This is a genomic window from Acholeplasma sp. ORD1043, from assembly GCF_057808485.1.
In genome coordinates this window covers 1-57,671 of sequence record NZ_JAQLOJ010000003.1, presented here as the reverse complement: position 1 = coordinate 57,671, position 57,671 = coordinate 1, and the positions used below count along the sequence as shown (strand labels likewise).

Sequence of the window (57,671 nt, the reverse complement as noted above, 5' to 3'; positions counted from 1 at the left end):
AGAATCTTTATCTGGTGTTACTTATAACACTTTATGGATACCATTAATTAATCTTAACGGTATTACCAATATCAAAGTTATTAAATCTGAAAGTATTCAAGAGAAGGATTCAATCTACTTAAATAACCAAACATCCGTCTTTAAGACTAAAAATGTTGGTGGATTAAGTTTAAAGACATTATCAAGAAGATACGATATTGAACTTAGAAAACAACACTTCTATTATGAAGAAGCTGATGAAATTAAATCCGTAATGCTTGAAACTCCAATGTTCTTTGTTCAAGAGGAAGTTTATACATCCCTCGTACAAGACGTTAAAGGTGAAAATGCGTATCTAACATCCTTTGGTATTAAAGTTGCAGCAAACTCAAATACAGTCTTTAGTGCATATGATAATCATCTACCAGGATATATTACAAATCTTCCATCTTATACACCACAAATTATTACTGATTATCTTGCAGTATAAATCATACAAATTAAAAAGGCATTCAATCGAATGCCTTTTTTCTTTTATGTTTATTTCGATTTAAACATAGCTGCTAATGCTGAATATGAAACAAGTGGTCTCACATCGTAAAGTTTCTTTAAGGACTCTGGGAAGTCTGCAACAATACCTTGTTGTAAGAGTAAGACTCTAAACCCTCTTTCTTTAGCCCCAAAGTAAGTTGCAGTCACACAATGTTCAAGTGCATTACCTGCTATAACAACCGTATCAATATTTTTCTCTTTTAAGATCTTTTCAAGATTAGTTTTCCAAAAAGAATTATTAAATACTTTAGTCACATGAATATCTGAATCTTCTACGTCAAGTGCCTCTATATAACCATATTCCGGTCCATTTCCATCTTCGATATCACGAATCATAATAACCGGTTTATCATTTGTTCTAAATAATTTAGTTGTATGATTTATAACCCATAAAGCTGTTTCATAATTTATTTCGTTTTGTTTGTCTTCAACAAATGCTTTTTGCATGTCAATGACAAGTAGTGCTATCCCCATTTTATCAACTCATCTTTCTACTTTGTAGTTACAATTATATACCTAAGTTTAATTAAAATATATGGTTGATGCCATAAGATGCAAAAAATAAAAAATAGGTTGCAAACTATTTATAAGTTGCAACCCTAAACTTCTCAATATTAAGTTGAATTCTTTCAAGTCTTTTTTTATCGACTTCTAATTTTTTAGAGATTTCTTTATACTTATCTGTATTTGTTCCATCATAGACAAAGTCTACATAGGCTTGATGTGCCCAATAATTTCTTATCCCCGTAATCTCGTGTAAGAGTTTATAATCTTCTTTTTCTAACCAATGGTGTCCTTCGCTGTAATCTAGGTTTTTAAGTTCCTTTACAACTTCACCTAAGGTATTTCTTGAGACCACATGAAAGTTTTCCACATAGTCTCCTTTTAACATCTTGGCATAGATCCATTTAATATCATGTTCGATACATTGACAGTACATCATAAGTTTTCCAACATAAACGTGGAATAATTGTAGTTCCATAAGTTAGTCCTTTAATATTGCTTATATTCTTTCTACATTATAGCATTTCAAAACAAATACATAAAATAAAAAAAGTGGCTAACTTGTATGAGTCACTTTTAATCCATCATACTATTTCCCCTTTGACTTAGTATGAACTGGATTCTTCTGATTTGCTCTGTTATCAGCTACCGCTTTAGATGCTGAACTTGTTGGATTTGTTTGGTTTGAATGAATGTTCGCTGAACTCTTAAAACTTGTGTTGTTTGGGTTCATTGAATTAGAGCGTTGATCTTTAGAATTTTGAGTGTCTTTTGACATATAAATGCCTCCTTTCTTCCTGAGATTGAATACCCAGATAGAAAACTGACACTTCAATTATAGTCCTTTATTTTGATGTAATGTTGGTTTTTCACTCAACAAAATACGCGTTAATTTATAGAATAATTTTTATATGATTTTAGTTACTTTTTCAACTGCATTTTTAATGATTTCTGCGTCTTTGCTTGAAATCTCATCAGGTATATATTTAACATTTAAAACAGATTTGTTTGTTATTGTTTTATAGTGTACTAACGCAGATAAATAAGCACCATAAATGGATGGGTGATTGATATCTAGATAAAGATTGATTTCCGGATTATTCATAATAATTTCTAAGAAGACATCCCCAACTAATGATATTAAAGAATCTATCTCTAAAGCCATTTCCTTATAGCCATTAGAAATAATGTTGTGCATCTTTATAACTTCTTCAAAATCAGGTATATCATATGCCCAGGTTTGATAAAGAATCGTTTTAGCATTGATTCCAATTATCAATTCATTATATGTTCTTACAATGTTTTGGAATCTTTCCATATCTGTAATTAAACCAGAGCTTTGTTCCTGCAAAATAACATGGGTATAAAGATTTTTATTTAATTCTCTTGTTACAGTGAAAACTTGATCATCAAGAAATTGATACCCTGTAATAATTTTTACATGTGCAATATTACCATCTAGTTCAATCATTTTTTGAACCATCTCTGGAATATTATATGTATGTTTGGTTAGACTATTGCCGATAAACAATAAATCATATATATTTGAATCAGTTTGATAAATGACGTCAACTTTTAGCCTTGAATCTATTCTCCAATTATCCTTTAAATAAACATAAAGATTTCCTTCTCCAGCTTTCATAAATGTAACTGTTTGATTGATATCATCAATGATTGTGTTATAGTCACTTGTAGAAACGACGTAAGCTTTATTCACTGCATCAACTGGTTTATATAAAACTTCATATTTGTAGGCTACACCAGCATAGTAAGTATCTTTTGATTCAATTTTAATTTCAATTGATTCTACATAACTGGGTACATAGACGATAACCTCTTTAGTTGCTTTCTTTCCAGATGATGATGTGACTGTAATTAATGCAGTACCTCCTGCAATTGCAGTAACTTTTCCATCACTATCTACTACTAAGATTTTTTCATCACTTGATGTATATTGAAAAACATCATTATGCACACTACTAGTTACAGTTAAATACTCACTCTCAAAGATTGTTAGTGTATCTACAAAATCAATTGTAAAAGCACCCTCTTCTTCAATTGCTTCATCAAGTGTTTCTGTACATCCAACTAAAATACATGATAAAAGAAAGATTAGTATCATAAACCCTTTTTTGCTTTTCATGAAATATCCTCTTTTCTATTAATAAATAAACAAGTCAATGATAAAATCTTGGGTATTATTGTCGATAGTATGCCCATAAATCATATTAAAATCAAAATCAAATTGACATTTAATTTGACTTAAAATTTCTTCAACTTCAGACAAACTAATTTCTTCATTAGTAGTTAGATTAACAATCATTTTTTCAATCTTATGAATACCACTAAAATCTAGTGAAGGATGAATTGATAAATCAATTCTGTTCACCTTAAAGCGATTATAGTATTGTACAGCTTCTGCATTACCAAAATGTTCTTGATCTAAACCAATCTTTGATTGTGAACCAGTGATTCTTGCCATGATATGCTTGATTATATCTAAATTAAAAGGTGACATAATAGATACCTCCTGCAGTTTTTTTGATTGAATTGTTTCGTTTGTATATATTAATTATACCACTTAAATAAATAATAATCCGCGTCTTCAAGGCGCGGTTTTTCTCACACTCCTACAAGGCTTTATTTCTGGCGACCCCCATTTGAGGGTCTTTCTATTTGCCCAATTGCCTTTGACACTCTTACTTACCCGTAAACGGGTCTTTATACTCCTTGATGCTCTTCTTATCTGCTAGTTGATCATCTAATTCTTGGTTTCTGATGTAGTTTGCTGCTGTTTGCTTGTTTAGACCTACGGTCGAAACGTAGTATCCTTCTGACCAGAAGTGTCGAGATCCATAGTTGTACTTCAAATTTGCATAGATTGCTTTTCGTCGATACTTCGGTGTGAAAACTATGTGGTATTGGCAGTTCCACCTTGTATGTGATAAACTACTTGTATCATCGTTCTTCATTGTTCTGATGATAGAATCCTCCTTGGTTTAATTTGGTGTAAGGCAATTGGTCATTACCATTATACCAACCAAGAGGATTCTTTTTATTTATCGCTACTGCTTCTTTGATTCCACCCGCATAGCAGGTGGTTTTATGTTAGTCTGCGACCAGCATAATAAAAAAGCCTACCTACAGTAACTAAAGGGTTGCTGTAAGTAGGCTTTAAAGAGAGAGTTATTTTATTCGTATGTTCTGATTAAGCATTCTTTTGCAAAATCAACAGTTTTTTCATCAGCTTCTAAAATACACATAATGTATTCTAATGTCTTTGCTTCTTTAGCAAATTCATCCTGCTTGTAGACTTCTTTTAATCTACCTAATACTGTCTCCCTGATTGCTAATAATTTATCTTTTGTTCCCATGATATGTTCTCCTTCTATTTAATTTTTTCTGTATCGTTCTTTACACCTATAGTTTAACGAAGAATAAATATTTTTGCAAAGAAAGTTATAACAGAAATGTAACTTTGTGAAAATTTTACATTTTCTTACATTATTTACATTTTCACTTGAAATTTATTAAAGTATGAAATCGTTACACTATTCATGAAGAACACATTTAGATTCTAAACTTATCGAGTTTTAAAAGGTATAATGAAACTAGGAGGTAACATTCGATGGCTGACAATAAATTCAAATTAAGAGAACAGGATTGGCGTAATGGTGCACTTGTTTATCAAGTGTTAGTTGACCGCTTCGCGCGATCAAAAAACTTAAGTAATAAATTAGATTTATATAAATATCCAAGAACTCTACAAGATTGGGATACCTTACCTAAAGGTGGTACTTTTGTAGAAGATGTACATTATTGGTCACATGAGCTAGACTTCTGGGGTGGGGATTTGGCTGGATTATTAGAAAAATTAGATTATATTAAATCTTTGGGTGTTGACGTTCTATATTTAAATCCTATTTGTGAGTCTTTATCTAACCACAAATACGATGCTACAAACTATTTAGAAATATCTAAAGAGTTTGGTACTAAAGAAGACTTAGATAAGTTAATCAATGATTTACATGCTAATGGTATGAAAATCATGCTAGATGGTGTTTTTAATCACGTTGGGGTAAATAATCCAATGTTCCAAAAAGCTGTTAAAAACGAAGGATACAGACACTTCTTTGATTTTAATGATAAATATCCAAGAGGCGTTAGACTTTGGGCTGATGCACCAAGTCTTCCTGAACTTATCTTAGAAAACGATGAAGTTAAAGACTATATCTACAGAAAACCAGATTCAGTCATTCGTTCTTATATTAGACGAGGTGTTGATGGATGGCGATTAGATGTCGCATTTGATATTGGTTTTGATATCTTAAAAGACTTAAGAGATCATGCAGGACTTGATAAAGAAGATGTTATGGTAGTTGGAGAAATCTGGAATTATCCAGAGCGTTGGTTAAAATCAATTGATGGTGTAATGAATTTCACCTTTAGAGAAATTACATTACGTCTACTTCGTGGACAAATTACTGCCAAAAAAGCACTTCAAATGATCAATGATTCAATTAATGATGCCGGAATTGAACCAATCCTAAAATCATGGAATTTACTAGATAACCATGATGTACCAAGACTTGGTCATTTATTAAATACGCCTAAACTTCAAAAATTAGCTCAAGTGCTACAATTTACATTACCTGGTTCTCCTAACCTTTATTATGGTACTGAACTTGGTATGGATGGTGCAAACGATCCTGAAAACAGAGCACCAATGCGTTGGGATTTAGTAAATGATAAAAATGAGAATTTAATTTGGACCAAATCATTAATTAAGTTACATAAAGAAAACAGGGCTTTAAGAGTTGGTGATTTTATTTCAATTGATTCAGATCATTTATTCTCATTCATGAGAGTCACTGATGATGTTAAAGATACTTGTATCATATTTATAAATCCAACGGATAAAGAAGTCAGCGAAACTGTTTTACTAAGAGATTCAAGATTAATGAACTACAGTGGTTTTGATGTGGTATTCGGTGAAGAAACTAAAGCATCACTTCTTGCTGGTTTAATGGATATCAAACTTAAACCTTTTGGGTTTGTAGTACTTAAACCTAAGACAACCGTAGAAAAGAGTTATACACCATATAAGAGAGTTTAAATATAAGATAAAAAGAAAAGATGCGATTTACTCGCATCTTTTTTCATTCTAACTTATTTTTAATTCGTTAAAGATCTTCTCAGGAACTCTTTCGTTCTATCTTCTTTTGGTTTGTTAAAAATAATATCTGGGTGATTATCTTCAACAATAAACCCTTGATCCATAAAAATCACTCGATTAGATACTTCTTTAGCAAATTGCATTTCATGTGTAACAACAACCATTGTCATACCTTCTTTTGCTAAATACTTCATGACATTTAATACTTCTCCAACCATTTCAGGATCTAGGGCTGATGTTGGTTCATCAAATAACATGATTTCAGGACTCATACAAAGCGCTCTAGCTATAGCTACTCTTTGTTTTTGACCACCCGATAAAGTTGAGACTTTAGCATCCTTGAAACTTTCTAGACCAACTTTTCTAAGATAATTAATCGCTAGTAATTCAGCTTCATGCTTTTTCATTTTTAAGAGTTTAATTGGACCAATTGTGCAATTTTCTAAAATGGATTTATTATTGAATAAATTGAACGATTGGAATACCATCCCAATTTTCATTCTCAATTCATTAATATTTACTTTAGGATTCATAAGGTCATTGCTGTGGAAAATAATTGATCCACTATCTGGTTCATTTAAGAGGTTTAAGCATCTAAGTAGTGTTGTTTTACCACTACCTGATGAGCCTATGATTGTAACTACTTCTCCTGATTTAATTTCTAAATTAATATCTTTTAAGATCGTTTGATTGCCGAAACTTTTCTTTAGATTTGTAATTTTTAGAACACTAGGCATTTTTTAATCCTCCTTTACTTCTTCCTTTTTCAAGTTTATCAACAACTACGGATGTAACACCTGTTAAGATTAAGTAAATGATACCTGCTACCATAAATGAATTGATATAGTCATAAGTTGTTCCGGCAATTTGTCTTGTTGTATAAAAAATATCTGCAACACCAATAACACTTAAAACTGCTGTGTCTTTTAGGTTAACAATAAACTCATTTCCAATAGATGGTAAGGCATTTTTAATTGCTTGAGGATATATAAACTTCATTAAAGCTTGTCTTCTTGAAAATCCTAATGATCTTGCTGCTTCCATTTGACCAATGTCAATACTATTGACATTACCTCTTAAAATCTCAGCAATATAAGCAGCTGTATTTAAGATGACAATAACAAGTCCTGCAAAAAGTGGTGACCAAAAATCTAGGGTATGCATTAATGGATTTAAACCATAATAGAAAACCATCGCTTGTATGATCATCGGTGTTCCTCTAAAAAGTGTAATGTATACGGTTGCAATTACCTTTAAACTATATTTATAAACTTGAACAAACACATTATCTCTTTTTTTATCAATTACTTGAGTTTTAGCATCAACAAGTAATAAAGAAACTAGCGAACCACCTAAAGTACCAACAACTGCAAGTAGCAGTGTAATACCTACACTATATAATATGATTTGACCATACTCTTGAACAATTTCTATCATTATTAAACCTCTATTTATTATTCACTTAATGTGATTGCTTCTAACATCCACGCTTGTCTTTGTTCTTCACTAATACTTTCTAAAACAGTATTAATAGCATCAACTAATTCTGTATCAATTAATCTTGCACCAATTGATACAACAATATCTGCTTCTTCAGTTTCAAAACCACCATCCACTAATTCAATAATTTTTAATGATGGATTTGTTGAAATGACAGATAATGCTACTGGCAATTCAGCGACAAATGCATCTGCTACTTTATTTTTGACAGCAAGCGTAAGTTCGCCATAACTTCCTAAGGCTTGATTTTTAATAACCCCTGGAATTTGGTTAATTAAATCTTCATAAATTGTATTTAATTGTGCAACAACTTTAGCTCCAGAAAAATCAGAAATGCTTGTTGCATTTTTATAATTTCCTTCTGCATCAACTACCATGACAACTTCTGATTTGTAATAAGCATTTGTAAATGCGATTTGTTCTTTTCTGGTTTCAGTTGGACTCATACCAGCAATAATTAAATCTATTTCGCCAGTTTTTAATGCTGTAATTAATCCATCCCATTCAATTGCTTTAATAACCAATGTTTTATTGAGTTGTTTAGCAATTTCCTTAGCTACTTGAACATCATAACCAGCTACAAATCTGCTGTCTCCATAAATTGGATAGTTGTACTCACTTGCGGTAGTTTCCATCCAATTAAATGGTGCATAGGCCGCTTCTAAACCAACTACAATTTCATTTTCTGTTTCTAGGTCATAAGCAGTTTGTGATGTACACGCTACTAGAAATAAAAATGCTGTGATGGTGAATAATGATAATATTTTCTTCATTTCTCTCTCCTTATAATATATATATCATTAACAAAAAAAGGCACCTAGGGCACCTTTAAATAATTTAAATTTAAAATAAATTTATATTATCTAGCGCCTCTACATATTTTTTTATGTAGGAGTGTTATTAGTATTTCTAATAACCCCATAGTAAATTAATGTCTTAATCACTATTCGGCACAATAACCTTTCCAATACTTCATAGCCTACCGGCTCCATATTTTACTCATTTAATGTGCAACCTCTAAATATCTTTAATTGTTTCTTTAATTATACATATATGAAAAGATAAATCAAGTAATATTGTTTTTTACGATATTTTGCGTGAATCCATATGAACGTTAATACTAATAAGAAAATACTAAACGACATGCTTTCATCGAATTTAAATTGATTCAATTATAGGTGTTTTTATTTCTAATAGAATTAGTTGTAATAGAGATGTTATCTTGTTACAATAAAGTTATCAACTTATATCGGGGGATATACAAATGAAATTAAATAAATTAGCAGAAAAATTTGATGTTAAGCCATCTAGTGATGGTTCATTTCGTTTTGAACGAGGTGGCTTTAACTTTCAATTGATAGAAGGTGCACAAGACTTTATCAGATATAACTATCTTGTAGTTGTCTTTCAAAATGAAATATCAAAAGATATATATAAATCTATTCAAAAAGAAAATAGGTTAAAATTAAGGCCAGCATTATTTAATGCCTTTAACAGCAACAATGGATTAGCTTATTTTGCTCCATTTAAAAATAAAGATGAATTACATGAATTTATAGATAAACAAATAGAACTCTATAAGCAATTCAATCTAGAACCTATCGTTAATGATGTTATGGGGAAAGATATTGCTGATGGATATCGACCATTTGATTTAACATTAAGAAATCTTATAACACTTCGAGGTGTTTCTCTTCCTGTTAATCTTTCTAGTTTTAAAGAAATGATTGCTAAAGAAGAGGAAGAAATTAAACAAGAATTATCTAATGTTAAATATTACCCAAAGGCACTTTTAATGGCAATTGTTGGAGCACTGCTTGGTTCATTACCTGCAGTTATACTATATTCAGTTGGATATATGGTAGTTGCAGTTTATGCACTAATTCCGTTTGCAGCCTTCTACTTTTATAAAAAAGCAACTGCACCAACCAATACTTTTACAATCATATATATTGGCATAATTGGATTGATCTTCGCTGTTCTAACAAGTTTATTTGGTATGTTCACAATTGCAAGTTATTATGAAATTCCTTTTGAAATGTTATTTACTGACCCTGAAATTTCAAAAGATCTGATGACTGATATTATATTAACTATACTCTTCTATGGAATAGGCTTTGTGTTCACAGCTATTTATATTTACCGTCAAACATCTACTAAGAGATTAAAGGATATTAAAAGAATAAATAACTAAAAAAATAAAAATCCGCGTCTTCAAGGCGCGGTTTTTCTCACACGCCTACAGTTTCACCAATTTTATGCATATCTTTTGTCCAGTCAACAAAATTATCATTAGTATTACTGATATCACAGCCTGATAAAAATGTTACCCCTATTAAAACCAAAACAAAAAAACTCAATCTTTTAACCATGCTTATCCTCCCCTAATGGATTTATGGTAATGCTATTTATGTCTTTAGATTAATTGTATCACTTTTTAGAGAGTAATATTTCATATCTTCTAAGTTGCCTTTTATTCACAAAAACTTGTTATATACATCAACAAAAGAAGTTCAAGTCTAAATCAACTGTTATTTTTGCGCAAAACGACATCATAATCTAGTGTTAAATTTGAATCTTTTCTATACCAAAGCTTAATTATTTAATATCAATATAGTATTAAAAATCCTACGATACTTATTAATCATGTTATTGCGATAATTATTACAAATAGATATTCATATAGCTGAATTTTAAAAAATGGTCATTCCGTTCAGGAACAACCATTTTTTAAAGATTCAAACTTATTTTTATAAGTATTTCTAAACTTAACTTTAATAAATATTAATTACTATTTCTTATCGAAATAGGCTTTTTCTAAAATTTCTTTCATATCTTCAACTAACGGTAATCTTGGATTAGCAGTAGAACATTGATCTTCATATGCTGCATATGCAAGTTTTGTTGTATTCGCTAAAAACTCTTCTTCGTTTGCCCCTTGTTCTTTAAAACTCATTTTAATGTTTAATGATTTAGCAAGATCATAACATGCATCTGCAAACATTAAAACACCTTCTTCTATTGTCTTAGGTTTTAGCCCAATTGCTATTGCTAATTCATAATACTTTTTGTCAGCTATATAAAATTTATATTTTGGCCAAGTTGAAAGTTTATGTGGTTTTGTTCCATTATATCGAATCACATGTGGTAAAAGAATCGCATTGATTTTTCCATGTGGAATATGAAACATTCCCCCAACTTTATGTGCCATAGAATGGGATATACCTAAGAAGGCATTACCAAACGCCATACCAGCCATGGTTGAAGCATTATGCATTTTTTCTCTTGCTTCAAAATCATGACCATTTTCATATGCACGGTGTAAATACTTAAATACCATTTTAACAGATTGAATAGCTAAAGCATCAGTATAATCATTGGATAAAACAGATACGAAAGATTCAACGGCATGTGTTAAGACATCCATACCGGTATCAGCTGTTACAGTCTTTGGCTGAGTAAGTGTTAATGCTGGGTCCACAATAGCAACTGTTGGTGTTAGTGAATAATCAGCTAGTGGATACTTTTTAGCTTCTTTATTATCGGTAATTACTGCAAATGGTGTAACTTCACTACCTGTACCTGATGTTGTTGGAATACAAACAAGTTTTGATTTTTTACCAAGCTCTGGGTATCTAAATGCACGTTTTCTGATGTCCATGAATTTTTGTTTTAAGTCATTAAAATCTACATCGGGATTTTCATAGAATAACCACATAGCCTTAGCAGCATCCATTGGAGAACCGCCTCCGATAGCAATTATTGTATCTGGGTTAAATGACTTCATTAATTCATAACCTTTATAAACTGTATCAATTGAAGGATCTGGTTCAACATCACAGAATAGTTGAATATCAACATGATTACGTCTTAGGTTTAATTGATCAGTTACTTTCTTAACATAGCCCAAATCAACCATAACTCTATCCGTAATAATGATTGCTCTTGATACATCATGCATTTGTCTTAAATACTCAATAGAGTCTTTTTCAAAATATATTTTTGATGGAACTTTAAACCATTGCATATTATTTTTACGTTCCCCAATTCGTTTAATATTTAATAAGTGAATCGCTGATACGTTGTCACTAACTGAGTTTTTACCGTATGAACCGCATCCAAGTGTTAATGATGGTATGAATCTGTTGTAGACGTTACCAATACCACCGAATGTTGCTGGTGAATTTTGGATAATTCTAACTGCCTTAAGTTTTTTACCAAATGCTTTAACAACGTCTTCATTGTTAGAATGAATACATGCTGAATGTCCTAATCCATTTAACTCTACCATTTGTTCTGCAAGCATGATACCTTGTTCAGTTGTATCAGCTTTTAAAACAGCTAAAACAGGTGATAGTTTTTCATGTGTTAGTGGTTCTTTTAGACCAACTTCTTTACAACTAACTGCCAATATATTTGTCATTAGAGGTACTTCAAAACCTGCTTCTTTGGCGATAGATATTGCACTATTTCCAACAATTTTACCGTTTAGTTTTTCTCCATCAGGGAATAAAAGTTTTTCTAACTTCTTCTTTTCTTCTTGATTACAAAAGTAAACATGTAGATTTTTAAATTCTTCAACAACTTCCTTATAAATTTCATGATCTATAATGACTGCTTGTTCAGAGGCACAAACCATTCCATTATCAAATGCTTTAGACATTACGATATCATTAACTGCTTGTTTAATATTGGCAGTTTTTTCAATATAGGCTGGAACATTTCCAGCACCAACGCCAAGTGCAGGTTTACCACAAGAGTAAGCAGCTTTAACCATAGCATTACCACCTGTTGCTAGAATCGTTGATACATCCTTATGATGCATTAAAGCATTTGTATTATCTAAACTTGGATTTTCAATCCATCCAATACAATGTTCAGGTGCGCCTGCTTTAATTGCTGCTTCTTTAATGATTTTAGCTGCCTCTTTCGAACATTTTTGAGCAGAAGGATGAAACGCAAAAATAATTGGATTTCTAGTTTTTAATGCAATTAAAGATTTAAAAATCACAGTTGATGTAGGATTTGTAACAGGTGTAATTGCACATACAACACCAACTGGGTCTGCAATTTCAGTAATACCAGTAACTTTATCTTCACTAATAATCCCTACTGTTTTTAAATGTCTCATGTGGTTGATGACATATTCGACAGAAAATAAATTCTTAGTTGCTTTATCTTCAAAGACACCTCTTTTAGTTTCTTCTATTGCCATTTTTGCAAGCATTCCATGTGCATCAATTGCTGCTACAGATACTTTAGCAACAATTCTATCGATTTGAGCTTGGTCATACTTTTCATATTCTATGAGTGCTTGTTTTCCAAGCGTGACTAAAAGATCTACCTCATTAGAAGTAAGTATAAGTTTTTCCATAATATTCTCCTTATTTAATTTATGTATCGTTCTTATACCTTCATCATACTAAATATAATTTGAGAGTTCAAACGATTCTATAATGAACACGTTTTCATGAAATATAAATACTTTCAGTAGTGATTTTGAAATCTGTAACTCTTGTTTAATCCTCGACAATCTTGAATGTATTTATTGTCGTGTTATTTAATGGATTTTAGAATATAGGAGATACCTCCCTATCTGCATAAAAAAAGGTCCGATACAAATTTGTATCAAACCTATGCAATTCAATATGTGTTGGTTGACCTATTTTGGACGAATTTATCATTGCCCTTTGATTTCCGTTTTCATGGTTTTATACCTCCTATATCTAAGTCCGCAGAAAACGAGTAAAAGTTCGGGTTTACACTTAAGATTATTCTACTCACTAGTTAAATGACGAGGTATCACCTATTTTGATAGTATTTAGGCAAATCAAAAAATGCTCTTTATTAGTTTAACCTTATTCTATGAAACCTTCATAGTATCAGTACATAACCCGTGGCACAAACTAAATTTAAAATATTTTTAACATTTTTTGTAATTTATATTTACATTTTCTGTAAATCGTGATATCTTGTAATTGGGAGGTATAATAATGAGAACGAAACTCAAATCACTTGAAATTCGATTAACAGAGTTATCTACATATTTAGGTTTCTCAAGACCAACTCTATATAAATTTTTAGATGATTATGAAAAAAAGGATTTCAAGAATATAGATTTTAAAGTTAAGGTCATATTCGACTTTATAATGCAAAAATCAACTTCTAGTAAAATTGAAGTGATTAATAAGATCATTGAGTTAAACAGACAAAATGAAAGTCATGGTTCTGTAGATGATTTCATTGAAAAACTGAGATCCGACTCAGATACTCTTCAATTAATAAATACCGCTGTAGAACAAAATGGAGTTGATTCAATAGTAAGTGTTATTCAAAAAACATTAAAAAAATTAATAAAGGAGAAAACCAACAATGATTGAACGTTTTATTGACATTACTAATTTTAGAAGTATAGGTATTAATGAAACCACAAAACTAGAGCTGAATTATGTTAAGTCACCATCTGATAAAATGGGTGGTTTGATAACGTTGATCGGTGAAAATAATTCTGGAAAAAGCAACTTTTTAGAAGCAATACGTGCCTTTGGAGATAAGAAATTTAATCCTAATGATGCCCCTTATCATGTTTTTGATGTTGGTAGAGTCCCATCTATTTCTTTGGTTCTTAAAGACACTGATAGAAAGCTGGATTACAAAGTCAAAATAAAGGAAAATCGAACCTTTTACGACAAATATGAATCAAACAATGAAGTCCCTTATAAAAAACAAATAACATATACGAAGGAGCTTCAAGAGTTTATCGAATACTTTTTATCAGTTGAGATACAAAATCATGTTTCCACTAACTCAAGGGTACAGAGATATTTCCAAATTTTGAATCCTTTTATAACAAAATTATCAGCAAAGGAACCAATTGACAGAAATGATATAGGTCAAATGTTTGATCTTTTGAGAAATGGCTACGTTCAGCCAATATTGAATCAGAAATATTCAGCATCACAAATCGAAGTTTTCATAAATGAAATTAACAACACTGCATCTTCAAATGTGTATGAAGAAAAAGCAAAAGAACTTGAAACTGAGGTTCTCAATGCTTATGGTTTTAAACTTTTCCCAAGAATAATTAACTATATCTCAACACAAAACATAAAAACTGATCAGACTATATCTACAGTTAGTGGAGGTAAACTAGCTAATCCATTATTTTTTAATAAACTTTTTGATATACTTCTAGATGATAAAGTTGAAGCCTTAGAATCTGCTTATCAAAAATTCCACGAAAGTGGAAAGAAGAGAAAAGATATTCTAACTAATTATGAAAGGAAGATCAACGAAAGTCTTCAAAACTTAACTAACCAATTCAATCAGGTATATTCTTTCACAGATAAAAAGAAATACTCATTCCGAATGTCTCTTGAGAGTGATACAGTTTACTTTTTAATAAGTGAAAACGGATTTGATATACCTCTAGATAGTCAATCTGCAGGATTTAAGTGGTTCTTTGATTTTTTCTTTAATGTTTTTGCTGATAGTAAAATCGGAAATGGTGATATCGTAATACTTGATGAACCTGCAACCAATCTACATCCAGCTGGTCAAGTTGAACTACGAAAACAAATACAAGGTTTTGGTCATAAAAATGGCATTTTATTTATCATGAGCACACATTCCCCATTTATGATTGATCAAGATTACCTTGATGAGCTCAGATTGGTTAAGAAAAATAACCAGGATTCAACTCTAGTAAACAAATTCACCGTGAACGAAGATAGTTCATTTGATGTGTTATTGCCGATAAAAACCGCTCTAACTGTTAATCGTCACATTTTAATAAATCCTGATGATGTGCTAATTTTTGTGGAAGGTATTACTGATTATAATTATCTCGTTGCATTTAAAAACCTACTTAAGATTGACAGATTAACCTTCATTCCTATTCAAGGGATAAGAAGATTGAATCTTGACAAAGATTTATTGAAGATTACAAAAAAACCAATTCTTCTTGTCGATTCAGATAGTGATGGAAAGTATGTTGTCGAAAAATACCGTGAGAACAAGAATATTGAAATACATCAACTAGCAAATGTGGATTCAAAATTCACAGTGATAGAAAGCTTATTCAGTGAAGCTGATAGAAAACTATATTGCTATCGAGATGATGATAAAAAAGACTATAAACTATCTTCCTATTTTAAACACAACATTGATGATTTGAAGAAAAAGCTATCTAAGGAAACCAAGGATAACTTTGAAAAATTGCTTAATCACATTAATATTTAAATGGAATGGCCATATCTCAAGTTCAAAGAGATATGGCTTTTTTTGTGATAGTGTTCACTCAGATATAGATATACGATATTTTTAATAATGATAATCTCAAATCTTTCTCCTTCAATGGTTAATGGCAAGAATCTAATAAATTGCCGGAAAATCATCAACGATTTGTTAAGAACATTGAATCAAGTGCAAGTTCATAACCAATATAAAAAGCCTACATATTAATTCGTTGTAGGCTTAAAAATAAAAAACACCCTTATTCATCAAGATTGAATAGGTGTGTCATTATATTGGATTGAGTTAGATTATTGATATTAACCAATGCGTATTATAGGCTCAACGATTGGTTTTTATGTTTAGTTCAAGTTTATTATGCAAACTAGCAGATAAAAGCCGTTAGGTCAAATCGTTGAGGTTTTATAAGACAAATTATCTGGTATTCATCAAAACTCATAAGTAATTCTTGGATTTTCAGAAAATTGCCTTGCGTAAATGAAATGCCCTCCCGACGGTACCCTAGCAAGGCTAAGTGTGCATGACCGGGGGGGTTACTCCTCTAATAATAAATCCAAATATTCTCTAAACTTTTCTTCTGGATAATAACAGACTTTATAATTATCTTCACAAACGAATAACTCATTACAAAACAAACTTGCATGTCTTTGTTCAATGGAGTCCGCGTGATATCCATCAGTGCCTAATATATGATCTGCCATTTCGACTGCTTTATTTAATCTAGCGACCAATGTTCTATTCTTAGTTTTGTTAAATGATAGTGATTCAGGTCGTCTATCAACATAGGCTCCTATTGCATCTAATGGTATACCAGCATCCATCATAGCGTTCATTACAGCAACACTGATCATGGGATAGAGTTCTTTAATGTGACTTTTCTTTACCCCATAGAAGACAACTGTGAATCTTGATAGGTCATGCATCAGGACGAGTAGATTCTTCCCACTTCTTTTTAAAAAGTGCGCATGCCAAGCATACATGTCATTATCGGTGTTTGTTTCAGTTAGTTCTGGTTTGATGTAATCTAGCATTGCCTTCGTACATTGTATGTGCATAATTTGACACCTCACTTCAATTTAGTATACCAAAATAGACTAATCTATACATGAGGTATTGAAAATTCGAAACTAACAAAAATAACTGTAATTGCTAACCGGTTTTTACTTTTTTTGTTTTTTCTTTGGAAGAAAGGTGAGTGCTAACGATAATGCATTGTTTGGGATAGGGCAGGCTTTCAAGCCCTATCCTACAAACATGCGTTAGCGTGTTGGTTACATCCAACTATATAAAGCCTATCCGCCAGTTTTTTGGTAGTAGGAATATAGGAGTTTTTTCCCTTTCTGCCAAAATCAGGAAATTGTGACGGAAATTGCATTTTTCCCTATTTTCCAACTTCACTTTTTACGTGATATGATACCTTTTTTGGTGACGTATTCATCACTGAATTCTATGACACGATCTCTAACCGTTCTTTCAGCAATCCCTAAATATTCTGCAAGTACAAAGGCAAAACAGGTTCCATCTTTCCTCATATTGGTATCAAATGCTTTATCAAATTCTTCTTTACGTGAATCAGTCGTCTGATTTCGCTTATAACTTCTTGATAGGTTAGCTCTAGGATCGCCATCAGCATAATTCTTCTTTAGTTTTCCTGCTTCATCCACTCTATGTATTGGATACTCAAACCATATGTTGACAGGGTTGAAGCTTCGAAATTCTCTTAGATTACTTTCTAGTCGCCAAGCTGTAGCAGATGATTCATCCGGATTATGACGTGATGGGACTTCGACGAGATTGAGTTGAATCATATCCACTTGTGCATCTGCACCTCTAGCAAAAACACCAGATCCTGATGCACGATCCATAGACTTTTTGAACCCTTGAGCTCCTTTGGAATGATGATGACTATAGACAAATGTACATCCAGTCTCATAACAAATCTTGTCAAAGAGATTGGCTAAGTTGGCCATATCGGTTGCATTGTTCTCATCACCCATCATCACTTTGTAGATAGGATCTAAAATAACCACATCAGCACCTTGAAGAGTTGCTTTTTGGATAAGTTCTGGTATTAATTCATCGAGTGGTTTGGAGGATCACCTTAAGTTCCAAACGGAAATACTATGTGCGTTCTTTGGTATAATCCCTAACGCTTCATAGATGTCCATAAACCGATGAATAAGACTATTGCGATCGATCTCCAAGTTAATGTACATTACCTTTGATTTTCTGCATTGAAACCCAAGCCACTTCGTTCCTTCTGCTAATGCAATAGCCAATTCAATCAATAAAAACCTTTTACCAGACTTTGAAGCACCAGAGATCATCATTTTGTGTCCTTGACGCACAACGCTTTCAATGACTTCTTCAGGTAGTTTAGATGGATTATCCAAAAATTCTGAAACCGAAATTATTCTAGGTAATCCATCGTCTTCATCATCCCATACATCACTGTTCTTATTGTTTTCTTTCATTTTGAACACCTCTTTCATTTTTTGAGAGAATTATCTCTTCAATGGTTAATGGCAAGGTATGATGCATTTTGCCGGTAACTTATGAAAATATTTCTCACCATCTATATCTTAGTCCGCAGAAAATGGAGAAAAGTTTGGGTTTTCAATAAAAATATACAAAAAAACGACTTAACTCAATTAAGAGTTAGGTCGTCTGACTAATCAAATCTGTTGTATTGCTTCTTGTTCCAATTTACAATTATTCGTTATCATATATTTTACTAATTGAGCAAATCGTCCGTCTATCATTTTTTCTAATCTTTTTTTATCATTTTGGGTAAGATTCATCCAATAGTCCCTGTGATTCTCTAATGTTGTAATATCCATCATATATGGGTTAAAATGGATACCTGTCTTTGTAACCAAATCCTCAAATATTAGAAATCCACCAGCGTCGATATCACCAAAATGATAGAATTCTATTTCAGTGTTATATACGAATATCTTGCTTAATAGTTTTCGCTTAACGCTATTATGAAATCCTCCTAGATAGACTGTAACGTATTCAGGATTGTTAAACGATACGAAGGTTGTAAGATTTTCGATAGTAATAACTTTATTGGTAGAAACATCCATTACGTCAAAATCCAATAGAGCACTCGAACTTAGTGCAATTTCATGGCCATAATTAGATAAATCGATGACTTGGTCTTTAACTTTTATCGTTAGTCTACCTTTTATGTATGCAAACGTTGGCGTCTTAACCAAATGATAAATTGATAGCAATTCATCATTATCATCTATATCATCGTCAGCGAATTCACGAATAATCTTAAGTACTTTATTTTCTATTTTTTCAAACAATTTAGAGTCATTAAATATTTTCTTACTGAAATTGCGCTTTAATGTATCTTCTTCTAGAGACGACATCGCTTCAATAGCTTTAATGTAAAGCTTTAGGTCCTTCAAATTATCAAAATAGGTTTGAACACTTTGAAACTTTGATAGACGATCTGTTACGAAGATGACGAATTCTTGAATTATTTGATTGCTACTTACATATGATGTCAAGTATTCTAGCACTTCAGTACGGTCAACTTCTGGATTTACTCTCTTTATAAACTTATAAATATCAGAAACAGACTCAACACGAAGATCAATAAAATCTAGTTCCTTATTCTTACTTAAACGGATTGATATAAAGTTTTTTCTGACAAGTTCGTCAAGCATCATGTTTATTTGATCTTTATAAAGATAGGAGTCCTCTGACCAATAGTCTCTTAAGATTGAATGATTTGCCTTTAAGGTTATGTGGATATTTCGATTTGATCCTTCTTTAGATAGCTTACTTTGCTCGTACTTATCCAAGAGTACATTAAGAATCAAGATATCATACTTCTTCATTCTTGACCTCCTGATGATGTTCTTTCCAGCTATGAACAACAACTGTATGGTTGGATTTAATCAATCCAAGCGTTGTCTCTACATATGGCACAATATTGACGAGCCTTTGAGGTGGCACAGCAATCAGTAGTTGCATATTTAGTTCATTGTAGTATTCCATCATTGCTTCTATGCGTGATTCGTCCATGTTATTAAATGCTTCATCAAACATTACCACACAAGCAGAAGATCTGTTTTTTCTTGATGAATCAAGTAATTGCTGAAAAGATGATGCAATAATGACATAAAAAGGAGTCTGTGTCTCGCCACCACTTTTCTCTTTGTTGACTTTAGAAAAATAATAGGTCTCATCTTTTCTATTCGTAATTTTGATATCGTAATCCATATACTTGCGATAGTCTGTAAACTCTGCAATTCTTCTAACTTGTGCTTCAGATTTGTCCTCTGAAGTCAAAGTTTCAAATAAAGTTTTTAGCAAAATAAGGTTTTTCTCGCTCAACGATTCAACAAGTAGTGATTTTGATACGTAATCTTCTGAACTCTGCAAGATCGTGTAATAATCTCTAAAATTAGGGTTATTACTGCCTGAATAAGTAAAAGTATATACTTCCTTATCGGAACCGAAAGGTTTGGTTTTAAGTGCTTTGTTAAGGTGATAGAATCCCTCTTGCGCTGTTTGTATTTTTTCTCTAAGTTTGGATAGAAAATCTTCCTTAAATGATTTTTCACATGCATTTAAAGCAATTGCTGCTCTGTCCTCAAACTCAATGATGTTTCGTCCCTTAATTCGATAATAGACATCCATGTAGTCATTAAGGTTATGAATATCTGGAATAAGTTGTCCATTATCATATTTTTGAGTATATTCTTTCATCAAATCTAGGATTTTTGTTTCTTGACTATAAAAGGTTCTTGATAATGAACTATTCTCGTTTTGAATACTCTGTATCATCTTGTCATAATTTTCTTTGTTTGTTAGTTTTAAAATTTTCTTTTTTTCTTGAATTTGTTGAAGATATTTGTTCATATCGGGTAAGGCATCATAGTCACTAGAAATGTCTGATAAACTTTCACTAATCATTGTAATTTTAGTTTTAATGTTTTTAATATTGTCTTCCAAAATACCAATTTTTTTGACTAATAGATCTTTTTCAGTTGCTAAACCATATTTTTCTTTTTTCTTTTGCTCTATACGTTCAGCAATCTCTAGCCAAGCATTATCTTTTTTCAGTAAGGTCAATTCTTCAAGTGAGCTTTTCATTTTTAATTCGAGATCATCTTTGTCTTTAAAAATATTAGGCATGTTTAAAAGCTCTCTAATACGAGATTGTTTCATTTGATAGATATTATTACTTAAATCATTTATTTTTTTAGTAAGAGAATTGATAACTTGGTCAAGTTCATTTTCTTTAGCCCGTGCATTCTCAAGTTGCTTTTCTATTGCCTTTTGACCTATAAAGGGTCTTTCCCATATGGCTTGATTAATCTGTCTAGCAGTATTATTTCTATATGTCATACCAGAAGCCGTAATGGACTGTGAATATGACTTAAGTTCTTGAATATCGTCGACACAAATGACTTTACCCATAATCATATTTACTGCTTGTCTGGCAAATTCGTTAAGCCCATTAACCTTGGAAGCCAAAGAATTTTGCTCCAAAACATATCCATTCAGCTTGTTTGTATTAATTAGCCCAATCCCATGAATCTTTTTCTTGAATTTATGTTTCTCATAAATTTCTAATGCTTTATTAAAGTATTGAGGTTCAACGATTATATCAAAACGTTGAGTGTTTAGATAGCCCTCAATTGCGTTTCTCCACTCATCGTTTTCCTTTTCAATGTCTAATAGTTCGCATAATGGTTTTACATCAATATAATCTTTATTGAACTCTATAGCGAGCTCTTCTTTCAATATAGCAAGTAAGGATTCAACATGGAAATCATACGTAAATCGATTAGACTCTAGTTTCTTGATCTGACTTGTAAGCACAGTCTTTTCATCATTCACTTTATCTAATTCTTTTTTACGTTCTGAAACCACAACAGTTAATTCGCTCTTTTTTTCATCCATCAAATGATCATATTCCTTGATCTCACTCACTAATTGCTGATGACCACTCGAATTTAATAGGTCGTTAATTTTAAAATCCAGTTCAATTCGTTTCGCTAACTGTGCTTCAAATTTGATTATATCCAATACATTCTTCAACTTATGTTCAACTAATGTGAGTTTTTGTCTCTCATCTTGTAATTGTTTCTCAAGTGAATCTATGCGTAAAGTCATATCATTCTTCTGAAGCTCATTTAAACTCGTTTCAACTGCTAATAGTTTTGTCTCAATTTCAGATTGATCAATTAAAGCTTGATCGTAGTTTAGGTTCTTCTCTCTTAAGTTTTGATTTTCATTATCAATTGATTTCTGGATTGCTTCATATTTTAGGTCTACTTTTAAATATTCTAGAATGTTTATATTCGATTGTGTCTCTTTGTATTGGGTTACTAAATTTTCTAAAGGTTTGAGAAATTCAAGTTTTTCCTTCTCTATTTTGAGTAATTTACTGACTTCACGGTAACTATGAATATTCGTTTGTAGTGATTCAATGTCTACTCTATCTTCAGGAAGTAAAAAGTCATATACAAATTGATTAACTTCATTGATCGGATGAAAAGCTAGAGCTTTAGGCAAAAGTTCAAAGTACTTGTCACTTGATAAACCAAGTGTACTCTTGATCATCGTTTTAATATCACGCTTAGTTTCAAAGGTATATACTGTCTTATCTTTAGCTTTTACAGCTTGTTTAAATTGACTTAATCCAAGAATGTTGTGGTTATAAATGTAATAATCTTCAAGCAACTTTGAATCGCTAATATGATAAAAAGTTCCATGGTTTTTATGTTTAGAAAAAGGCAGTTCAAAAACAACACCGATGACAAGATACTTCTTAGTAAATTTATCATAGAACTCTAATGCAATATGCGAAATAATTTGTTCTTGTTCTCTAATAAATGTTTTACCTTCAATACCAGTCTTTCCTTTTACATAGGATTCAATTGTTCTTTTGGTATTGGTATTTGCAGCTTGATTAAATTTGCCTGATGCACCACTTAAAACAAAGTTCACAGCATCCAATAAGGTTGATTTACCATGCCCATTTTCACCTGTGATTAACGTGTTATGGTTGATTTCAATGGTGTGATTATCAAAGATATGCCAATTGATAAGTTTAATCTTGGTCATCGTCTTCATCGTCATCACCTCCATTAGAATATGCATTCAGTTGTGTTTCAAGTTTTGTCATATCATCAATATTTACAACACGCAGTAAAGAAGGATATATCTCTACCCTCGTATCATCATTAATTAAATTGGAAGATTGAAAATCAATCAATGAATAACTTTTAAGCATTCTCATTGTTGTTTGTAATTCTGTTTTAGGGATTTTCCCTTTAAACAGACTTGTACGATCTAATTCTTCTTGAATATCTTTAACTGATACTAATATTTGATTAAGTTGTGTCGCTTCCTTTGATTTCTTTTGATACAAAAGTCTTAAAACTAATAACATGATTGTATCGTTTCTTCTTAATCTGGTTCTATTTCTGTTGGCTTCAGTACTTAAAGCAACGATTTGATCCGCTTCATAGTGAGTTACCATGTAATCCATCAACATAAAATAGTTTTGAAACAAGGTTAAGTGGCCAACAACAAAGAAATAATCCTCTTTATCAGATTCTTTTTGCCGAATTAAAAAGTTCTTATCTAGAATCTTATTGCATATTCTAGAAAACTTTTCCTTTTCTGTTTCAGTTAACTTTTGAAATTGATTAAAGAATGTAAGTCCTACACTTTGCTTATTTGCCATGTTGTTCACCTCGCTTTACAATCATAAAGTCTTTATACTCAATACCATTTTTAGTAACATTTGAATCTGATGTTTCAGTTCGATAGCACATTTGTTCATGATGGGCATAGAGTTGAATGAGAATCATTCTTGTCAAATCTTCGTTACTGTCTATCAATAAGTCCGACGACTTGATCCTTGTTTTATGCTCTAACAATACTCGCACATATTCATTGACTTTTTTAATACTAAAACGATTATCTCTAAAGAGTCTTTGAGCAACTTCGTCAACATATGCTTGATCTAATTCAGGTTTTTCTTGTAGCTCTACAACAGATAATAGTTCTTTATAAACCCTTGGCTTGTATAAGGATTCAGAATCTATTGTTCCCATTTTATAGAGACCAAACGCTTCATGATAGAAGACATCGTCTTTATGGTGCTTCATGAGTTTAAGTATATTTTCAATCTTACCTACTACATCAAAATTTTCACTCAATATAAAGGATAGTTTGGAAGTGGATGATTTAACATATTTGGCATTCTTGATATCAATCATTAAAATGGTTTGCTGAAGCATCTCAATGATGTTATAGATATACTCAATCTGATTGAATAGATTTTTTTCAATTTCGAGTTCGGATTGGTCAGAATTTTTTGTCTTTTTGTAGTTTTGAACCAGTTGATCCATACCCTCTTTGGATCTTAGCTCATTAAGTTTAGTTAATATTTGGTTCTGATATTTACTTGGATTATCTGATAATTTAAGGTTGCTAAAGGCTTTATTAATGATGTTATCTTGATAGTCAAATAATAGCGTTCTTAAGAGCTTTTCAGCGTCCTCACTATCTTCATTAAGGAGTCTTGTCAAGTACTTCTTAATGCTTGAATTGAGCCCTCTAAGACGGTTCATTAAAGTTTCGGTATTATCATAAATACGTTCCAAAAGTGAAACACCTTGATTGTAGTCAAATGTTCTTAGTAAACTATCAATGACATAAATATAGCCTGTATATTCTTTAGGTGAAGAATTGCTGCTAATATCCTCCAAGGCTTTTAAGATGATTAATGCATTGTCGTCAAATTGGATGATATCGACATAGTTTTCGACCTTTTCTTCGATTAACCATCCGTTTCTTTTAAAGAGGTTAAGCTTGCTCAATGCTTTTTCTCTAGGTGTTGATTTAGAGATATCATTTCCTTCATCATCAAGAACATTGTCGAAATTGCGTTGACTAATGTAGTCAGATAAGTGATTGACTAAGTCCTCTTTTTCCACATAGGAAGCGTTATGATGCTTAAAAAAATCGGAGACAACCATGATTATCTCCGCATGGATTCGTCTATTCTCTCCAGAAAAAACTTGAAAGAATTTATAGTCGATAGCATCAAAAATGTTTTTCATCATTACCTCCCCTTTTAGTACTCCTGAAATCTCATAAGTGTTATTTCTTAAATTATAACATTTTCAGTTTGATTTTCATATAAAGTCTAGGAATATGCTAGATACTTACTTTTATTAGCTATTTAAAAACTATTAAATAAAACCACCATTTTCCACCATAGGGGAATTCGACTCTTCTTTTAAATATTCTCAAAGTAATAGTGTAAATAGTTAGGTAATCGTTAAAAAGTTAGACGTCGATCAAATGTCAGTCAAGAAAAAACCATGATTTTGGCTTTACATATTGACTCAGAAAATTGCAGATAGGGAAAAACCTCCCTTTCTTCAAAGAAAAAAGCCTAATACAAATTGTATTAGACTAATGCTTCTTATATGGTGCCAATGATGTAGTTCATCCGAACTTAGATGGCCTTATGACAATATCGGGGAAAATATCTTTGAGATGTTTATATTGTAAAAAAATAGAAAAAGCAGAAATTATCTGCTTTCTTTATTTTCTTTCTTTTCTTCTCTTCTATCTTCAAATTTCAAGGCACTTGCATCAAGCTGATAAGTAACTGAAGAGCTTTTAGCACTTTTTGATGTTGTTTTAGACTGTTCATTATTCACAACATACATGTCATACATAACAATTGACCTCCTTAATTGGATTTTTCCCATCCAATTGCATTTGTTAAGTTTAAATTAGTGTTTAATTTATCATCGATATTATATTTTACTATAATTTCATTCATTAAGCAATAATTATTGTTTACAGACTCAAGCGAAGCTAGTTTAAATCTCTCATTCATTGTATATACTTGATTAAAGACTAGACCACTTGGGATATTTTGGGAAATCTTATGAAAGAAATACTTATTTGCATCTAAAAATGGATTGTTCATATTGATTTCGTCAATAAAATCCTGCGCCACTTGCCAAATAAGTTTCTCAATCTCATCATTATCACAAACCTTTAATCCAATACTTTTAGCTTCAGTTTTGCCAACTGGATAACCATGATGATATATTTTTGTGTTTAGATGACTTGATATTTGTTTAGCTTTTCTTTTGTTTTTCATATGCTTCAAAAGAAGTTTTTCACCCATCTGAAGTCCTAATTTTGAACTTCTTTTACCAAATCCCAAAGATGTTGGATAAATCTCATCTGTTAATTTTTCTAGGAGCTTTTCCATAGATTCTTCTTTTTTAATACCAAAGTCCTTCACAAAATCCGAGAAATTCATAATATCTTCATAACCAATGTTCAGATAAGGTTTATCCTTATCTCTTGCTCTAATAGTTAACTGCGAATCTAATGGTCCTAAATTCCCATATGGATTCATTATTATTGAATCTGCTCCTAAAGCAAGCAGTGTCGCAGCACTGTACGCAGAATACGGAATTAAGACATTAATCTCTTTAAAAAATTCTCTAAGAAGAGTTATTATTCTCCACGAAACTATTGGATCCCCTCCATTACTCATAATCAGAAAATCAATTTTACCATCTTTATTATAATTAGGATTATTCACTATATCATTAATTTGAATTATGATATATGGCAAAACATCTTGATTCATACTCCCTGACATTCCTTGTCTACTTGAAGTAAAATAAGAAATCAGTGGTTGTTGTCTTAATTTCTGAATATTATCATATAATATTTTTCTTTCTTGATATCCCATAAAAAATCTCCTTTGACTACAATTATATTTTATCTTACTTAGTTAAGAAAGGCAAAACAAAAAATCCATCCAGTTCGGATAGACTGTTTTAATGGGTCATTTTGGTGCCAATGATGTAGTTCATCCGAACTTAGATGGCTTTATAACAATATCGGGGAAAATATTTCTATTTGAATACTTCATGCTCTATAATAGTTAATATTCTATACACCTATAATTGTTACTTCATAATTACTATTAATAATATAATCTATCAAAATGTTTAGACTATCTATTATTTCTTTACTATTTATTGATCTAAAATACTCCTCTTGATAATTAGATGCGATAGACTTATATAAATCATTATTCTTCAAACTATCAATTAGTGGCATTCCACTTAAGTCATTGATAATTTTTCTCATTTGCTTAATAAAATCCCTCGAATGATTTTCATTTAAATATGTCACACTAGTTATATCAAAATCTACACTTTGGCATAAAATCAAAGAAATAAATTCAAATTGATCTGGATTAAAATAGATTGAATCTTTCTTTTTGAATTTGATTCTATTTAGATGTTTGCCACTTTGAATTTCAATAATATAACTTGATTTTATATCATCAAAATAGTAAACTTTGAAGATTTTAGGTACATAATCATTCTTATATGGATTCACTATTATTCACTCTATTTCGCATATTTATACTAAAATTATACAATAAAAAAGCCTATCTGGTTCGGATAGACTGTTCTAATGGGTCATTTTGGTGCGGGCGACAGGAGTTGAACCTGCACGCCGAAGGCGCTAGATCCTAAGTCTAGTGCGTCTGCCAATTTCGCCACGCCCGCAGCAATTATGTTTCTAAAAAAAAGATGGCAGGCCCAGCAGGATTTGAACCTACGGGTGACGGAGTCAAAGTCCGTTGCCTTACCGCTTGGCTATGGGCCTATCTTTTACATTGTTGAGAATAAAGTGGGGCGGCCGAAGGGAATCGAACCCTCGAGTGTCGGCGCCACAAGCCGATGCGTTAACCACTTCGCCACGACCGCCATACTCAACGCAAGTTATATTATACCAATATTTTTCCGTTTGTAAAGTTGTAAAAGTAGGAAAATAAGTTTTTTGTATAAAAAAGTTTTTTTATTTGATATCATTAAATAGAAAGGATGTTGATGCATACATGAAATGGATAGGAAGAATCCTTTATTTTATCTTCTTAGTATTAATTGTCATGTTTATTGAAGGCAATTTATTTGGTATTAACGGTATTCAAAGATCTTTATACGTCGGAGACAAGATCGCTAATGCGATGGAAGACAATGAAGATTTCGATGTTTATGACGGAATTGCGCATATTAATACCGCTTTAGGTATTTATTATTCAGATTCTGCTATAAAAAACGCTGATGGTGGAGAAAGTTATGATACCACCGGTGAAGCAATAGATGATCTATATAAGGTTAAATTTAGTATTTACCCAATGATCTCTGCTCATAAAAATCGTAAAGCTGCATTCTATGAAGACGGTTTCTATATTGTCTTAGATGAATACAACGAAGATGTATTCTACTATACACTATCAATTGTGGCATATAATGTGAACGATCCTGAGAAAACTCTAATCACAAGATCTAACAAGCTTACTGATTCAGAGGGTAAAGTTCAAGATGTACGTTCATTTAACATTTATCTATTACCTGGGGATTTATTTGTAAACAGTAAAGTACCACGCACTACTTATATCGCTAACTATAACTTCTACGATGCTACACAAGACAGTTTAATTAGTGATGGAGAATTACATGAGTATGATATTGTTTCAATCGGCTTATATGCTGTAACATTAGATGAAGAAGACAAGGAAGTTCCAACACTTATCTATAGAGTGACTGATGGTGAACAAAACTTCACTGGTGCACCACTTGTTGAACACACTAATTTAAACTTAACAGCTGATACATATAATATCTCTAAGAACTTAGAGGATCTAACAAATCTTACAGCAAGTGATATTGAAACTTACAATATCGTGACTTTATACCACCCAATTGATTTAAGCGACTATACGAACGTTTACTTCATCGTATTCGGTATTTATATCGTGTTTATTGTAATCATTCCTTACTTCTGGTTCTTCCATGGTAAGATTATGGCCGCAGTTAGAGCACGTAGACCAAAGAAGGCTGAAGCAGTAATTGTTGATCGCCCTCAAGAGGAACAACTATTTAGTGACGTAGAACCAAAGAGCGATGATAAATAATCGCTCTTTTTCTTACTTGAAATGTCAATGAATATTTGCTATACTATAAAGGCTGACTGGGGGACATGGTGTCAACGGTAGCACTACGGTCTCCAAAACCGCCTGTGTGGGTTCGAATCCTGCTGTCCCCGCCACTAAAGCATTCGAAACATCGCTCTTGCGGTGTTTTTTTATTTATTATCTATATTTGATTTCTATTGTGGGATTTTTTATAGAGTTTGAAAAATTTATTCGTTTTTAACTAATATTAGACGTTTATATAATAAACTGTCTATATAAAGAACAATGATAGGGATTACATTTATGAAAAAAGTACTAATCTTATGTCTATTTGCCTTCTTCTTGATTTTAGTGGCTTGCCAGGAAATCGTTGAAGAAGAAAAGAATTATTTAGACATTACAATCGATTTGAAAGAAAGAACTGCAACATCAATTAATAACGTTGATGTTTCTTTAAGCGCAGAGGAAACAAAGTTTGTCTTAGTAGCTGATGTTTCATCACTAGAAAAATTTACTTTAAGAGTCAATGAATCAATTGTTGATGAGGCTGAATATGTGATTGAAGATGGTAGATTAACTTACCGCTTCTTCTCTACTCGCTATGTTAATCAAAATGAATTATTACCTGTAACATATTCATTCGACAGAAATGGTGGGGTGTATCCAAGATCAGTTTTAGAAACATTAACACCTTTTTATGAAATAGAATTTAAAGCCTTTAATAATCAAAATTCAAACGACTTTACAGTCTTTACACCAAAAGAAACTGGACTTCGTTGGAATTATAAGATGTTTATTAAATACGATGAAGTACTAGATTTATATCAAATTGTTTATACCGACTATAAATCTTCTGGTTTAGAGCATATTGATTTTAAAGATTACGATTTCATCTTAGGGACATATCATCAAAATGAGTTGCCAGAAAATGATTTATTATTGGGTTCATTATTTAAGAGTGAATCTATTGGTTCATACGTATACTTTGATGGCGATATTTCAACATACACAGGTGGATCACTTAACGCATACTTCTTCAAACCAACCGCTTTAGAATATCAATTAGAAATGTTTGTTGATGCAGATACTTCTCTACCAGAAATCGTTAAGCCAAACTTCTCATTTAAGGGTTGGTATGATGGTTCAAATTATTTAGATAGTCTAACTTTAGTGAAGGCAGGCGATCATAAGAACGTGATTAATCTATCCGCACACTTTGAAGGTGCATCAATTGAGAGTCTAAATCAATACTTAAATTCAATCATTCCCACATATACAGATAAGAATATTTACTTACCTACTTCGTATAGTAGCTATAATATTTCATGGAGTTCTTCTAATCCTGAAATCTTATCTAATACCGGGGAATTTAATATTTCATACAATGAAAAGAAAATAACTTTAACTGCGACAATCACTGGTTTAGATAATCCAATTATTCGTACATTTAATATTGATGTTTTATTCAAAAAAGAATTAGTTGCAGTAGGGATTGCATCAAGTTATATTTATAGAAACTACTCAACTGTCAATGATGCTTTCTTTGAATCATTAGATATTATTAACACTGCATTCTTAACCGCAGATAATCTTGGTAATTTAAATGGTCTAGCTGTCTTAAATAATATTCAAACATACATCTTCCCTAAAGCTAAGCAATATGGTAACTGGGTTTTATTCTCAGTTGCTCCTGAATCACAATGGAGTTCATTGATTACAAGTCAGGCAATGTTAGATACTTTTGCTGATAACATTGTAACAATCATTAATACCTATGGTTTTGATGGTGTTGATATTGACTGGGAAACACCTACAAACTCTCAAAGAACTGCTTATACACAACTTATGCGTACAGTCTATCAGAAGGTTAAAGCAAACAATCCAAACCACTTAGTAACAACTGCTATTACAGGCGGACAATGGCAACCACCACAATATGACCTAATAAATTCCGGTCAATATATCGACTATATTAATGTTATGACATATGGTATGTCTAATAATGGTGGGAGTTACCAAAACCCATTATATCGTTCAACAACATTCAATAACCCAACTTTCCAAGTTGGTCGTTCAGCATCAAGTGCTTCTATTGATGAATCTGTTCCAATCTTTAACAACTACGGCATACCAAATAGTAAGTTAATCTTTGGTCTTGCATTCTATGGCATTAGACAAACTAGAACATTCAATTCTAGCACCGGTACCTATGGTTCATGGGTAAACGCTGGTTCAGTCTTCTATAATGAAATTCTAAGTATTGTTAACAATCCTGATTACAGTGTTGTTTATGATACTAAAGCGGGTGTTCCTTATATCATCAAGAATGATGGTCGTGAGTTTATCTCATATGATAACCCTCGCTCTATCCAAGAAAAAGCTCAATACATTTATGACAAGGAACTTGCCGGTTTAATGTTCTGGGAATATGGAACAGATACTACCGGTCAATTACTAGAAGCTATGGCTACTGGATTAGGTAAATAACTTATACAAAACAAAAGGCTTAGGATTGCTCCTAAGCCTTATTTTTATATTTTATTTTTTTCCAACGTGTTTTTCTAAAAACTGAACCACAGGTGTAGGTTGAGTTCTAGTTAATACTTCATCTGCAGCAATCATAGTTGGCAGATTTAAGATACCGTAAGTTGCAGTTATTTTTTCAAACTCTTCAGTATCAGTTTCTTTATTTACGATTTTAATGTCTGCAGCATATTTATCGTTTAATCCAAACTTTAAGAACATCTTTAAGGCTGCACATTGTGGACAGTCATTTTTAGTAAGTAAAATTACACTCATTTTTTCCCTCCAAATGTAATAATCTTTTCAGTTTCAAAATTGAAATCAGAGTCTTTTAACATTTCACTCTTCATCTTTTGATAACCATTACCTTTCATTGAGAAGTTATCCATTGTCTTAGTTTCAGTGTTTAGTCCGTTTAAGACAACTGGGTTTACTTCTTCTGATTCAAAGTAAGGATCAAAACCTAAGTTCATTAATGCTTTATTCGCATTATATCTAACAAACACTTTAACATCATGTGATAAATCAACTGAGTCATAGATTGATTCAACAAGTTCATTTTGCTCATGATATAAATCAAGTAATAGTTTATTCATCCATTCTTGAAGTTGATCTTGAGTATCATTATCAAATGTTTCATAAACTTCTTGAGCAAGTCTACCCACGTATAATCCATGAATAGATTCATCTCTTAAGATTAAGTTAATGATTTCACCTGCTTGCATGAGTTTCCCTTGTCCATAAAAGAATAAAGGATAGTAGAATCCTGAGTAGAATAGCCAGGTTTCTAAAAATACTGATGCTACCATGGCTTTCCACTGTGCAATATTGAAGTCAACTTCTTTAAAACTTGGAGAGTTTTCTTCAAACTTCTTTAAATAATTGTACTTATCTAATTCTTTATATAAACCTACAATGATTTGCATAATCTTTTGTAGATTCTTATGTGACTCACCCCATCTGAATAATTCATCAATTTCAGGGGTAGACATGTAAGTCATAAAGATGTTTGAATAACTTTTAGCATGGACCGCATTTTCCATCGCGGCCATAAAATTTAAAACTGCTTTTCTTTGGTGGAAATGCTCATCCATGGAACGTGCAACAACCGGCATTCCAATATCACCTTGATGGGTATCTAGGAATGTTAAGACCAGTAAGTTTCTTGCATAAGCTAGTTTAATATCGTCTGGTAATACACTCCAAACGTTTAAGTCTGGTTGTAAGGAAATGTCTTCAGGACGCCAAAACTGAGAAAGATTTTGTTCGTAGAAATTTTGAGTAAAATCATCTTCCATTTCATTCCAGTTGGCACCATTATAAAGAATTTCTTCTTCTTTAATTAATTTTGTTTTAGGCTTCTTTACCATAATCTTCTCCTTAGACTGCACATGATTCACATTCTTCAATTTTTAACTTTTGAGTACGGGTATAGTAAAGTGTCTTAATACCTTGGTAATGTGCGTATAAATAATATTTTTGAAGTTCTCTTGTTGTAATATCTGATGTAATACATAATTCAAATGAAATACCTTGGTCAACGTGCTTTTGAGCAGTTGCGATCACATCGATAACTTTAAAGTTATCCATACGATAAGCTGTTTCATACATGAAAGCCGCTTTATCAACTGCAGGCATTGGATAGTAAGTCTTTGAGTTACCATAAGTTCTTTCTTCAACTAATTGCTTAATTGGTGTTAAAGAAGGTGTTGCTGACATCACATAACCAATTGATCCATTAGGAGCAATTGCTAAGCGGTGTGAGTTATAAAGACCATAAGTCATCACATCTTCTTTTAATTGTAGCCAATCATCATCCGTTGGGATATAAGTATCTTTAAAGATTTCTTTAACTTTATCAGTCTTAGGTAAGATTTGACCACGACCATCAAAGTATGTGCCATCTGCATATTTTGACTTTTCAAAACGATAGAACTTTTCACCGGTTTCTTTAGCTTTTAACATTGAGTGTTGTAGTGAATAGTAATTAACCATGTTGAAGAATACATCGATTAGGTCTAAGTTTTCTTCGCTACCATATAAAATATAGTTTTCAGCGATGAAACCATGGTGACCCATGATACCAAAACCAACTGAACGGTTTAAACGGTTTGCTTTTGCAACTGCTGGAACATGTTTGATATCTGTATTCATAGATACTGAGTTCATCACATCCATAGCAGCAAAAACAGTTTCTTTGATTGTGTTATGTTTGATCATATTACCCATATGACCAGATGCTAAGTTACATGAAATATCCATACCAACTTCATCTTGGTTTGCACCATAGTCACCATAATGTGAAGTGATGGTTGGTTGTAGAATTTCTGTACATAGGTTTGAGAATTTAACCGGTATATCTAGTGGATTTGCATTATTAACATTGTCACTAAACATAATGTAAGGATAACCTGATTCACCTTGTAGAGAGGCAATCATATCAAGTAGTTTTCTAGGGTTTACTTTGCGTTTTCTAACCTCAGGGTTTTCAACTAAAATGTCATACCATTTGTTCATGTCAATTGATACATCAGCAAAGTCTAGACCAGTTTGTTGATAAACAGTATGTGGATAGAATACATACATATCTTTATTTTCTCTAGCAAGTTCAATAAATTTATCTGGGATGACAACCCCCATTGATAATGTCTTAACACGAATATCATCATCTGCATTTAACTTCTTAGTTGATAAGAAATCTTCAATATCAGCATGGAAGATATTTAGGTAAACGGCTCCAGCACCAGTTCTTTGACCCATTTGGTCAGCATATCTAAAGTTATTATCAAGTAGTTTTGCAACCCCTACAACACCTTTAGACACGTTTGGAATACCTTTAATCGCCTCACCCTTTGCACGTAAGTTAGAAAGGTTGATTGAAACCCCTCCACCCACTTTAGATAATTGCATTGAGAATTCTGAAATTCTTGAAATATCATTGAGTGAGTCACCTGCTTCAAGTAAGAAACATGAAACAAATTCCCCTCTCATCTTCTTACCAGTGTTAAGAAGGGTTGGTGTTGCTGGTGTAAAATCTTGAGCAATTAATAATCTAATAATTTGGCGTGCTCTTTCAAAATCACCATTTGCATGATAAAGTGCGTTAATCGCAAGTCTATCTTCATAGCGTTCTAAGAAATTTTTTCCATCACGGCTCTTTAATGCGTAGTCATTATAGAACTTGAAAGCACCCATATAGGTTGGAAAACGGAATTTTGCAGCGTATGCAATATCAAAAACCGTTTGAATTTGTTCCATGGTATATTTTTCTAGGAATTCTTTCTCATAGTAATTATTTTCAATTAAGTATTCTAGTTTTTCCTCTAGTGAGTGGAAAAACTGAGTCTTCCTATTGATCTCATTTAAGAAGTAACTCTTAGCCGCTTGTCTATCTTTGTCGATATCACGGATTTGACCATTCTCATCGGTAATTTGGTTATTTAAGATTATCCATTCTGGAATAATATCTTTTCTTTGATTCATATGCTTACGCCCTCTTCTCTCTCTTCTTTATTTCTTAACCAGGTTTTCACAAGTTCTACATCCTTGGGAAAACCAGATCCTTCAAACTTAAGTATTAATGGGATTTGGTATATCGCTTCGATTAAATCTCCTGCTTTACCAAAGTTTTCACCCCAGTTTTTATTTCCAGAAACTGCTACCCCAACGACTCTATCTTTATATAGATCTAAGAAATATTTAGTTGTTGCTGGAATTGAACCAAAATTAATATTTCTGGTTACTAAGAATATGTCATCATTAGGTTCACCTTCATACAGTTTAACGTGTACGGAATCATATCCTAATTTTTGAGCAAACCTTTTTGTTTGTCCGGTTAAACTATCAAATACAACTAACAAATCCCATTCACCTTTCTTTAATATCTGGTTACGACTTCATCTTTCATTTTTGTTTCTTTTAAATCAATCACTCGTTGGTTACTTGAACCTCGCCACATAAGTGATAAATCTTTTAATTGATGAATGAACGGTCCATCAATGAGTAAGTCCGCTGTTTCTAATATGCCATTGGTATATTCACAGTTTCTTGCTTTAAGTGATTCATAAGTATAACCACTATATACGATGACTTCTAAGTTATCTTTCTTTGCAAGTTTAACAAGTTCATAAACTGCTTCAACTTGTAAGAAAGGTTCACCACCACTTATTGTGATACCCGATAAGAGTGGATTTCCCCTCCATTTGTTTTTGATAAACTCTAAGTCAACAAACTCTCCAGCCTCAAGTTCATGGGTTGCTGGGTTGTGGCAAAATGCACAACGAAGTTTACAACCTTGAGTAAAGACAACCATTCTAATGCCTTCACCATCTACAATCGATTCATCAATGATGTTATTAATTCTTAGTTTAAGCTCGGTAGTGTTTAACACGTTCATCAACTTCTTTTCTCTTAGCATCATTGAATCTATCTAGAGTTCCCACTAAGTACCCTGTAATTCTTCTGATTCTATCAAATGGTTGTTCAGCTGTTTCTTTACGTCCACATTTTGGACAAACATCATTAATAATGCCTACATATTTACATACCGGGTCAAAATCAACAGGGTGATTAATTGATCCATAACCAACACCTTTTTCACCCATATACTTAATAATGGTTTCAAATGCTTTAATGTTCTTAGCAGGATCACCATCAAGTTCAATATATGTAATATGACCACCGTTGGTTAATTCATGATATGGTGCTTCAATATCAATCTTCTTATAAGCTTCAATTGGATAATAAACTGGTACATGGAATGAATTTGTATAGAAATCATGATTGGTCACACCTTCAATAATGCCAAATCTCTTCTTATCCATGTTTACAAATCTACCAGATAAACCTTCAGCAGGTGTTGCAATCACTGAAAAGTTTAAATGCGTTTCTAAAGCCTTTTTATCAGCTAATGCTCTCATGTGTTTAATAATCTTTAAACCAAGTTTTTGAGATTCTTTGTCTTCACCATGGTGTTTACCAGTTAAAACTTTTAAACATTCAGCAAGACCAATGAAACCAACTGCTAATGAACCATGTTTAATAACTTCTTCAATTGTATCTGATGGTTTTAACTTTTTAGAGTTAATCCAAACACCTTGCCCCATTAAGAATGGGAAGTTATAGACATGTAATCCTTTTTGGATATCAAATCTTTCTAAAAGTTGTTCAAATACTAAATCTAGTGTACGATCTAATTCTTTGAAGAACTCATCTTGATTTTTAGTGGTTAATGCAATTCTTGGTAAGTTAATTGATGTGAAACTTAAATTACCACGACCAGTAACAATTTCATTTTCGGTATCAAATACATTACCAATGACTCTTGTTCTACATCCCATGTATGCTATTTCTGTATGTACATTACCTTCTTTATAGTACTGTGCATTAAATGGTGCATCTAAGAATGAGAAGTTAGGGAATAATCTTTTAGCTGATGTTTCCATTGCTAGCTGGAAAAGATCATAGTTAGGGTCGCCCTTTTCAAAACTTACACCTTTTTTCAGTTTAAAGATTTGAATAGGGAAGATTGGTGTTTCTCCTTGGCCAAGTCCACGTTGTGTAGCTTTTAGAATTGATTCAATAACAAGTCTACCTTCATGAGAAGTGTCTGTACCATAGTTTAATGATGAGAATGGCACTTGAGCACCTGCTCTTGAGTGCATTGTATTTAGATTATGAATCAATGATTCCATTGCTTGATAAGTATCTTTAATTGTTTCCTTGGTTGCTTCTTTAGTTACAAAATCTAATAGTTTTGTAATATCATGATCAACATATTTTTGAATTTCTTTATCTATATCTTTTTGATACAGTCTAGGTTCTAAACCAGTATCATGTTTGATTCTTTCTAAAAGTCCTGGAACTTCTAGTAAGATATTACTTAATTCAAAAACCTTGGCTAAATTGTTCTTGAAATGTCTAATATAAGTTTTTCTAACCCCTTTAGCCATATCGTAATCAAATTTAGGAACAGATTGTCCACCATGTTGGTCATTTTGGTTAGACTGGATTGCGATACACGCAAGTGCTGCATAAGTTTTAATATCTTGTGGTTCTCTTAATGAGCCGTGCCCAGTTTGGAAACCACCTGAGAATAATTGATCTAAGTCAATTTGACAACATGTAAGTGTTAAGGTCAAAAAGTCTAGGTCATGAATATGGATTAATCCTTCCTCATGGGCTTTAGCATGACGCGGGTTTAAAACAAATATTTTATTAAATTCTTTCGCGCCTTCACTGCCGTACTTTAACATCGCCCCCATTGGAGTATCCCCATTGATATTGGCGTTTTCTCTCTTTAGGTCACTTTCTGTGCTCTTTGAGAAAGCAATATCATGGTATGTGCGCATGAGTCTGGTGTTTCTATCTCTTACCTTACTTCTTTCCTCGCGGTATAGAATGTAAGCTTTAGCAACATCTGAGAAGTTCAGTCTAATAAGTGCACGCTCTACCTCGTCTTGAATATCTTCAACAGTTGGAACCTGTTGTTTAAATTTTATATCTAACGATTGTAGAACCTCATTTGTTACATGATCAGCTTGTTTGGCACCATGTTCGGTTGCAAGAAAAGCTTTTGTAACTGCCTCATTAATCTTTTCTGGATTAAATCTTACGATTCTTCCATCACGTTTTTTAATCTTGGTTATCATATTATCCCGTCCTTTTCACATATTGTTTACAGTGACTAATCAACATCAAGATATAGATATCCATTAATAAAAAAACATACTAAATATACTAATGTATATATACCCTGAGTTGTGAGTATTGTAATTATATGTGAGTGTAAAGTTATTTGCAACCAAAACAAAAATGTAAATGCTTACATGAGTTTTCATGCAAAAACACTTACATTTCAGGTTTTCATAACGTATATATTTTAATTTGGTTTTCGGTTAGATTTTCGTTGTTATTTGGGTGAAATTGTTGAAATAAAGGCTTACATTTCTAATAAACTCAAATGTAAGAGAATCATTCTTCCTTTCAAAGATATAATGCACAACATAAGGGGTTTCTATGTATAAAATCTTTAAGACGAGTTTATTGTCTTCAAAATAAACTTCTTGGTAATGTTTTTGGTTTACTAAAATTAACTTCTTCTTATAATAACTCATGCCATACTTACTGCCTTGAGTTGAAACATCAAAGAGATCTTTATCACCTGTTGTATAGTTAAAAGTAAGTATGCCTTCATTAAACTCAAACGTATCAATTTCTAATACATTTGGTTCTAACTGATATTTACCATTAAACTCTGGTGATTTAGCTTCGCTAAATTGTTTATTTTCATATGTCAAACTATCTAAATATTGATCTAATTCTTCTTTTGAAATATCTTCTTTAACCTCATCGATATTTAAACTCTTGTCAATGATTGTCCAGAATACATCATAGTTTGTATTTTGAGAATTAGCTACAACTACCATATTTTCTTTCTTAAATACTTTAATGACTTGACCAAATGCACCATCTGCTCTAAATGAACGTGGTGATATATGGAATTGATAGCCATATTGGCGTCCTGCATATGGTGTATATTCATTTTCTAAGACAGGTCCTCCCCATCTTTTATTAATATGAACACGGGTTGCCTCATCTAAATATGCTTTAGAAACTATACTTTTTCCTTCATAAACACCATCATGAAGTAACATCTTACCAAACTTCATCATATCTTCTGGTGTGAGTGATAAACCAACTCCACCAACAGTTTTTCCTTCAAAGTGTTCCCATTGATAATTGGTAATGCCTAATTTATCAAATAAGTGTGTTTTTAAAAATCTTTCAAGTGTATCACCGGTGATCCTTTGTACAATCTCACTTAACATATGACTAGTTAATGATGAATATGTAAATTGACTACCTGGTTCGTGAACAAATTCTTGATTAAAGAATACTTTAACCCAATTGCCTTGTAATTGAAGTGAGAATGGTGCTTCACTTTCGTTTCCCGGTGCCATCATTAAAAGATGTTTAATCTGAATCTTTTTGATGATTGGATTAGTTAAGTCTTTAGTTTCTTCTTCAAAATACTTAGTAATGTAGTCATCAATTTTAAGTTTACCTTGATCAGCTAGAATACCAATAGCTACTGAAGTAAAAGACTTCGTAACTGAAAATAAAAATTGTAAATCTCCTTTTTGATACGGTTTCTTGGTGAAATCGAAAACAATCTTATCATCTTTCATGACCATTAAGTTTGTAACAAAAAGTTCATTATGTTCTTCACATCTTTGAATTAAGTTTTTAAAGCGGATATTTTCCATGTTGTTAACCTTTCAGCGTATATTCATATATATATTTTACAACGAATGTAGATAAACGTATTGTATAATTAGTGCAGAAACTAAAGTTTACGCACGAGGTATAAATAATGGAAATTATTACGAGCTTTGTAACACTTTTGACAGGACTTGCTATCTTTTTAGTAGGTATACATCAAATGTCATCAGGTTTAGAAAAAGTATCTTCCAAACGTATGCAAAAGGGAATGAACAAGGTTTCTAATAACCGATTTGTTTCATTTTCATTTGGTGCATTCATTACTTCTGTTATGCAGTCGTCAACACTTGTTACTGTAATGACTATTTCGTTCTTAAATGCTAATTTAATCACGTTATATCAAGGGATCGCAATTATTTTAGGGGCAAACGTTGGAACGACCTTAACCGGTCTTATTTCAAGTTTTGCAACATTTGATTTTGCAATCTTTTTATCTTTATTTACTGCAATCGGTGTTGTGATTGAAATGTTTGCTAAAACACCTAATATGAAGCGTATTGGCCAAATCTTTATTGGGTTTGGATTAATCTTTATCGGGTTATCTTTTGCCGGAGATGCTTTTAAAAACGATCAAATGAAAACATTTATTGGCAATGTTTTTGAGACTGTCAATTTCCCACTATTACTTATATTCATAAGTATCGTATTTACTGCAATTGTAAACTCTTCTACATTAGTTGTAGGTTTATCTATTCTATTAGTATCCAGTGGAACGATTCCGATTGAATATGCTTTATACATCGTATTAGGTGCTGAAGTGGGCACAACAACTACTGGGTTATTAGCATCTTTATCTGGTAATGCAGATGCTAAACGTTTGGCAATTGTTCAATTAATCTTTAATTTAATTGGTTGTCTTGTCTTTACTGCAATACTCATGATCTTTAATGATCAAATTGTTGGTTTTGTTAAATCTGTTGATTTAGGATTCCAAGTCTCATTCTTCCAAATCTTCTTTAATATCTCAACCGCATTAATTGCTTTAGTGTTTATTAAACAATTAGAAAAACTCTCTTATATTTTAGTTAAGAATAAAGAAACCACAAAAGAAGATAAAACACTCAAATTTGTTAATGAAAGTTTACTTAAAACCCCATCATTTGCATTAGCTGCACTTGATAAAGAAGTCTTAAGAATGTTTGATTTAACAAAGGAAAATATGTTTTTTGCTTTTAAGTCAATTGAAGATGGTATCGCTTATGAGTTTAAAAAAGTTGTTGATAACGAAGAGGTTATCGACTATCTCAATAGCGCGATTGCCTTATACTTAGTAAAGCTTTCAAGTGAAAGATTAAATTATAACGCTGAACTTCAAATCGGTAAAATATATCATGTTATTAATGACTTAGAACGTATTGCTGACCATGCACATAACTTCTTGCTATTAATTAATGAGATGAATGCTGAAAATATTGCATTCTCTGGAGTTGCACAAGAAGAACTTAAAACATTCATGAATGATTTAAAATTGATGGTTGAATTAACAGAAAACATTTATATAAAGAATCAAATAAAGGAATTAAAGAAACTATCTCATTTAGAAGAATTAATTGATAAACATAAACTAGAATATGAAAAAAATCACGTTATAAGACTGCGTACCGGTGAATGCCAACTGGAACATTCTAAGTACTTCTTTGACTTCACATCTCAATTAGAACGTATAGGGGATCATTTGATTAATATTGGTTACTCTACAGTTGATGTGGTTGGAGACGTTAAATCATAACATTGTGATAAGATAATGGCATAAAGAGAGGTTATATATGCAAGATATACTTATGTTTTCATTAATTATTGGAATGATAGTGATTGGAATCTTTAGTTATCCAATTTCAAAAAGACTTCATAAAGTAAAACCGGTGTTAACTTTTTTATCTCCATTAGTGTTATGGATTTTTGTTGGTGTACTTCTATTCTTCTATTTCCAAATTACTGATTTACTGGCATTAGGTTTATTATTGTTTGCGATTATTTTTGCTATTGGTGCGATTGTGTCTACCATCATGTCAATTTTAGTTATTTTAAAAAATAAGAAATCGGCGTGATTTAAATACAGTTATTAAAATTATTATTTCTGTTTGTAGTAATGCCTCAACTTTAAATTTGATTTTATGATTAAAAATAATGGGACCCAACAAGGTCCCATTTTTATTTTATTTTTTAGAAATTCTTCTAGAAATCACTCTAGTTGCAAGTACGATTAAACCAATTGATAGGATTAATGAACCAATCATTAACCACTCAAGTGGAATATCTAAACCTAATAAACCAACATTATTTAAACCAAATGGTTCAGAAACAGCAACTGCTACTTCAGTAGAGGTCTTCGTTTCAATCATTTCATATGCTTGTCCAAACATGGTTTGTTTTAAAAGCACTGTCATATGTGTGAATGGTATTACACTTGAAACATAACTCATCGCATCAGGTAAGATAGTTAATGGCATGTAAATACCAGATGTGAAACCAATCACCGTTCCAAATACCCCAGAAACTGCACCAAATGCATTAATTGATTTGATGAATGAGGTTAATAACACCATGAATGCTGATGAGATAATTGAACATAGAATAATAACAAGTGCAGCATTTATAATTGTACCTAATGTAAAGAAAATACCTGTTAAAATACCTAGTAATACCCATGCTACAAGTAACATTGTCCATGAGATTACAATCGTGATTAAAAGTGATGATAAATAATATGCTGCAATCACTTTAACTCTTTTAACCGGTGTTACCATGAAACCATCCATGATCTTATATTCTAAGTCATTAATGATATTACCTAAGTTACCTAGTGAGATTGTAATCGTTGAGATAACAATTAGCCCTGGAATCAATTGAGAGTAAACAATAAAGTCTAACTCTTTACTTGTGAAATACGGAGTTAATACATCCATCTTAAAGTTATTGCCTAGGAATAGTACATATAATGCAAGCAGGATGATAACTGATAAGAATGAGAAAAATACTGCTGTTTTGTCTCTTAAAAAGACTTTAATATTACGGGATACTAATGATAAAAATTCACTCATTTTTGTTCACCTACCACATTAACAAATACATCATCTAATGTACCTTTGACAACTTCAAAGGTTTCGATATTTTCTTTTAACTCAATAATTAAATCGATGGTATCTTTCGTATCTTTAATTTCAATATAAAATTGATCAGCAACTTTCTTAAAAGCTCTTTTTGATTCATTTAAGAATTTTATTAGTTGTTCTTTATCTTTAGGCACTAATCTAAAGTAGTCCTTAGAATATTGAGCTTTAAGATGTGCTGGACTGCCTTTAGCAACTATATTCCCTTTATGAATAATAACTACATGATCCGCATTTGCAGCCTCTTCCATGTAATGCGTTGTTAAAAATACGGTAATACCATGTTTAACTCTTAAATCTTCAATAACTCTCCAAACAACTTGTCTAGTTTCAGGGTCAAGACCAGTTGTTGGTTCATCAAGTATTAATAATTCAGGATTTGAGAAAAGTGCTCTTGCAATTTCTGCTCTTCTCTTTTGACCGCCTGATAATGATTTGAATCTTTTATTTTCAATATCTCTTAACTCAAGACTTTCAGCAAGTACATTATAACGATCTAATGTTTTTGCTTTATCCTTTAAGTAAAAGATACCTCTTGTTAATAAGTTTTCTTTAACGGTTAAATCTTTATCTAATACATTTTCTTGGAAAACAACACCAATTTTTTCTCTAATATATGCTGGGTCTTCTTTTCCATTTAATTTAAAACTACCACCATCTTTTTCAAGTAGCGTAATAATCATATTAATTGTTGTTGATTTACCTGCACCATTTTGACCTAAGAATGCGTATAGCTCCCCACGCTTCACATAAAAATCAATATGGTTAACTGCAACTAAATCACCAAACTTTTTATAAAGACCATTGACTTCTAAAATTTTATCCATATTGTGTTAACCCCTCTCTTTTGTCTCACAAAATTATTATACAAAATGTTTAGCAATTTGTCGTTGCAACTTACAATTGCAAAATTGTAAGTTGTTTGAAAATTTTTCAGAAAATAAAAGCATTATACCTAGTGTCTTATTCTTTTAATTAAATAATTTGTTTCTGTGTTTTGGATGTACATAAACAGTGACTTCTTTATTTAAAACTTCAACCTTTAATGATCCTTTAGGTCCACGTTCACCATCTAGATTCCAAGTCCATCTTTCATCGAGTTCAAATCTTATTTGAGATTCATTTAAATGTAGGTCATTTTTAAAGTGACGACCTCTAAATAAATAGAACCATACCATTTTAGTCCAGCTGAAGAAATGATTTCTAGTAAATACTCTCACTGCAATTTGACCCGAATTAAGTTTCATTCCTTTAGTAAATTTACTCATATTAAATCCAGCAACCCTAGAACCTGCTGCCATCATAATTAGGAATGACTTTTTATCATAGTTCTTAATCGATGATACAACCCTTACTTGCATCTTGTATATATTAAATAAATCATTAAAACCATTCATTACATAGCCAAGCGGTCCAAGCCATCTGAGTTTCATACGATCAATTTCATATGAGATTTTAGAAAACTTACCGACTGCTGCTGCGTATATGAAATATTGATCGTTTGCTTTATAAACGTCCATTTCTTCATAACTGGTTGTTTTTAAAAGCGCTAAATTATAAAACACATTTTTACCAAGACCTAACATACCTGCAACATCATTTGTTGTACCATATGGTAAGAATAATAATCTAGGTCTATTTTCTTTAGGCACTCTCATAATCCCTAATATGACAGAGTGAATCGTACCATCACCACCGGCAATTAAAAAAGTGTCATAATTACATGACATCGCTTCACAATCGTTTTTCAAATCTTTATCTTTGGTTACTTGGTAATAATCAACTACCCAATTATTAAGTTTGAAAAAAGCATTAATCTTATTAAAGTCTTTTTTTACTTTACCTTTACCTGAGGCTTCATTATAAATAAGGACTGCTCTCATAATTCCCCACTTTACTTCCTTATTTTATCATTTAAATTTAATATATGATAATATAATAACGGAGTTAACAAATATATGAAAACAATTTACCCAATTTCCAATGATATCCAATTTAATCTAGCTTGGGAAGAATATATTTTAAAAGAGATTGCTTTAAATGAAGATATACTCTTACTCTGGCAAAACGAATCTTCATTAGTGCTCGGTCGTAATCAAAATGTCTATGAAGAAGTTAACCTTAAATTCATTCATGAAAACAAGATTCCACTTGTTCGTCGTATTTCAGGTGGTGGTACTGTTTATCATGATATGGGAAACATTAACTTCACAATCATTACTTCTTCTAAAGAAAATATATCTAAGTATGAAAAGATTACGAAACCACTTGTTGATGCTTTAAATAAAATAGGTATACCTATTGAATTTAGTGGTAAAAGTGATTTAAAGATCGAGGGTAAAAAGGTTAGCGGTAATGCACAATTTGTCCACAAAGATCGACTACTGCATCACGGTACACTTTTATTTGATTCAAACTTAGATATTTTAAATGCGTCTTTAAAACCTAAAGATCAATCAACAGATAGTATTGCAGTTAAATCAAACCGTAGTGTTGTTGGAAACATAAAAGACTATACAAATCTATCTAAGGATGAGTTGATTAAGTATTTAATCGATACCTTAACAGATGGTACATCTATCGAACTATCTAAAAAAGATATTTTAAAAATCGAGCAACTTAAAGCTGAGAAATATGAAACATTCAGATGGAACTACGGTGAATCACCGCGTTCAGTCATAATTAAAAAAGATGATATTTATGATATCAAGTTATCCGTCGTCTATGGCATGATTGAAGAGGCATTTGTTGTTAGAGAAGGATCTCTTGATTTAAATCTATCGTCAAGTTTACTTTCTATTCAACTTAGACCTGGTGAATTATCTTTCTTGAAAAAGAAACATCAACAATTATTTGATTTAATATTTAGCTAATAAAAAAAGACTCCGAAGTTGAAGTGAACTGAAGGAGTCTTTTATTTTTAATATACTGTAATAAATTTCTTAAAGATTTTTTGGAAGAATGAGATGATAAATCCAATTGTTAAGACTGATGCGATAGTTAACCAACCAATTTGACTGAATTGTCCAGCAATAGCAGCTAGTGTCAATGCGATTGTAATCATGGTGATTTCAATGATTAACTTAGTCTTAACTGTATTTTTTACTTTCTCATTAACAAATATGAAGCATACTTCACTTGGTGTTAATGGGAATTTAGCATTAAACATGATAAGTGCGATTCCTGCACCAAGTAAAACTAAACCAGATAAGGCAAGTGGTATTTGAAGTAACAATCCATACTGTGTAAGGTTTGAAGGAATGACAAAGTCCCATAAGTTAATTAAGTAGCCAAATGTGAAAACAATTAAAAATGAGCCTAATGTTTGCCATTTTCTAATTAAAATAAAATTAAAAACTACCCATGCACCATTAATAATAATAGATGCAATACCTAGGTCAATTCCTGGGATTAATTCATTTAAATAATATGATACTGCATCAATTGGATAAGCACCTTGTTCGGCACGATAAATTAATACAACACCTAATGCAATGATTAAGTATCCAATCACGTGGAGTAATAGTCTATAACTAAAATTTAAAGCCTTCATATAATACCTCACAGCCTAATCAATTATACACGAAATAATTAAAGTTGCAAGTAAAAACAAAAAGGGAACTCCATGCGGAGAACCCTTTTATATTTGTTAGATATGAATAGCTTTATCGATTGCACCAAGCGCAGCTTCAAGTGATAATTCAGATAATGTTGGATGTGGATGAATTGCATGAGCAATTTCATAAGCAGTAGCTTCTGCTGCCATTGCAACTGAGAATTCAGAAATTAATTCTGTTGCATTGTAAGCATAGATATGAACACCAACAACTTCTAAGTATTTCTTATCAACGATTAACTTGATGAAACCTTCTTTTTCGCCATCAGCAAGTGCTTTACCAACAGCTGCTAGTGGAACTTTAGAAACTTTATAATCGATACCGCGTGCTTTAGCTTCTTTTTCAGTTAAACCAAGTGCAGCGATTTCTGGTGAGCCATAGATACATGATGGAACTTTATCGTAATCCATCTTTTGATGACCCTTCTTAAGGATATGTTCGACAGCAACGATACCTTCATGTTCTGCAACGTGTGCAAGCATGAATTTACCATTAACATCACCAATTGCATAAATGCCAGGTACGTTAGTTTGTAGGTATTCGTTTGTCTTGATGTTAGCACGATCCATTTCTAATCCTAAGTGTTCAAGACCCTTAGAGTTAGCACGTGTACCAACAGCCATTAAGATTAAGTCACCTTCGATAGTTACATCTTGGCCAGCTAAGTTGTAAGTTAACTTATGATCGTTAACTGATTTAACTTCAGCACCAGTTAAAATTTCAATGCCATCACGTTTTAATGTCTTAGTGTATGCCACACGAACTTCTTCGTCCATTGTTGGTAAGATGCCATCCATCTTTTCGATGATTGTAACTTTTGAACCAAATGAATTGAATACTGTCGCGAATTCTACACCAATAACACCGCCACCAACAATTAGAATTGATTTTGGATAGTTTTGGATAGCAAGTAATTCTCTTGATGTTACAACGATGCCTTTCTTATAAGCATCTTCAACTCCAGGAATTGGAGGAACGATTGCAGATGCACCAGTTGCAATAATTACATTTTTAGTTTGTAATGATTCGCCATTAACAACAACTTCGTTTGCTGATTTAATATCACCAAATCCGTTGTAAACGTCAACGCCATTCTTCTTTAATAAGAAATCAACGCCACCTGTTAATTGCTTAACAACACCATCTTTACGTGAAACAATTTTTGACCAATCGAAACCGATTGAACCAGTTGATGTTACACCGTAGTCATTTGAATGTTGTAATGTTTTGTAAACTTTAGCAGATTTTAAGAAAGTCTTTGTTGGGATACATCCGTGATTTAAACAGATACCACCAACAACTTCTTTTTCAACTAAAGCAGTTTTTGCCCCAAGTTGAGCAGCCTTAATAGCAGCAACATAGCCACCAGGTCCGCCACCTACGACAATAATATCGTATTGTTTAGCCATGATGATCTCCTTAGCTTAATAGTAATAATGTAGGATTCATTAATAATTCTTTAACTCTCATTAAGAATCTACCACCATCAGCACCATCGATAATTCTGTGGTCTACTGCTAATGATAATGGTAATACTGATGCAATCTTAATTTCGCCATTTTCAACTACTGGTTTTTGTTCAATCTTACCAACACCAAGAATTGCTAATTCTGGGTAGTTAATTACTGGAGTACCAATTGAGATACCAGCTGAACCGAAGTTAGTAATTGTGAATGTACCATTTTGTTGTTGATCTAAAGAAATCTTTCTTGCAATAGTGTCATCAGCTAATTTTCTAACTTGGCTAGCAAGTTCGAATACTGATAAGTTTTGAGCGTTTTTAATGTTTGGAACGATTAATCCATCTGGAGTATCAACAGCCATACCTAAGTTGATAAACTTCTTGATATATAATTCATCTGTTTCATGATTGAATGATGCATTGAATGTTGGGAATTCACGTAAAGCAATGATAACTGCTTTAGAAATGAAAGCCATATAAGTTAATTTAATACCTTTAGCTTCAGCAACACCCTTAGCTTTGTTTCTGAATTCTACTAGCGCGTTAACGTTAACTTCATCAATTAAAGTTGTATGAGGAATTGTGTAAACTGATCTAACCATTGCGTTAGAAATAGCTTTACGTACTCTTGATATCTTAACAACTTCAACTTCACCGGCTGGTTTAGCTGGAGCAGGAGTTTGAGATTTAGCAGGAGCTGAAGCAGTTGGAGCAGCTTGAGTAGCTTGAACAGGAGCGGCAGCAGGAGCAGTTGTACCTTTAGCAGCAGCAACGTCATCTTTTAATACACGACCTTGTTCGCCAGTACCTTTAACTGTAGAAATTTCAACACCTAAGTCAGCAGCAAGTTTTCTTGCAACAGGAGATGCTAATACTTTACCTGTTGATGTTGCAACATGTTCTTCTGAACCACCACCGATAATTTCGTCTGAAACTTCGATTTCACCAACAACACCAGCACCCTTCTTAGGTTCTGACGCAGGTTCAGTAGTTTTTTGAGCAGGAGCTGCAGCAAGTGTAGCACCTTTTTCTCCGATTAAGACAACAGTTTCACCAACGTGAATAACTTCGCCTTCTTTCTTGCCAATCTTTAATACTGTACCAGAAACTGGAGCAGGTAATTCAGCGTTAACTTTATCTGTTTCAACAACAACTAAAGTTTCGCCTTCTTTGACTGCATCGCCTTCTTTAAAGTTCCATTTTAGGATTGTTCCTTCATGAATACCTTCACCGATGTCAGCAAATTTGAAATCATAAACATCAGCAGATACTGCTTGAGCTTGAGGGGCAGCAGGTTGTGCTTTAACTTCAGCTGGAGCTTGAGGAGCTGCAACTGGTGCTGCACCACCTTTACCGTCGTCAATAATTACGACGTTTTCACCAACGTGAATAACTTCACCTTCTTGTTTACCAAGTGCTACGATTACACCATCAACTGGTGATGGTAATTCAGCGTTAACTTTATCTGTTTCAACAACAACTAATGTTTCGCCTTCTTTTACTTTGTCCCCTACTTTGAAATTCCATTTTAAGATGGTACCTTCATGGATACCTTCACCAATATCGGCAAATTTAAATTCATACATGATATATTGTCCTCCTTATGGTCTAACTTTTGCTAACTTCTTTAATTCGAAAGCAATTCTTTCTGGTTGTGGGAAGTGATAGTGTTCGCCTCTTGCAAGAGGAACAGTGATATCAAATCCAGTGAAACGAACAGGAGCAGCTTCTAATGAATAGAATGCTTTTTCGTTTACCATAGCGATTAATTCAGCAGCTGGACCATAACACTTAACAGCTTCTGTAACCACCATGAATCTACCAGTTTTCTTAACTGAGTTTAATACAGTTTCTTCATCATATGGAGCGATTGTTCTTAAGTCAACGATTTCTACTGAAATACCGTCTGCTTCAACTAATTTAGCAGCTTTTTCAACTTCACGAACGATTGCACCCCAAGCTACGACAGTAATGTCAGTACCTTGTTTAACAACTTTAGCTTTTCCTAATGGAATTTCGTACATTTCAGCTGGAACTTCTTGTTTACCAGCACGATAGATACGTTTTGGTTCTAAGAATACTACAGGATCTGGATCGTTGATTGCAGCAAGCATTAAACCTTTTGCATCATATGGTGTAGAAGCTGTAACAACTTTTAAACCAGGGATTGAACCAAGTAATGCTTCAATTGCTTCTGAGTGATGTTCAAGCGCACGGATACCACCACCATGTGGTACACGAACTACCATAGGAACAGTGAATTGTCCTCTTGAACGGTTTCTCATACGAGCAGCATGAGTAACTAAATCTGTATAACCTGGGAATAAGAAACCATCGAATTGGATTTCAGCAACTGGTTTTAAACCGTTCATTGCCATACCAATTGCAGAACCGATAATTGCTGATTCAGCGATTGGAGTATCGAATACTCTTTCTTCACCATATTTCTTTTGTAAACCAGCTGTTACACGGAATACGCCACCTTCAAAACCAGCGTCTTCACCGAATAATACAACTGAGTTGTCTTTTTCCATAGCTTGATCAAGGGCTTGGTTAATAGCTTCTAATAATGTAATGATTGCCATATTACTTAGCTCCCTCTAGATATTTTTTCATATCTTCGTATTGTTCTTTTAATTGTGGTGTCATTTCAGCATAAGTGTGTTCGAAGATTTCCATTAATTCAACCTTAGCACCGTAAGATTCAACTTTCTTGAATGTTTCACCGATTTCATTGTTAACATCTTCAACTAACTTAGCATCTTCTTCTTCAGTCCAATAACCCTTATTGATTAAATAAGTCTTAAATCTTGCGATTGGATCTTTCTTAGCCCATTCGTTTTCTTCTTCTTTAGTACGATAGATTGATGGGTCATCTGAAGTTGTATGAGGTCCCATACGATAAGTGAATGCTTCGATTAATGTTGGGCCTTCACCTTTTCTAGCACGGTCCATAGCTTCTTTAGCTACAACATACATAGCTAACATGTCATTACCGTCAACTTGTACATAAGGGATACCAAAGGCAACACCTTTTTGAGCTAATGATTCTGATTTAGATGCTTTTCTAACTGGAGTAGAAATAGCATATTGGTTATTTTGGATTACACCAACAACTGGTGCATTGAATGTAGCTGCGAAGTTTAAACCTTCGTAGAATTCACCGTGAGCTGTACCACCATCACCGATAGTGAATACTGTAACTTCTGGTTGTTTTCTAATCTTAGAAGCCATTGCTAAACCAGCTGCTAAGTTTGATTGTGAACCAATGATAATGTTTGTTGGTAATACTCTAACACCATCAGGTCTGATTGAGCCTCTTTCATTACCATACCAATATAAGAATACTGATTCTAATGTTACACCGCGGTATAATTGAAGATTTAACTCACGGTACATTGGTGAGTTCCAGTCTTGTGGTTCCATTGCAGCAGCAACACCGATTTGTGCAGCTTCTTGACCCATATTTGGTGCATAAGTTAACATACGGCCTTGTCTTTGGTATTGTAAAGCTTTGATATCAGCATTACGACCTAAAACAGCAGTCTTATACATTTTTAATAAAGTCTCTTTTGGTAAGTTTGGTTCGAATTTTTCGTTTACAACTTTACCGTTTTGATCTAAAATTTGAAATTGCTTATCTTTTGAAGCATCATATTTCTTAGCGATCATAATTTCCTCCTATAAAGTTTTTCGATTGCACCTTAATTATATAATTAAAAACCTTCCCCGAGGTGGGAAAGGCTTTCTAAATTGGCATCTTACTTAATAAGTAAAGAAAATTGATTAAAATTTGTGTTTTAGACCGAAATTAGGTCGTAATTACTGATTTTTTGTAACACGTTTGTGAGAAATGATATCATTGAAGATTAAATTGAGGTTATAGAACTCTCCAATGGTTGCCCAGACTAATGCATTTCTAATATCACTTGAGTTCTTATTAAACTCTGATAGATTAATTTCATAGCCATATTTTTGAATAAACAAATCGATGAACACCATGAGTGTTCTGGTGTTTCCTTCTCTAAATGGACGAATAACCCAAAGTGTAACAATCATATTAGATAAGGTATCAATGAACATTTCTTTTGAAAATGTTTCCCAGGGAAGTTTCATAAATTGTTCATCTACTTGTTCTAATTCTTTCATGACCATAGTGTAATCTGAATAAACTACTGTGTTTTCACCTAAAATGAATTCAGATTGAGTTACATTAATCACTCTAATTTTTCCAGCCCATTCAAAGACATTTCTAAATAAAATTCTATGTAATAGTAGTAAATCCTTACAAGAAGTGAGAATAATTGGTTCTTTTTGGAGTCTAATCATTGAAACTGCGAATTGTTTTGCGGTGTATTCTTTTAATCTTGCTTTATCTTTGATGCCTGCAACGTTGATATGAACGTTTGTACCAGGATAAAGGTATGGATCTTGTGTGTTTGGCATTATCTTTCCCTATTTAATGCAAAGACTGCAGTTTCAAAATCAATTTCACCTTTTGCATATAAAAGTAAAATGTTCTTTGCATAATCACTTGGTACACCGCCACCAAATGAATTATATCCGATAGCTTTTTCTAATTTATTATAAGCTTCTTCATATTTTGGAATTCTAACCTTAAATGGAAGTGCCTCATCTAAAACAACTTGATTTAAAAATAGGTTAATAGCATCGCTCATTTTTAAATTAAGCTTATCTAAGACGATTTCCACTTTTTCTTTTGTTTCTTTATTGACTCTGACGTTAATATAATCTGTTTTCATGTTATCACCAATTCTATTGTAACACATTTGTGGTACAGTGTTAGTTTTATTTTAAATTATGAAAGAAAAAGGTGCCATAAAGGCACCTATATTTATATGTTACTTATTTCTTTTCTTGTCTAAATTCTTTTGAAGAATTAAAACCATTTCTCTTAGTGTTTTTGCAGCTACTGCGTTTGATGCACCAGATGGATCTAAGTATGGTGATAATTCAACAAAATCCGCACCAACAATATTGTTTAGTTTTTCGAATTGATCAAATGCCCATAATAAATCTTTATATTGCATACCACCCGGTTCAGGTGTACCTGTACCTGGGAAGACTGCTGGGTCTAATACGTCTAAGTCAATGGTAATATATACTGGTTTATCTTTTAGAGTTTCAACAGCCTCAGCTAACCCCTCAAAGTCAAACTTTCTTTGATAGATATGCTTTTTAGCCCAATCAAATTCTTCTTTATCTCCAGATCTAATACCAAATTGGTAGATATGGTGATCACCTAAAAACTTGTGTGCATGACGCATAAATGTAGCATGTGATAAGTCACGGCCAAAGAAGTTTTCACGTAAGTCAGTGTGTGCATCTAAGTGAATAACATATAAGTCATCATACTTCTCTTTAACAGCCTTTAAAACAGGGTATGTAACTAAATGTTCGCCACCAATCATCATTGGGACTTTACCATCTTCTAAAATGGTTTTAGTTGCATCATAAATGATATCTAGGGCATCTTCTACTGCACCAATTGGGAGTGGAAGATCACCAGAGTCACAAGTCTTATAATCTTTTAAGTCTGCTTCTCTATATGGTGAATACCATTCAACACCAAATGAATCCACACGAATTGCATTACCTGCAAAACGCGTTCCTGGTCTATATGATGTTGTTGCATCCATTGGACATGAATAAATGACAACATCCGCTTCATCGTATTCCGCTGTACATGATTGGAATGATAAATCTACTTTACTTAATTTCATAAGTCACCTTCGTATTTGATCCAGTTGTCTTTATCAACAACTTTCACATAGTCTCCTTCTGTATCTGACAAGATTGTTGAACCTTGTTCCATGTAAAATTCTAAATCATCTAAAATATCTTGGTTAATAATCTCACCTGGTATTACAAGTGGAATCCCTGGTGGATAAACCATAATGTTTTCTGCTGCAACCTCATTTAATGCATCTTCGTACTTAACAAATCGCTTTGGTGCATGATATGCTTCACGAGGACGGGCATAGGTTTCAGGATATGTGAAACGAATCTTATATTTGATTGTTTCATCCTTTTTATGTTTTTTAAGATTCTTTAATGCTTCAATAAATCTATCTAAATCTTCTTTAGTTGTACCAATCGATAAAACAGCCAATATGAGATGTGTTTCTGCAAGTTCCATTTGGATATTGGATTCTGAAGATAAAATATTATATGCGTCAAATCCAGTGATTCCAAGGTCAGATACCTTAACCATGATCTTTGTTTCGTCATAGTCATAACCTCGGTGGCTAAGTACATAATCTTTAGTAATCGCTTGAAGGCCTTTTATACGATTAATTCGCTTTCTAACATAGTCAGCTAGTTCAATTAACTCATCTAATTTTTTAGGCCCATTTAATGCCATATAACTACGTGTTGTATCAAGGGATGCCATTAATAAACTAGATGGGGAAGTTGATTGTAGGATATTTAGTGTTGATTGTATAAGGTTAACATTGACTCTATCACCTTTAACAAGTAACATTGAGCTTTGAGTTAGTGAACCTACTGTTTTGTGGATTGAACATGCGCTCATATCCGCACCAGCTTCCATTGCAGAAACTGGTAATTTTTCTGAAAATCCAAAATGTGCACCGTGTGCTTCATCAACTAAGACTAACATATTATGATCATGTGCTAATTTAACAACTTCTTTTAAATTAGAGGTCACACCAAAATATGTAGGGTTAATAACAAATACCGCTTTAGCATCTGGGTTTTCTTCAATTGTTTCTTTTAATTCTGCAATATTAATACCATTTGCAATCCCTAATTCCGAATCAATGTGTGGTTTCATAAAGATTGGCATTGCACCAGAAAGTATTAAACCGTTAATTGCAGATTTATGAACGTTTCTTGGAATAATAATTTTTTCTTTGGCTTTACATGCTGTCATAATCATAGTAATAATACCTTGTGAAGTACCATTAATTAAAAAGTAAGCATGATCCGCACCAAAAGCATCAGCAGCAAGTGCTTGAGCTTCTTTTAAAACACCTTTTGGTTTAGCAAGATTATCTAAGCCTCTTGGTGCATTTGCATCTAATCTAAAAACATTAGAACCTAGGAATTCTCTAAACTCATTATTGATTGCTCCTAGCTTGTGTCCTGGTACGTCTAGTGGTGTTGTATCACTCATACCATATGCTTTTATTTTGTCGAAAAATGGCGTTTTTGATTGATCCAGTTTATACATTACATTCCTCTTGTTTTTCTATATAATATAAACTAATATGCCCAAAAATTTCAGTTATTTTTAGTCTAAAATTATTATACCATTTATACTAATTTATATATAAAAAATGGGATTAACAATTAGAATATTTTATTACAAGAAATAAAAAAACTGAGTACATGATTTTGTACTCAGTCTGTTAAAGTCGTAAATTCTTTTTCTATATATCTTTGATAAGAAATACCATTCACAGAACCATAATGCAACGAAACCGATAATTCATATGTTGTATTAGATTCTAGGTTAGAATCAATTGTCCACTCACTATCAAGACCCGAAGTAACAAAAACACCTTCTTTAGACACACTTGCAGATTTTGAAAGCGTTGGTAAGATCACATTATTTATATTAACGATTTCATAAGTTATACTACTTGAGGTAATATTTGTAATATTTATGTCAAAATTTATGTGTGTAAATATATCTATTTCTTTTGTAAATTCTCGATATCCAAGTCCATCATATAAATCATATACGCTAGCAAATACTAATTTATACTCTTTAGTGGTATCAATATCTTCTAGTATAAGTGTTTTGGTATCCAAGATATGTTCACTAATTTCAAGTGCATAGCTTTTAACAAACGAATCATCTTTAGCTATTAAAACTAATGTCACATCTGGATTTTGATATTTTTCAAATATTTTTTTATTATGTAGTAAATAATTAATTTCTAATTTATCTTTATAAATTTTAATTTCGTTAATCTCTAAACTTAAAGGGTCCTTTGATTTAACTGCTACTTTAAATTCGTGGGTATGATTCATTGATGCTTCTTTTAAGTTACCAGAATCATCATAATTTACTTTTGATAGTTGAATATCGTGTACACCAAAAGCATCTCTATGACCATTAAATGCAATCATTATGACTTCATTCTTATAATTTATATCGAAATCTTCTTTATGAATAACTTCTCCACTCACTTCAATAGATTCAATTGAATAATTTCTTAAATTAAGTACTTCTATCACCAAATAATAAGTTTGGTTATCAACATAAAAATCATAATTTTTATCATCAGGTAATGGTAAATAACTACTCGTATCATTACTACTTAATGTTAAAAAGTCTGATTCATTATTCTCAGGTTTAAAATCTAATCTAACTCCTCTAATATTAGTATTAGTTGTTAAATAAACATTCGTTACAACCGGAGGTAAAAAAACTAATAAACCTAAATAAACAATTACGCCTAAACCTAAGATGCTGCTAATAATTATTATCAATAATTTCTTTGTATTCATTTTTATACCTCTATGATCGATGATCTTTAATTTAATTATACTATAAAAATAAAATAAAAAAAAACACCATTAAGATGTTTTAGTTTCTAGTCTTGAAGTGGTGGCTCCGGACGGAGTTGAACCGCCGACACGAGGCTCTTCAGGCCACTGCTCTACCAACTGAGCTACAGAGCCGATAAATGGCGGTCCGGACGGGATTTGAACCCGCGATCTCCTGCGTGACAGGCAAGCATGTTAACCCCTACACCACCGGACCGTTTATTGGTTGCGGGAAATGGATTTGAACCATTGACCTTCGGGTTATGAGCCCGACGAGCTACCAGACTGCTCTATCCCGCGATACATTGATTTAATTACCACAACTATTATAACATAATTGAGTTTTGAATAATAGTGGCGGAGGAAGAGGGATTTGAACCCCCGCGGCTTTTACACCCTGTCGGTTTTCAAGACCGATCCCTTCAGCCTCTTGGGTATTCCTCCGGATATAATTTAATTCTAAGTTACAACTGGTGGACCCGGTTGGACTCGAACCAACGACCGACCGGTTATGAGCCGGTAGCTCTAACCAACTGAGCTACGGGTCCAGACTGGTAGCGGCGGGGGGACTTGAACCCTCGACCTTTCGGGTATGAACCGAACGCTCTAGCCAGCTGAGCTACACCGCCATATGTGGTTATGTTGAAATCCAAACTGAGGTACTGAAATCTATCTGGTGGAGCTTAGCGGGATCGAACCGCTGACCTCCTGAGTGCAAAGCAGGCGCTCTCCCAGCTGAGCTAAAGCCCCATTGCTAGATTGTTATATATAAAAAGTGGTGCCCGGAGTCGGACTTGAACCGACATGGATTTTACTCCACAGGATTTTAAGTCCTGCGTGTCTACCGATTTCACCATCCGGGCGGATTATAAAATTAGGAATGGTGTCCCGTGATGGACTCGAACCATCGACACCTTGATTAAAAGTCAAGTGCTCTACCACCTGAGCTAACGGGACAAATAGGTGGTGCCGAAAACAGGAATTGAACCCGCAACCTACTGATTACAAATCAGTTGCTCTGCCAGTTGAGCTATTTCGGCATACCTTTTGATAATATAAGTGGTGGAGGCTGACGGGATCGAACCGCCGACCCTCTGCTTGTAAGGCAGATGCTCTCCCAGCTGAGCTAAGCCTCCGTAATAATGATGAGATA

Annotated in this window: 50 protein-coding genes, 15 tRNA genes, 1 pseudogene and 1 riboswitch (1 of these 67 running past the window's edge); of the genes and pseudogenes, 11 read left to right on the top strand and 55 right to left on the bottom strand. The window is 32.6% G+C overall.

The genetic code is table 11. From position 1 onward, the window contains the following. Positions 1-469, top strand: partial view of an InlB B-repeat-containing protein gene (locus tag PG914_RS01935; RefSeq protein ID WP_488821996.1) — the 3' portion only. The gene continues 1,889 nt to the left of window position 1, outside the view; 469 of the gene's 2,358 nt are visible here — the last part of the coding sequence; its start codon lies off the left edge, out of view; the stop codon is at positions 467-469. Positions 470-519: 50 nt separating this feature from the next. Here the strand turns inward: PG914_RS01935 and PG914_RS01930 are convergent, their stop codons facing one another. The 7 genes from PG914_RS01930 to PG914_RS01900 form a co-directional block, all read right to left on the bottom strand. Beyond that, positions 520-1,005 carry an isochorismatase family protein gene (locus tag PG914_RS01930; protein ID WP_488821995.1) on the bottom strand — a complete coding sequence of 162 codons (486 nt, stop codon included), beginning with the start codon at positions 1,003-1,005 and terminating at the stop codon, positions 520-522. A gap of 106 nt (positions 1,006-1,111) precedes the next feature. Further along, entirely contained in the window at positions 1,112-1,513 is a 402-nt protein-coding gene (locus PG914_RS01925; protein WP_488821994.1) for a hypothetical protein, read from the bottom strand. Between the two features lie 111 nt (positions 1,514-1,624). Beyond that, complete coding sequence (locus PG914_RS01920; protein WP_488821993.1) at positions 1,625-1,813, bottom strand: hypothetical protein; 189 nt, start codon at positions 1,811-1,813, stop codon at positions 1,625-1,627. A 129-nt stretch (positions 1,814-1,942) separates the two neighbouring features. Further along, positions 1,943-3,178 (bottom strand): Ig-like domain-containing protein, encoded by a 1,236-nt coding sequence (locus PG914_RS01915; protein ID WP_488821992.1) that lies wholly within the window; start codon positions 3,176-3,178, stop codon positions 1,943-1,945. Between the two features lie 18 nt (positions 3,179-3,196). Continuing rightward, the gene (locus PG914_RS01910; protein WP_488821991.1) at positions 3,197-3,553 is read right to left on the bottom strand and encodes a hypothetical protein; all 357 of its coding nucleotides are present in this window, start codon (positions 3,551-3,553) and stop codon (positions 3,197-3,199) included. 181 nt (positions 3,554-3,734) lie between these two features. Beyond that, positions 3,735-4,007, bottom strand: a complete 273-nt coding sequence (locus tag PG914_RS01905) for a transposase (protein WP_488821990.1) — start codon at positions 4,005-4,007, stop codon at positions 3,735-3,737. Positions 4,008-4,226: 219 nt separating this feature from the next. Further along, positions 4,227-4,409 carry a hypothetical protein gene (locus tag PG914_RS01900; RefSeq protein ID WP_488821989.1) on the bottom strand — a complete coding sequence of 61 codons (183 nt, stop codon included), beginning with the start codon at positions 4,407-4,409 and terminating at the stop codon, positions 4,227-4,229. 254 nt (positions 4,410-4,663) lie between these two features. On the opposite strand from PG914_RS01900, the gene PG914_RS01895 reads away from it, so the two are divergent. Beyond that, a complete protein-coding gene (locus PG914_RS01895) occupies positions 4,664-6,151 on the top strand; it encodes an alpha-amylase family glycosyl hydrolase (protein ID WP_488821988.1) in 1,488 nt (495 codons plus the stop codon). A 59-nt stretch (positions 6,152-6,210) separates the two neighbouring features. On the opposite strand, the gene PG914_RS01890 is transcribed toward PG914_RS01895, so the two are convergent. The 3 genes from PG914_RS01890 to PG914_RS01880 are packed head-to-tail and all read right to left on the bottom strand — an operon-like array spanning position 6,211 to position 8,484. Beyond that, positions 6,211-6,948 (bottom strand): amino acid ABC transporter ATP-binding protein, encoded by a 738-nt coding sequence (locus PG914_RS01890; protein ID WP_488821986.1) that lies wholly within the window; start codon positions 6,946-6,948, stop codon positions 6,211-6,213. Beyond that, positions 6,941-7,648 carry an amino acid ABC transporter permease gene (locus PG914_RS01885; RefSeq protein WP_488821985.1) on the bottom strand — a complete coding sequence of 236 codons (708 nt, stop codon included), beginning with the start codon at positions 7,646-7,648 and terminating at the stop codon, positions 6,941-6,943. The genes PG914_RS01890 and PG914_RS01885 overlap by 8 nt, the downstream gene beginning before the upstream one ends. Positions 7,649-7,665: 17 nt before the next feature. Continuing rightward, positions 7,666-8,484, bottom strand: coding sequence for a transporter substrate-binding domain-containing protein (locus PG914_RS01880; protein WP_488821984.1), 819 nt, complete (start codon positions 8,482-8,484; stop codon positions 7,666-7,668). A gap of 83 nt (positions 8,485-8,567) precedes the next feature. After that, a riboswitch (Lysine riboswitch) is annotated at positions 8,568-8,739 on the bottom strand. A 236-nt stretch (positions 8,740-8,975) separates the two neighbouring features. Here PG914_RS01880 and PG914_RS01875 point away from each other — a divergent pair. Then, complete coding sequence (locus PG914_RS01875) at positions 8,976-9,905, top strand: hypothetical protein (protein WP_488821983.1); 930 nt, start codon at positions 8,976-8,978, stop codon at positions 9,903-9,905. A gap of 37 nt (positions 9,906-9,942) precedes the next feature. Here the strand turns inward: PG914_RS01875 and PG914_RS01870 are convergent, their stop codons facing one another. Both PG914_RS01870 and adhE read right to left on the bottom strand, forming a co-directional pair. After that, positions 9,943-10,083, bottom strand: coding sequence for a hypothetical protein (locus PG914_RS01870; RefSeq protein WP_488821982.1), 141 nt, complete (start codon positions 10,081-10,083; stop codon positions 9,943-9,945). Positions 10,084-10,502: 419 nt separating this feature from the next. After that, positions 10,503-13,112, bottom strand: a complete 2,610-nt coding sequence (adhE, locus tag PG914_RS01865; protein WP_488822037.1) for a bifunctional acetaldehyde-CoA/alcohol dehydrogenase — start codon at positions 13,110-13,112, stop codon at positions 10,503-10,505. 592 nt (positions 13,113-13,704) lie between these two features. On the opposite strand from adhE, the gene PG914_RS01860 reads away from it, so the two are divergent. Both PG914_RS01860 and PG914_RS01855 read left to right on the top strand, forming a co-directional pair. Next, the gene (locus PG914_RS01860) at positions 13,705-14,091 is read left to right on the top strand and encodes a hypothetical protein (RefSeq protein WP_488821981.1); all 387 of its coding nucleotides are present in this window, start codon (positions 13,705-13,707) and stop codon (positions 14,089-14,091) included. After that, entirely contained in the window at positions 14,084-15,952 is a 1,869-nt protein-coding gene (locus PG914_RS01855; RefSeq protein WP_488821980.1) for an AAA family ATPase, read from the top strand. Before PG914_RS01860 ends, PG914_RS01855 begins: the two co-directional genes overlap by 8 nt. Before the next feature lie 545 nt (positions 15,953-16,497). Here PG914_RS01855 and PG914_RS01850 read toward each other — a convergent pair. The 12 genes and pseudogenes from PG914_RS01850 to PG914_RS01795 form a co-directional block, all read right to left on the bottom strand. Next, positions 16,498-17,019 (bottom strand): DUF6933 domain-containing protein, encoded by a 522-nt coding sequence (locus PG914_RS01850; protein ID WP_488821979.1) that lies wholly within the window; start codon positions 17,017-17,019, stop codon positions 16,498-16,500. A 339-nt stretch (positions 17,020-17,358) separates the two neighbouring features. Further along, a pseudogene (locus PG914_RS01845) lies at positions 17,359-18,438 on the bottom strand (AAA family ATPase). Positions 18,439-18,639: 201 nt separating this feature from the next. After that, positions 18,640-19,650 carry a Wadjet anti-phage system protein JetD domain-containing protein gene (locus PG914_RS01840; protein WP_488821978.1) on the bottom strand — a complete coding sequence of 337 codons (1,011 nt, stop codon included), beginning with the start codon at positions 19,648-19,650 and terminating at the stop codon, positions 18,640-18,642. Between the two features lie 157 nt (positions 19,651-19,807). Continuing rightward, a complete protein-coding gene (locus tag PG914_RS01835) occupies positions 19,808-23,071 on the bottom strand; it encodes an ATP-binding protein (RefSeq protein ID WP_488821977.1) in 3,264 nt (1,087 codons plus the stop codon). Continuing rightward, on the bottom strand, positions 23,049-23,687 hold the full coding sequence (locus PG914_RS01830; protein ID WP_488821976.1) for a DUF4194 domain-containing protein: 639 nt from the start codon (positions 23,685-23,687) through the stop codon (positions 23,049-23,051). Before PG914_RS01830 ends, PG914_RS01835 begins: the two co-directional genes overlap by 23 nt. After that, positions 23,677-25,071, bottom strand: coding sequence for a Wadjet anti-phage system protein JetA family protein (locus PG914_RS01825; RefSeq protein WP_488821975.1), 1,395 nt, complete (start codon positions 25,069-25,071; stop codon positions 23,677-23,679). The genes PG914_RS01830 and PG914_RS01825 overlap by 11 nt, the downstream gene beginning before the upstream one ends. A 477-nt stretch (positions 25,072-25,548) precedes the next feature. Further along, positions 25,549-25,698, bottom strand: a complete 150-nt coding sequence (locus PG914_RS01820; protein WP_488821974.1) for a hypothetical protein — start codon at positions 25,696-25,698, stop codon at positions 25,549-25,551. Positions 25,699-25,712: 14 nt separating this feature from the next. After that, on the bottom strand, positions 25,713-26,738 hold the full coding sequence (locus tag PG914_RS01815; protein WP_488821973.1) for an SDH family Clp fold serine proteinase: 1,026 nt from the start codon (positions 26,736-26,738) through the stop codon (positions 25,713-25,715). 203 nt (positions 26,739-26,941) lie between these two features. After that, positions 26,942-27,397, bottom strand: a complete 456-nt coding sequence (locus PG914_RS01810) for a hypothetical protein (protein ID WP_488821972.1) — start codon at positions 27,395-27,397, stop codon at positions 26,942-26,944. A gap of 89 nt (positions 27,398-27,486) precedes the next feature. Then, positions 27,487-27,570, bottom strand: a tRNA-Leu gene (locus PG914_RS01805). 25 nt (positions 27,571-27,595) lie between these two features. Further along, a tRNA-Gln gene (locus tag PG914_RS01800) sits at positions 27,596-27,670 on the bottom strand. A 25-nt stretch (positions 27,671-27,695) separates the two neighbouring features. Beyond that, positions 27,696-27,771, bottom strand: a tRNA-His gene (locus PG914_RS01795). 131 nt (positions 27,772-27,902) lie between these two features. On the opposite strand from PG914_RS01795, the gene PG914_RS01790 reads away from it, so the two are divergent. The 3 genes from PG914_RS01790 (at position 27,903) to PG914_RS01780 (ending at position 31,469) form a co-directional block, all read left to right on the top strand. After that, entirely contained in the window at positions 27,903-28,982 is a 1,080-nt protein-coding gene (locus PG914_RS01790) for a hypothetical protein (RefSeq protein ID WP_488821971.1), read from the top strand. A 59-nt stretch (positions 28,983-29,041) separates the two neighbouring features. Continuing rightward, positions 29,042-29,116: transfer RNA gene (locus tag PG914_RS01785), tRNA-Trp, on the top strand. A gap of 169 nt (positions 29,117-29,285) precedes the next feature. Beyond that, entirely contained in the window at positions 29,286-31,469 is a 2,184-nt protein-coding gene (locus PG914_RS01780) for a glycoside hydrolase family 18 protein (RefSeq protein ID WP_488821970.1), read from the top strand. A gap of 51 nt (positions 31,470-31,520) precedes the next feature. Here PG914_RS01780 and PG914_RS01775 read toward each other — a convergent pair whose 3' ends face one another. From PG914_RS01775 to PG914_RS01745, 7 genes are all read right to left on the bottom strand, one after another. Next, complete coding sequence (locus tag PG914_RS01775) at positions 31,521-31,781, bottom strand: glutaredoxin family protein (RefSeq protein ID WP_488821969.1); 261 nt, start codon at positions 31,779-31,781, stop codon at positions 31,521-31,523. Beyond that, on the bottom strand, positions 31,778-32,875 hold the full coding sequence (gene nrdF / locus PG914_RS01770) for a class 1b ribonucleoside-diphosphate reductase subunit beta (protein WP_488821968.1): 1,098 nt from the start codon (positions 32,873-32,875) through the stop codon (positions 31,778-31,780). Before nrdF ends, PG914_RS01775 begins: the two co-directional genes overlap by 4 nt. 10 nt (positions 32,876-32,885) lie before the next feature. Beyond that, positions 32,886-34,988 (bottom strand): class 1b ribonucleoside-diphosphate reductase subunit alpha, encoded by a 2,103-nt coding sequence (nrdE, locus tag PG914_RS01765; protein WP_488821967.1) that lies wholly within the window; start codon positions 34,986-34,988, stop codon positions 32,886-32,888. Continuing rightward, positions 34,985-35,365 (bottom strand): class Ib ribonucleoside-diphosphate reductase assembly flavoprotein NrdI, encoded by a 381-nt coding sequence (nrdI, locus tag PG914_RS01760; RefSeq protein ID WP_488821966.1) that lies wholly within the window; start codon positions 35,363-35,365, stop codon positions 34,985-34,987. The genes nrdE and nrdI overlap by 4 nt, the downstream gene beginning before the upstream one ends. Before the next feature lie 17 nt (positions 35,366-35,382). Then, positions 35,383-35,901, bottom strand: coding sequence for an anaerobic ribonucleoside-triphosphate reductase activating protein (gene nrdG / locus PG914_RS01755; RefSeq protein ID WP_488821965.1), 519 nt, complete (start codon positions 35,899-35,901; stop codon positions 35,383-35,385). Continuing rightward, a complete protein-coding gene (locus PG914_RS01750; protein WP_488821964.1) occupies positions 35,873-38,155 on the bottom strand; it encodes an anaerobic ribonucleoside triphosphate reductase in 2,283 nt (760 codons plus the stop codon). The genes nrdG and PG914_RS01750 overlap by 29 nt, the downstream gene beginning before the upstream one ends. Before the next feature lie 246 nt (positions 38,156-38,401). Continuing rightward, positions 38,402-39,772 (bottom strand): serine hydrolase domain-containing protein, encoded by a 1,371-nt coding sequence (locus PG914_RS01745; protein WP_488821963.1) that lies wholly within the window; start codon positions 39,770-39,772, stop codon positions 38,402-38,404. 107 nt (positions 39,773-39,879) lie between these two features. Between PG914_RS01745 and PG914_RS01740 the strand changes: the two genes are divergently transcribed. After that, entirely contained in the window at positions 39,880-41,517 is a 1,638-nt protein-coding gene (locus PG914_RS01740; RefSeq protein WP_488821962.1) for a Na/Pi cotransporter family protein, read from the top strand. 37 nt (positions 41,518-41,554) lie between these two features. Beyond that, the gene (locus tag PG914_RS01735; RefSeq protein WP_488821961.1) at positions 41,555-41,836 is read left to right on the top strand and encodes a hypothetical protein; all 282 of its coding nucleotides are present in this window, start codon (positions 41,555-41,557) and stop codon (positions 41,834-41,836) included. Positions 41,837-41,944: 108 nt separating this feature from the next. On the opposite strand, the gene PG914_RS01730 is transcribed toward PG914_RS01735, so the two are convergent. The 3 genes from PG914_RS01730 to PG914_RS01720 form a co-directional block, all read right to left on the bottom strand. Continuing rightward, positions 41,945-42,829: an ABC transporter permease gene (locus tag PG914_RS01730; RefSeq protein ID WP_488821960.1), complete on the bottom strand. Its 885-nt coding sequence runs from the start codon at positions 42,827-42,829 to the stop codon at positions 41,945-41,947. Further along, positions 42,826-43,725, bottom strand: coding sequence for an ABC transporter ATP-binding protein (locus PG914_RS01725; protein ID WP_488821959.1), 900 nt, complete (start codon positions 43,723-43,725; stop codon positions 42,826-42,828). Before PG914_RS01725 ends, PG914_RS01730 begins: the two co-directional genes overlap by 4 nt. Positions 43,726-43,869: 144 nt before the next feature. Further along, the gene (locus PG914_RS01720) at positions 43,870-44,781 is read right to left on the bottom strand and encodes a diacylglycerol/lipid kinase family protein (protein WP_488821958.1); all 912 of its coding nucleotides are present in this window, start codon (positions 44,779-44,781) and stop codon (positions 43,870-43,872) included. Between the two features lie 75 nt (positions 44,782-44,856). Between PG914_RS01720 and lplA the strand changes: the two genes are divergently transcribed. Then, positions 44,857-45,771 (top strand): lipoate--protein ligase, encoded by a 915-nt coding sequence (gene lplA / locus PG914_RS01715; protein ID WP_488821957.1) that lies wholly within the window; start codon positions 44,857-44,859, stop codon positions 45,769-45,771. Positions 45,772-45,818: 47 nt separating this feature from the next. Here the strand turns inward: lplA and PG914_RS01710 are convergent, their stop codons facing one another. The 21 genes from PG914_RS01710 to PG914_RS01610 all read right to left on the bottom strand — a co-directional run bounded on the left by PG914_RS01710 (position 45,819) and on the right by PG914_RS01610 (position 57,654). Then, entirely contained in the window at positions 45,819-46,451 is a 633-nt protein-coding gene (locus tag PG914_RS01710) for a YczE/YyaS/YitT family protein (RefSeq protein ID WP_488821956.1), read from the bottom strand. Positions 46,452-46,547: 96 nt separating this feature from the next. After that, the gene (gene lpdA / locus PG914_RS01705) at positions 46,548-47,924 is read right to left on the bottom strand and encodes a dihydrolipoyl dehydrogenase (RefSeq protein WP_488821955.1); all 1,377 of its coding nucleotides are present in this window, start codon (positions 47,922-47,924) and stop codon (positions 46,548-46,550) included. Between the two features lie 10 nt (positions 47,925-47,934). Continuing rightward, positions 47,935-49,563 carry a 2-oxo acid dehydrogenase subunit E2 gene (locus tag PG914_RS01700; protein WP_488821954.1) on the bottom strand — a complete coding sequence of 543 codons (1,629 nt, stop codon included), beginning with the start codon at positions 49,561-49,563 and terminating at the stop codon, positions 47,935-47,937. A 15-nt stretch (positions 49,564-49,578) separates the two neighbouring features. Continuing rightward, complete coding sequence (locus tag PG914_RS01695; protein WP_488821953.1) at positions 49,579-50,562, bottom strand: alpha-ketoacid dehydrogenase subunit beta; 984 nt, start codon at positions 50,560-50,562, stop codon at positions 49,579-49,581. A gap of 1 nt (position 50,563) precedes the next feature. Further along, positions 50,564-51,649: a pyruvate dehydrogenase (acetyl-transferring) E1 component subunit alpha gene (gene pdhA, locus PG914_RS01690; RefSeq protein WP_488821952.1), complete on the bottom strand. Its 1,086-nt coding sequence runs from the start codon at positions 51,647-51,649 to the stop codon at positions 50,564-50,566. 150 nt (positions 51,650-51,799) lie between these two features. Beyond that, on the bottom strand, positions 51,800-52,423 hold the full coding sequence (locus tag PG914_RS01685; RefSeq protein WP_488821951.1) for a Fic/DOC family protein: 624 nt from the start codon (positions 52,421-52,423) through the stop codon (positions 51,800-51,802). Further along, positions 52,423-52,740, bottom strand: a complete 318-nt coding sequence (locus tag PG914_RS01680; protein WP_488821950.1) for a type II toxin-antitoxin system RelB/DinJ family antitoxin — start codon at positions 52,738-52,740, stop codon at positions 52,423-52,425. Before PG914_RS01680 ends, PG914_RS01685 begins: the two co-directional genes overlap by 1 nt. Before the next feature lie 99 nt (positions 52,741-52,839). Continuing rightward, the gene (speB, locus tag PG914_RS01675; protein ID WP_488821949.1) at positions 52,840-53,721 is read right to left on the bottom strand and encodes an agmatinase; all 882 of its coding nucleotides are present in this window, start codon (positions 53,719-53,721) and stop codon (positions 52,840-52,842) included. Beyond that, positions 53,718-55,193 carry an aminotransferase class I/II-fold pyridoxal phosphate-dependent enzyme gene (locus tag PG914_RS01670; protein WP_488821948.1) on the bottom strand — a complete coding sequence of 492 codons (1,476 nt, stop codon included), beginning with the start codon at positions 55,191-55,193 and terminating at the stop codon, positions 53,718-53,720. Before PG914_RS01670 ends, speB begins: the two co-directional genes overlap by 4 nt. A gap of 170 nt (positions 55,194-55,363) precedes the next feature. Continuing rightward, complete coding sequence (locus PG914_RS01665) at positions 55,364-56,479, bottom strand: hypothetical protein (protein WP_488821947.1); 1,116 nt, start codon at positions 56,477-56,479, stop codon at positions 55,364-55,366. Positions 56,480-56,577: 98 nt separating this feature from the next. Then, positions 56,578-56,653 (bottom strand) — tRNA-Phe (locus tag PG914_RS01660). 6 nt (positions 56,654-56,659) lie between these two features. Beyond that, a tRNA-Asp gene (locus PG914_RS01655) sits at positions 56,660-56,735 on the bottom strand. Positions 56,736-56,741: 6 nt separating this feature from the next. After that, a tRNA-Met gene (locus tag PG914_RS01650) sits at positions 56,742-56,818 on the bottom strand. Positions 56,819-56,873: 55 nt separating this feature from the next. Continuing rightward, positions 56,874-56,962, bottom strand: a tRNA-Ser gene (locus PG914_RS01645). 27 nt (positions 56,963-56,989) lie between these two features. Continuing rightward, positions 56,990-57,066: transfer RNA gene (locus PG914_RS01640), tRNA-Ile, on the bottom strand. 4 nt (positions 57,067-57,070) lie between these two features. After that, a tRNA-Met gene (locus tag PG914_RS01635) sits at positions 57,071-57,147 on the bottom strand. 45 nt (positions 57,148-57,192) lie between these two features. Beyond that, positions 57,193-57,268, bottom strand: a tRNA-Ala gene (locus tag PG914_RS01630). A 26-nt stretch (positions 57,269-57,294) separates the two neighbouring features. Next, a tRNA-Leu gene (locus tag PG914_RS01625) sits at positions 57,295-57,381 on the bottom strand. 18 nt (positions 57,382-57,399) lie between these two features. Continuing rightward, a tRNA-Lys gene (locus tag PG914_RS01620) sits at positions 57,400-57,475 on the bottom strand. Between the two features lie 7 nt (positions 57,476-57,482). Beyond that, positions 57,483-57,558 (bottom strand) — tRNA-Thr (locus tag PG914_RS01615). 20 nt (positions 57,559-57,578) lie between these two features. Next, positions 57,579-57,654 (bottom strand) — tRNA-Val (locus tag PG914_RS01610). Positions 57,655-57,671 lie beyond the last annotated feature (17 nt).

Coding starts and splice junctions, on each gene's coding strand:
- PG914_RS01915 (WP_488821992.1), bottom strand. CDS start 3,178: ATGAAAAGCAAAAAAGGGTTTATGATACTAATCTTTCTTTTATCATGT.
- PG914_RS01790 (WP_488821971.1), top strand. CDS start 27,903: ATGAAATGGATAGGAAGAATCCTTTATTTTATCTTCTTAGTATTAATT.
- PG914_RS01925 (WP_488821994.1), bottom strand. CDS start 1,513: ATGGAACTACAATTATTCCACGTTTATGTTGGAAAACTTATGATGTAC.
- PG914_RS01710 (WP_488821956.1), bottom strand. CDS start 46,451: ATGAAGGCTTTAAATTTTAGTTATAGACTATTACTCCACGTGATTGGA.
- PG914_RS01670 (WP_488821948.1), bottom strand. CDS start 55,193: ATGTATAAACTGGATCAATCAAAAACGCCATTTTTCGACAAAATAAAA.
- PG914_RS01780 (WP_488821970.1), top strand. CDS start 29,286: ATGAAAAAAGTACTAATCTTATGTCTATTTGCCTTCTTCTTGATTTTA.
- PG914_RS01815 (WP_488821973.1), bottom strand. CDS start 26,738: ATGGGATATCAAGAAAGAAAAATATTATATGATAATATTCAGAAATTA.
- PG914_RS01860 (WP_488821981.1), top strand. CDS start 13,705: ATGAGAACGAAACTCAAATCACTTGAAATTCGATTAACAGAGTTATCT.
- PG914_RS01880 (WP_488821984.1), bottom strand. CDS start 8,484: ATGAAGAAAATATTATCATTATTCACCATCACAGCATTTTTATTTCTA.
- PG914_RS01890 (WP_488821986.1), bottom strand. CDS start 6,948: ATGCCTAGTGTTCTAAAAATTACAAATCTAAAGAAAAGTTTCGGCAAT.
- nrdE (WP_488821967.1), bottom strand. CDS start 34,988: ATGAATCAAAGAAAAGATATTATTCCAGAATGGATAATCTTAAATAAC.
- PG914_RS01745 (WP_488821963.1), bottom strand. CDS start 39,772: ATGGAAAATATCCGCTTTAAAAACTTAATTCAAAGATGTGAAGAACAT.
- speB (WP_488821949.1), bottom strand. CDS start 53,721: ATGAAATTAAGTAAAGTAGATTTATCATTCCAATCATGTACAGCGGAA.
- PG914_RS01900 (WP_488821989.1), bottom strand. CDS start 4,409: ATGGGAACAAAAGATAAATTATTAGCAATCAGGGAGACAGTATTAGGT.
- PG914_RS01750 (WP_488821964.1), bottom strand. CDS start 38,155: ATGATAACCAAGATTAAAAAACGTGATGGAAGAATCGTAAGATTTAAT.
- PG914_RS01885 (WP_488821985.1), bottom strand. CDS start 7,648: ATGATAGAAATTGTTCAAGAGTATGGTCAAATCATATTATATAGTGTA.
- PG914_RS01830 (WP_488821976.1), bottom strand. CDS start 23,687: ATGGCAAATAAGCAAAGTGTAGGACTTACATTCTTTAATCAATTTCAA.
- nrdG (WP_488821965.1), bottom strand. CDS start 35,901: ATGAACGTGTTAAACACTACCGAGCTTAAACTAAGAATTAATAACATC.
- lpdA (WP_488821955.1), bottom strand. CDS start 47,924: ATGGCTAAACAATACGATATTATTGTCGTAGGTGGCGGACCTGGTGGC.
- PG914_RS01920 (WP_488821993.1), bottom strand. CDS start 1,813: ATGTCAAAAGACACTCAAAATTCTAAAGATCAACGCTCTAATTCAATG.
- PG914_RS01905 (WP_488821990.1), bottom strand. CDS start 4,007: ATGAAGAACGATGATACAAGTAGTTTATCACATACAAGGTGGAACTGC.
- PG914_RS01725 (WP_488821959.1), bottom strand. CDS start 43,725: ATGGATAAAATTTTAGAAGTCAATGGTCTTTATAAAAAGTTTGGTGAT.
- PG914_RS01835 (WP_488821977.1), bottom strand. CDS start 23,071: ATGAAGACGATGACCAAGATTAAACTTATCAATTGGCATATCTTTGAT.
- PG914_RS01775 (WP_488821969.1), bottom strand. CDS start 31,781: ATGAGTGTAATTTTACTTACTAAAAATGACTGTCCACAATGTGCAGCC.
- PG914_RS01840 (WP_488821978.1), bottom strand. CDS start 19,650: ATGATGCTTGACGAACTTGTCAGAAAAAACTTTATATCAATCCGTTTA.
- PG914_RS01735 (WP_488821961.1), top strand. CDS start 41,555: ATGCAAGATATACTTATGTTTTCATTAATTATTGGAATGATAGTGATT.
- PG914_RS01740 (WP_488821962.1), top strand. CDS start 39,880: ATGGAAATTATTACGAGCTTTGTAACACTTTTGACAGGACTTGCTATC.
- PG914_RS01910 (WP_488821991.1), bottom strand. CDS start 3,553: ATGTCACCTTTTAATTTAGATATAATCAAGCATATCATGGCAAGAATC.
- PG914_RS01730 (WP_488821960.1), bottom strand. CDS start 42,829: ATGAGTGAATTTTTATCATTAGTATCCCGTAATATTAAAGTCTTTTTA.
- pdhA (WP_488821952.1), bottom strand. CDS start 51,649: ATGATCGCTAAGAAATATGATGCTTCAAAAGATAAGCAATTTCAAATT.
- PG914_RS01850 (WP_488821979.1), bottom strand. CDS start 17,019: ATGCACATACAATGTACGAAGGCAATGCTAGATTACATCAAACCAGAA.
- nrdF (WP_488821968.1), bottom strand. CDS start 32,875: ATGGTAAAGAAGCCTAAAACAAAATTAATTAAAGAAGAAGAAATTCTT.
- PG914_RS01685 (WP_488821951.1), bottom strand. CDS start 52,423: ATGCCAAACACACAAGATCCATACCTTTATCCTGGTACAAACGTTCAT.
- PG914_RS01825 (WP_488821975.1), bottom strand. CDS start 25,071: ATGAAAAACATTTTTGATGCTATCGACTATAAATTCTTTCAAGTTTTT.
- PG914_RS01855 (WP_488821980.1), top strand. CDS start 14,084: ATGATTGAACGTTTTATTGACATTACTAATTTTAGAAGTATAGGTATT.
- lplA (WP_488821957.1), top strand. CDS start 44,857: ATGAAAACAATTTACCCAATTTCCAATGATATCCAATTTAATCTAGCT.
- PG914_RS01930 (WP_488821995.1), bottom strand. CDS start 1,005: ATGGGGATAGCACTACTTGTCATTGACATGCAAAAAGCATTTGTTGAA.
- PG914_RS01700 (WP_488821954.1), bottom strand. CDS start 49,563: ATGTATGAATTTAAATTTGCCGATATTGGTGAAGGTATCCATGAAGGT.
- PG914_RS01695 (WP_488821953.1), bottom strand. CDS start 50,562: ATGGCAATCATTACATTATTAGAAGCTATTAACCAAGCCCTTGATCAA.
- PG914_RS01720 (WP_488821958.1), bottom strand. CDS start 44,781: ATGAGAGCAGTCCTTATTTATAATGAAGCCTCAGGTAAAGGTAAAGTA.
- PG914_RS01870 (WP_488821982.1), bottom strand. CDS start 10,083: ATGGTTAAAAGATTGAGTTTTTTTGTTTTGGTTTTAATAGGGGTAACA.
- PG914_RS01895 (WP_488821988.1), top strand. CDS start 4,664: ATGGCTGACAATAAATTCAAATTAAGAGAACAGGATTGGCGTAATGGT.
- PG914_RS01665 (WP_488821947.1), bottom strand. CDS start 56,479: ATGAATACAAAGAAATTATTGATAATAATTATTAGCAGCATCTTAGGT.
- PG914_RS01680 (WP_488821950.1), bottom strand. CDS start 52,740: ATGAAAACAGATTATATTAACGTCAGAGTCAATAAAGAAACAAAAGAA.
- PG914_RS01875 (WP_488821983.1), top strand. CDS start 8,976: ATGAAATTAAATAAATTAGCAGAAAAATTTGATGTTAAGCCATCTAGT.
- PG914_RS01820 (WP_488821974.1), bottom strand. CDS start 25,698: ATGTATGACATGTATGTTGTGAATAATGAACAGTCTAAAACAACATCA.